This window comes from Dyella soli, from assembly GCF_054482295.1.
Genome location: NZ_JBTFFU010000002.1, coordinates 450,831 through 506,799 on the forward strand (window position 1 = coordinate 450,831; position 55,969 = coordinate 506,799).

The window sequence follows — 55,969 nt, forward strand, 5'->3', positions numbered from 1 at the left end:
CCGTTCGTGTTCCTGCTGCAGTCCGCCGGCATCGAGGAACAGAACGTCGCCAAGCGCTTCATCCGCATCAAGAAGCCGATCAAGGTGCAGGAAGGCGACAAGTGGGCCAGCTTCGAGCCGTTCGAGGGCTTCAAGGTGGGCTTCTCGATCGAGTTCAACCACCCGATCATCAGCAAGCGCACGTCCAAGGCGGAAATCGACTTCTCCACCACCTCGTTCGTGAAGGAAGTCAGCCGCGCCCGTACCTTCGGCTTCATGCGCGACATCGAGATGCTGCGCGAGCACAACCTGGCGCTGGGCGGCTCGATGGACAACGCCGTGGTGCTGGACGACTACCGCGTGCTCAACGAGGACGGCCTCCGTTACGAGGACGAGTTCGTCAAGCACAAGATCCTCGACGCGATCGGCGATCTCTACCTGCTGGGCCACAGCCTGGTGGGCGCGTACTACGCCCACAAGTCGGGCCACGAGCTCAACAACAAGCTGCTGCGCACCCTGATGGCCGATGCCACGGCCTGGGAAGAGGTGAGCTTTGCGGACGACCCGGCCACCTCGCCGATCTCCTACGCGCACCCGGCGCAAGCCATCTGATGCGCTAAGTCCGCGTCCAAGCTGAATAAACTGAACGGCCGCGTCCACAAGACGCGGCCGTTCGTTTTGTGATATACCTCGCCACTTCCATCGGCAGCTGTTCACGTTCTGATGACATTCCAGTCCGTCAGGTCCGTGGGGGCGTGGTATAAGTTCGGGAACGCCGGCTTCCGGGTCGGCGTCGGAGAAGTACGGCGATGGAACCGGGCGGAGCAGGGCGCACCACGTGCGACCCACCCGTTCAGCCGGTTTGGGAATCAGAAACTTCGGCGATGGACGCCAGCTCAAGGAACAGATCCCGTAATTCGGGGTCTGTGGTTGAGGTCGCGGCGGCTCTCAGGTGAGAGGCGGCGGCCTTCGAAAGCGGTTTGGACCGATCCGGCACGTTTTCTGTCGGTGGTTGGGGGGCCACTTTCACGGTGACTGAACTGGCGTACGTGCCCACGGCACGTGCGGTCGAGAGGATTTGCGCCTGGAGAAGGCGCAGCCTGGCGGCCAGAGCCGGTGACGGAGCCAGAAAAACGAGGCGGCCGTCTTGCAGGTTGGCGAAGCGAACCTGCTCGCGGAGTGGTGACGGTAACGTCTGGCGCAGTGCGCGATCCAATGCATCCAGCTCACGGGCTTTGCGGGCCAGTGAGGCAATAGGGCCGAACTCGATGACGGGCTTTAGTCCGGAACCGGTGCGGCGGGAAGGCGGTGGAGCGTCGCGCTGCATGGATGCCGACATCTTCGACGTGGAAAGACATGCAAATCATACTTGTGTCGCGCACCAAAAAGGTGCCTAAAACCCTGAATCTCGCGGACCGGCGGCTGCGTTTTCGCCTGTTCGCCCTGGCTGCGGCTGCCGTGCTCGGTTGCGCCGGCCTCGGTGGCGCGGTCGCGATGGTGGTGGCCAGTCCCCACGACCGGGCCCTGTCGGAAATCCACCGACTGCACCAGCAGGTGCAGCAGCAGGACAAGCAACTGGCCGGCGTGCGCAAGGACGCCCAGCGCGACATCGATGCGCTGGCGGTGAAGCTGGGCCAGTTGCAGGCCCAGTCGACGCGGCTCAACGCGCTCGGCGAACGCCTGACCCAGGTCGGCAAGCTCGACGACGGCGAGTTCAATTTCGACGAGCAACCCGCGGTGGGCGGTGTGGAAGACACCGCTGACAGCAGCTATGCGCTCCCGCAGACGCTCGATACCAGCATCAATGACCTGGCCAACCAGTTCGACAGCCAGCAGGCGCAGCTTTCCGCGCTGCAGAGCCTGCTGCTGGATGCCAGGATCGAGTCCAACCTGAAGCCGACCGGGATGCCGGTGGACGGCTACATCTCCTCCTATTTTGGTGGTCGCCCCGATCCGTTCAGCGGCCACAGCGCGTACCACACGGGCCTGGACATCTCCACGCCCAAGGGCACCCCGGTGCATGCGGTGGCCGAGGGCATGGTCACCTATGCCGGCGAACGCACCGGCTATGGCGAGGTCATCGAGATCGACCATGGCAACGGTTACATGACCCGTTATGCCCACAACAGCCGGTTGGACGTGCGGCCGGGCCAGCGCGTGCACGTGGGCGACGTGGTCTCCGAAGCCGGCTCCACCGGCCGCTCCACCGGCTCCCATGTGCATTTCGAGGTCTGGTACAAGGGCCGCGTGGTCAATCCGCTGGCGTTTGTGAAGAACCATCGCTGAGCGCCGGCGCGGGCGGCATCTCAGCGCCCTTGAAAGCCATCCGGGCTGCCGCCACTCCTGTTGGCGGACGGTGATGGGGGGAGTTCGCGGGCCGGCACCGTTGCCGGCCGACGGGCCGGCGGCAGCGGGCCCGGTCCGGCGTTTGGGATAGCCCGCCGACCCTAGTATCATCAATCCTTTCGCCTGCCCGGAGTTACCGGGTGGGCGGCTCATGAATCCCTGGATCCGGAAGATCGATGTTCAATCGCGCCCTGACGAGCCTTTTCGGTAGCCGCAACGAACGTGTGCTGCGCCAGCTCTCCAAGAATGTTTCGCGCATCAATGCGCTGGAACCCGAATTTGAAAAGCTGAGCGACGAGGCGCTGCGCGCCAAGACGGACGAGTTCAAGCAGCGTGTCGCCGCCGGCGAGTCGCTGGACAAGCTGCTGCCGGAAGCCTTCGCGGTGGTGCGCGAGGGCGCCAAGCGCGTGCTCGGCATGCGCCATTACGACGTGCAGCTGATCGGCGGCATGGTGCTGCATTCCGGCCGCATCGCGGAAATGCGCACGGGCGAGGGCAAGACCCTGGTCGCCACGCTGCCGGTGTATCTGAACGCGCTGGAAGGCAAGGGCGTCCACGTGGTCACCGTGAACGACTACCTGGCCCGCCGCGACTCCGGCCAGATGGGCAAGCTGTACGGCTTCCTGGGCCTGTCGACCGGCGTGGTCTGGCCGGGCATGGACCATGCCGACAAGCACGAGGCGTACGCCGCCGACATCACCTACGGCACCAACAACGAATTCGGCTTCGACTACCTGCGCGACAACATGGCGCTCAGCAAGGACCAGCGCTACCAGCGCGGCCTGCACTACGCCATCGTCGACGAGGTCGACTCCATCCTGATCGACGAGGCACGTACGCCGCTGATCATCTCCGGCCCGGCCGAGGATTCCCCGCAGCTGTACATCGCGGTGAACAAGATCGTCCCGAAGATGATCCGCCAGGAGAAGGAAGACACCACCGGCGATTACTTCGTCGACGAAAAGCAGAAGCAGGTGCACCTGTCCGAAGAGGGCATGTCGCATGCCGACGAGCTGCTGCGCGAAGCCGGCGTCATCGACCCCGAGAGCGGCCTGTACGACTCCAAGAACCTGGCCGTCGTGCACCACCTCAACGCGGCCCTGCGCGCCAACGCCATCTATCACCGCGACGTGGACTACATCGTGCGCGACGGCGAGGTGGTGATCGTCGATGAATTCACCGGCCGCACGCTGCCGGGGCGCCGCTGGTCGGACGGCCTGCACCAGGCGGTGGAAGCGAAGGAGGGCGTGCCGATCCAGCGCGAGAACCAGACGCTGGCCACGGTGACGTTCCAGAACCTGTTCCGCATGTACAAGAAGCTGTCCGGCATGACCGGTACGGCCGACACCGAAGCGTACGAGTTCCAGCAGATCTACGGCCTGGAAGTGGTGGTCATTCCCACCCACAAGCCGATGATCCGCCAGGACAACGCCGACATGGTCTTCCTCGGCCAGGAAGTGAAGTACAAGGCGGTGATCGAGGACATCAAGGATTGCCACAAGCGCGGGCAGCCCGTGCTGGTGGGCACCACCTCGATCGAAGTCTCCGAGCTGCTGTCCGAGCTGTTGCGCAAGGCCAAGATCCCGCACGAAGTGCTCAACGCCAAGCAGCATGAGCGCGAAGCGCACATCGTCGCGCAGGCTGGTGCGCCGGGCTCGGTCACCATCGCCACCAACATGGCGGGCCGCGGCACCGACATCGTGCTGGGCGGCAGCCTCGAGGCCGCGCACGCCGGGCTGCCGGAAGGTGCGACCGACGCCGACCGCGAACGCGTCAAGGCCGAATGGAAGAAGCGCCACGAACAAGTGCTCGCTGCCGGCGGCCTGCATATCGTTGGCACCGAGCGCCACGAATCGCGCCGCATCGACAACCAGCTGCGTGGCCGTTCGGGCCGCCAGGGCGATCCGGGTTCCTCGCGTTTCTACCTCTCGCTGCAGGACAACCTGCTGCGCATCTTTGCGGGTGACTGGGTCGGCCGCTGGATGCGCATGTTCGGCATGAAGGAAGACGACGCGCTGGAAGACCGTATGGTCAGCCGCCAGATCGAAAAGGCGCAGCGCAAGGTCGAGCAGCACAACTTCGACATCCGCAAGCACCTGCTCGAGTTCGACGACGTCGCCAACGACCAGCGCAAGGTGATCTATCGCCAGCGCGACGAATTGCTGGAAGTCGATGACGTCTCCGAGACCATCGCCGACATCCGCGACGACGTGACCACCGAACTGGTGCGTCGCCACGTGCCGGCCGACAGCGTCGACGAACAGTGGGACATCGCCGGCCTCGATCGCGAGCTGGAAAGCGAGTACGGCCTGTCGCTGGACCTCAGGCACTGGGTCGAGCAGCAGCACGAGATCGACGACAAGGCGATCCTGGAGCACGTGCGCGAAGGCGTCGAGCAGCTGTTCAAGGCCAAGGAGCAGCAGGTCGGCGTGGACACCATGCGCCAGCTCGAGAAGCACATCATGCTCAGCGTGGTCGACAACGCCTGGAAGGAACACCTGGCGAGCATGGACTACCTGCGCCAGGGCATCTACCTGCGCGGCTATGCGCAGAAGCAGCCGAAGCAGGAGTTCAAGCGCGAGTCGTTCGAACTGTTCTCCAGCATGCTCGACCGCATCAAGACCGAAGTCGTGCAGATGCTGGCGCGCGTGCGCGTGCGCAGCGAAGAAGAAGTCGCCGCGATGGAAGCCGAACAGCAGCGCCTGGCCGAGCGCCTGCAGCGCCAGATGCTGGCGCATGGCGGCGGTGCGCCCGTGGGCGCGCTCGGTGCCGACCCGGAAGCGGTGGCGGCCGGCAGCATGGCCGCGGCGGCGACGGCGACTGGCGTGCACGAAGGCGCGCGGATCGGTCGCAATGACCCGTGCCCCTGCGGCTCGGGCAAGAAGTACAAGCACTGTCACGGCCAGTTGAGCTGACGGCCAAAAGAAACCCCGCCATGGCGGGGTTTCTTTTTGGCCTATATCGCGACTGCCGGCGACGGGTGGGGTCGCTCAGTCCTCGGCGCCCGGCGGGCGCTTGCGGTACGGCTCGGCATCCACCGTGATGTAGCGCGGTTCCTCGGCATCCAGATGCAGCGCCGTGAGCTGGCCACCCCAGACGCAGCCGGTGTCGATCGCGTAGATGCCCATGCCGGAGAAGCGGCCCAGGGCCGACCAGTGTCCGCACACGATGCGGGCTTCGCGGCGGCGCATGCCGGGTACTTCGAACCACGGATACATGCCGGGCTTCTGCGTGCCGGGAATGCCCTTGCTCTCGAAGTCGATGCGTCCGTGGATGTCGCAGTAGCGCATGCGGGTCAGAGTGTTGATCGAGGCGCGCATGCGCTCGATGCCCTGCAGGCGGCTGTTCCAGGCAGCGGGGCGATTGCCGAACAGATTCTTCAACAGGCGCGGATGACGCGGGCTGCCCAGTTCGCGCTCGATCTCCTGCGCCGAGCGCTGGGCCTGGCGCAGCGTCCACGACGGGGCAAGCCCGGCGTGCACCATGGTCCAGTTGAGTTGTTCGTCGTGGTGCAGCAGCTTCTGCGAACGCAGCCATTCCATCAGTACGGGCGCGTCGTCGGCAAACAACACTTCACGCAATTCCGGATTGACCTTGGACTGCGCCTCCGGCCGCCGCTGCGCAATCGCCAGCAGGCTGAGGTCGTGGTTGCCCAGGGTCACCACCGACTGCTCGCGCAGGCTGTGGATCAGCCGCAGCGTTTCCAGTGACTGCCCGCCACGATTGACCAGGTCGCCGCAGAACCAGAGGCGGTCACTGGATGGGTCGAAGCGGATCTTGTCGAGGAGGCGCTGGAGTTCGGGATGGCAGCCCTGCACATCTCCGATTGCGTACGTAGCCATCAGTGCAGCGTACGGGGGATGGAGAGGGTGAAGGGCGGGATGGGCGCCTCGAAGCGCGTGCCGTCATCCGCCAGCATCTCGTAGCTGCCCTGCATGACGCCGACCGCGGTTTCCAGCACGGCGCCGGAGGTGTACTCGTAATCGTCGCCCGGGCGGATCCACGGCTGTTCGCCGACGACGCCTTCGCCGGTGACTTCTTCCACCTTGCCGTTGGCATCGGTGATGACCCAGTGGCGGGTCAGCAGGCGCGCGGGGACGGCGCCTGCGTTGTGCAGGGTGATCGTGTAGGCAAAGACGTAGCGATTGTCGCCGGGTCGAGACTGGTCGGGGACAAAGCGGGGCTCGACCTGCACGTCGATCGTGTAGGGAGATCGTTCGTTCATGCCGCGATTGTACGGGCAGACGCCGCGCAAGGGGGAGGCCTGAGGGCAGCGGGCTGCATCACAGCCCGCTGTCACGTAGGTGCGCTCTGGATCAGTTGCTGGGAACCCGGGCCAGGCGCACGTAGTCGTGAGGCGAGAGCGTTTCCGCCCGTGCCTTGGGATCGACGTCAGCGGCCATGATGGCGCTGCTGTCCATGACATGCTTGAGCGCATTTCCGAGCGTCTTGCGCCGCTGTGCGAAGGCCGCCTTCACGATGGTGTAGATGCGCTCGGGATCCGCGTCGGGCAACTGCGCGGGCGCCAGCGGCACCAGTCGCACCACGGCGGAGTCGACCTTCGGCGGCGGCCGGAAGGCGCCCGGCGGCACGGTGAACAAGGGCTCCACGCGACAGACCAGCTGCAGCATGACCGACAATCGCCCATACACCTTGCTGCCGGGTTCGGCCGCCATGCGGTCGACCACTTCCTTCTGCAGCATGAAGTGCATGTCCTGGATCGCAGCGGCATGCTCGACGCAATGGAACAGGATGGGGCTGGAAATGTAGTAGGGCAGGTTGCCCGCAATGCGCAGGCGCTCCACCCCATGACGATGCGCCAACGCGGTGAAGTCCACCTTCAGCACATCCGAATGGATGATGCTCAGCTCGCCCACGCTGGCGGCACGCGCTGCCAGGTCGGGGATGAGGTCGGTATCCAGCTCGATGGCGGTGAGCTTGCGGGCGGCGGCGAGCAGGGGCAGGGTCAGTGCGCCTTCACCGGGGCCGATCTCGACCACGAAGTCGTCTTCGCGGGGCGAGATGGCACTGACGATGCGCTCGATGTAGCGCTTCTCGTGCAGGAAGTGCTGGCCGAAACTTTTCTTGGGACGTGCGTTCATGGGAGTCCTTGCGAGGTTGATCCCTCGCCTCGCCCCGCTCCCCGGGGGCTGGAGGGTGAGCGGGTGGCGCGTCGGGCCACGAGATCCAGCGCCATCGTCGCGGCGGCGATCAGGCTGGACGGGTCGCCCCGTCCGGTGCCGGCAAGATCGAGCGCGGTGCCATGGTCCACCGACGTGCGGATGAAGGGCAGGCCGAGCGTGAGGTTGACGGTGCGATCGAATGCCTCGCTCTTCAGCACCGGCAACGCCTGGTCGTGGTACATCGCCAGCACGGCGTCGTAGCGTTCGCGCTGGGCGGGTACGAAGGCGGTATCGGCGGGCAGTGGGCCGAGCAGCTGCATGCCCTCGCGGCGCAGGCGGTCCAGCGCCGGGATCATGGTGTCGATTTCCTCGCGCCCGAGGTGGCCGCCTTCGCCGGCGTGCGGGTTGAGGCCAAGCACGCCGATGCGCGGCTCGGCCAGGCCGAAGGTGTCGCGCAACTCACGGTGCACGATGCGCAGCACGCGCTCCAGGCTCTCCTGGGTGATGGCGGCTGGCACCGACGCCAGCGGGAGATGCGTGGTGGCCAGCGCCACGCGCAGCTCGGGGCTGGCCAGCATCATCACCACGTCGGCGTGGGCGCGCCCGGCAAAAAATTCGGTGTGCCCGCTGAAGGGGATGCCCGCGTCGTTGATCGACGACTTCTGCAGCGGCGCCGTGACCACCGCCGCGTAGCGCCCCGCCGCGCAGCCATCCGCGGCCTCGGCCAGCGTCGCCAGCACATGCGCGGCATTGCGCGGATCAGGCTGGCCCGGCGTCTCGCGGGTGCCCAGCGCAACATGGCGAACGCACAGCTGGCCGGCGCGGCGTTGCCGGAGCGGCGCTCCGTCGTCCTCGATCAGCTCGATGGAGGCACCGCAGCGCGCGGCGGCCCGCAGCAGCAGGTCGCGATCGGTGATCGCAACGAAATTGGCCGCCAGCGAACTGGCGGCCAACCGGATCAGCAGCTCGGGGCCGATGCCCGCCGGCTCACCCGCAGTGACGGCCAGCCGGGGAAGGGCAAGGTTAGTCAACGCGGCCTCAGGAAGACTTCGTGCCCTGCTGCTCGCCAGCCTCACGCAGCTCGGGCACCAGGATGTTCACATAGGCGCCGGAGCGCATGTCGCGCAAATAGTCTTCGTAGACCTGCTCCGCCTTGCGGTTGCCGATGGCCTGGCGTGCCTGGTTGCGCGAGATTTCGTCGGTGCGGTCGCTCTGGCGGGCACCCAGGCGCTGCAGGATGTGCCAGCCGGCCTCGCTCTGGAACGGCTGCGAAACCTGGTCGTCCTTCAGTTCGCCCAGGTGCTGGGCGACGTTGCTGCCCCAGTCCTGCAGCCCGAACCAGCCCATGTCACCGCCGTTGTTGGCGGTGGTGTCGTCCTTCGAGTTCTCTTTCGCCAGCTTGGCGAAGTCCTCGTGCTTGTTGACGATGCGGTTGTAGAGGTCTTCGGCCTTCTGGTGGGCCTGCTCTGGCGTCACCAGCTCGCTGGGCTTGATCAGGATCTGGCGCGCATGGAACTCCTGCACGACCTGGCGGCTTGGCGCGCGCTGCTCGATCAGCTTGAGGATGTGGAAACCGGTGGGGCCGCGCAGGGCCGGGGTGACGTCGCCGGCCTTCATGCTGGCCACGGCGTCGGCGAACGCGGGCGGGACTTCGTCCACGCGGCGCCAGCCGAGGTCGCCGCCTTCGAGGGCGTCCTGGGCATCGGAGTAGCGGATCGCCGCGGCGTGGAAGTCCATGCCACCACGGATGGCATTCAGGGCCTGCTCGGATTTTTCCTGCGCCGTCTTGATGTCGGCGGCGGTGGCGCCGGCCGGCAGGCTGACCTGGATGTGCGCCAGGTGGATCTCGCCGGCCTTGTACGACGGGCTGGCCAGCAGGTTGTTGATCTCGCTGTCGGTGATATTCACCTGGTCACGCACGACGCTTTCGTGCAGGCGCTGGGCCACCAGCTGCTCGGAAAGCTGGCGACGGAACGCCGCGAAGCTCGAGCCTTCGTGCTCGACGGCCGCGCGCAGCTGTTCCGGCGTCATCTTGTTCTGCTGGGCCACGGCATTGACGGCCTGGTCGACATCGGCGTCCGAGACGCGGATGCCCTGTTCGTCGGCGCGCTGCACCTGCAGCTTCATCAGGATCAGGCGGTCCAGCACCTGGCGCTGCAGCACGTTCATCGGCGGCAGCTGGCCCGGGTTGCTGGCGTACTGCTGCTGGACCGAGCGCACGGCCTCGTTCAGCTCGCTCTGCAGGATCACGCCCTCGTCCACCACCGCCACGATACGGTCGAGCGGCTGCTTGCCGGTGCCGGCCTGCGGCAGCAACTGGGCATGGGTGGGCAAGGCAGTCGCGGTGGCGACCGCGAGCAGGAACAACGCGAGGGGCTGCTTCATCAGTTTTGGGGCCTTCAGTCGCCGGGGGCGACAGGGAAGTTATTGATAACCAAGAATACCATTGCGCAGGGCGTTTTCCGACTGACCGGTGAACCCGCCCATGCCCTTGAACTCCACTTCCACCATGATCGCGGTGTTGGTCGAGCCCAGCTGCGTGTTGTAGTCGTAGGTATTCACGTAGTGCCGCCCGATCAGGCGCAACGCCACGCAACAGCTGTCGTATTCCACGCCGGCCAGGGCCTCCACCGTGCGCTTGTCGAGCACCGAGTAGGTCCAGTGGCCAATCAGGCGCCAGCGATCGGAGACGGGGTAGACCACCGAGGCGTCGTATTGTTCCAGCAGCGGCAGGTTAGTGCCCGGGGTGCGGCGGTAGCGGTACGAGAAATTGACGATGCCGTCGGTCTGGATGCGCTTCTGCAGCGTGATGGCACCCAGGTCGGTGAGGCTGGTGTTCGGGTTCCACTGGTAGGAGGACGTGAGCTTCCAGTCATCGCTGAGCTGGGTGCTCAGGTCCACGGCGTAGTCCGAGCCCGACCAGTCGGTGACCGGGGTGACCGTGTTGGGGCCGTTGGGCAGCTGCACGCGCTGCTGGGTGAAGTAGTGGATCTGGCCGATGCTCGCCGACAGGCGTTCCACGCCGTTGTCATCGAGCAGGCGCGTGGTCAGCGCCGCGCTGAGGTTGTTCGCGTTCATCTGCCGGTCGGCGCCCGAATACTGGTTGGGCGTGAACAGCTCCCACGAATCGAACGACATCAGGTTGGTGTCGAACAGCGGCAGGTTGTTCTGGTTGCGATACGGCACGTACAGGTAGTACAGGCGCGGCTCGAGCGTCTGCGTGTAGCTGGTGCCAAACAGCGACGTGCTGCGGTCGAAGATCAGGCCGCTGTCCACGCTGACGATCGGCAGCGACCGGCTGGGCGAGTTGTTGGTGAAAGGCGTGGCCTGGCCGGGTGCCAGCGGACCGCTATATCCGAACAGGCTGTACTGCCCGGTGAGGTCGTAGGCCGTGTAGCGATAGGCCAGCTTGGGCTTGACGAACCAGGCCGCGCCGCGGAAGTCCGCCGCGAGGTAGGGATACAGGTCCAGGCGATTGCCCTCGACCACGTCGTCCTTGCGGAACGCCACCGCCTCGGTGTTGGCGCCGACTTCCAGCCAGCGATTGATCGGCAGGTTGATGTTGAACGCGCCACGCGGCCAGCGCTTGTACTGCACCACCGAGTCGGGCAGCGACGGGTCGACGTTCTGGTAATAGTCCGCGCCGAACTGCGCGTTCCAGAACGCCTCGCCCCACTTGCCGCCGCCGTTGACATAGGCGTTGGAGCTGAGCGTGCCGATGGCCGCGGTGTAGAGGTCGTTGCCGAAGTCGCGCAGGTAGTTGCGGTCCGAGGCGCGGTTGATCGAAGTGCTGAACGACCACGGCCCATAGATGTGCGTGTAATCGTTGTATTTCAGCAGCCAGCGATCGGTGCCGGTGGTGTTGGCCACCGTATTGGGATCGGGGTCGCCGCGATCGTTCGGCAGGAATTCGAAGTTCAGCTGGCCGGTGCTTCCCGGCACGAGGTAGCGGAATTCGCCGCCCAGCATCACGCCGCGGTCGGTGTAGATGCGCGGATCGAGCGTCGCGTCGTAGTTCGGCGCCAGGTTGAGATAGTACGGCGCGCTGACCATGAAGCCCGAGCGGCTGGAGTTGCCGATGGTCGGGGTCAGGAAGCCGCTCTTGCGTTCGTCATTGATCGGAAAGGTGAAGGTCGGCAACCAGAAGATCGGCACGCCGCCGACCACCATGGTGGCATCGTGCGCGGTGCCTTCGCCGGTTTCCTTGTCCATGCGGATGTCCTTGGCATGGATCTCCCACACGTGGTGGCCGACGTCGCAGGTGGAGTAGGTCGCCTGCGTGTAGCGGCTGCGCTGGTCGTCCAGCAACTGGCCCTGCGCGGCGACGCCGTTGCCGCGGTTGGTCAGCATCTGGTAACTGACGTTGTCGGCCGTGCCGGTGCTGGCGTCCTGGTTGCCGCGGATATGGTCGGACGACATCAGCTGGCCGACTTCCTGGTAGCGCACGTTGCCGCGCGCGTCGTAGTCGGTGGTGTCGTTGTTGTAATCGGTCACGTCCGCCTGCAGGCGCTGGTCGGCGCGCTCGACCTTCACGTTGCCTTCCATGTGGTAGACGGTCTGGTTCGAGCCATCGACGCGCTGGGCGGTCACGAAGGTGTTGGAGGTGTCGCGCAGCGAACTGTCCTTGCTCAGCGTCGGGTCGTAGAACGACAGCATGGCGTTGGGACGGCACATGTTGAAATTGACCGGGCGCGGCGGGCAGTGATACGCGCCCAGCGGGCAACTGGGCAGCGCCGAGGGCTGCGGGGTCGCCGGCGTGGACGTCTGTTCGGCTGCCGTCTGGGCTTCGACCGGGGCGCCGGACAGGGCGAGTGCGGCTGCAACCGCCAGCAGGCGGCGCGGAGGCAGGTGGCGCGAAGGCAGCTTGGGCGTCACGATGGCAGTCTGTCGGCTGTGAGGCTCGTAAAACTATCAGAAAGCCCCCATCGACGGCAGTTGGATACCCGGCCCGACGCGAAGGATTCAGCATGACTGAGCACAAACTGAGCAAGACCGACGCCCAGTGGCGCGCCGAACTGACGCCCGAGCAGTACGCCGTCTGCCGGTGCTCGGCCACCGAGCCGCCGTTCAGTGGCAAGTGGTACCGGCACAAGGGCGCAGGGACCTACGTGTGCGCGGCCTGCCGGGCCAGGCTGTTTGCCTCCGAGGCGAAGTACGACTCCGGATCGGGCTGGCCCAGCTACTTCCAGCCCATCGTCCGCACGGCTGTCAGCCTGCGCCAGGACGAAGGCCAGGGCATGCGCCGTACCGAGGTGCGCTGCGCCGAGTGCGATTCACATCTTGGTCACGTCTTTGCGGACGGCCCCAAGCCGACCGGGTTGCGCTATTGCATCAACTCGGTGGCGCTGGACTTCGTCGCCGCCGGCGACTGACCGGCTAGCCGTCGAGCAGTGCGCCCACGTGGGCGGCAACGCTGCTGGCCAGGGCCTGCAGGTTGTAGCCGCCTTCAAGGCTGGACACCAGGCGGCCGTCGGCATGGGCGTGGGCCAGGTCGAGCAGGCGGCCGGTGATCCAGGCGTAGTCCTCGCTGCCCAGGCGCAGGTCGGCCAGCGGGTCCATGCGGTGCGCATCGAAGCCGGCCGACACCAGCACCAGCTGCGGCTTGAACAGGTGCATGCGCGGCAGCAGGCTGCCCTCCCACAACTCGCGGAACTCGTAGGAGCCGTCGCCCGGCGAGAGCGGCGCATTGATGATGTTGCCCACGCCCCGCTCGTCCTCGCGCCCGGTCTCCGGATACAAGGGCATCTGATGGCTGGAAACGAACAGCACGCGCGGGTCGTTGGCAAAGATGTCCTGCGTGCCGTTGCCGTGATGGACGTCGAAATCCGCGATGGCGATGCGCTTGAGTCCATGCACGGCCAGCGCATGCGCTGCCGCCACCGCGATATTGTTGAACAGGCAAAAACCCATCGCCTGGTCCGGCGTGGCGTGGTGGCCGGGCGGGCGCACGGCGCAGAAGGCCTGTCCGCTCCGGGCGCCAAGCACGGCATCGACCGCGGCGACCGTGGCGCCGGCCGCGCGCAGCGCCGCCTCGGCCGAACTGGGCGACATCAGCGTGTCTTCGTCGAGGCGGACCGTGCCGCTCTCTGGCACGGTGCCGAGGATGCGGTCGACATGCGCCGCCGTGTGCACGCGCAGCAGCTGTTCGCGCGTGGCGTGTGGCGCCTCGACGCGGTCGAGCGCCGCGAAACGGTCCTCGTCGAGCGCCTGCAGCACGGCGCGCAGGCGCGCCGGTGACTCGGGTTGGCCCGGGCCGGGGTCGTGCTGCAGGCAGCTGGCGTGGGTGTAGAGCCGCAGCATGGAACCGGCTATCCCCTCAGGACCTGCGGCGGCGCTCGTGCTGCCACAGCACCTCGCCGTGGCCGCTGGCGCGGGCCAGCACGCGCGAGATCACGAACAGCAGGTCGGACAGGCGGTTGAGGTAGCGCTGGGCTTGCGGCCGCACTTCCTCGTCACGGGCCAGCGCAATCACCTCGCGCTCGGCGCGGCGGCATACGGTACGCGCCAGGTGGCAGCAGGCCGCGGCCATGCCACCGCCGGGCAGGATGAAATCCTTCAGCGGCGGCAGCGGGTCGTTGAACCCATCGAGCACGTGTTCGAGCCGCTCGATGTCCTGGTCCTGGACCATGGCCATGCCGGGAATGCACAGCTCGCCACCGAGGTCGAACAGGTCGTGCTGGACCTGGGTGAGGACTTCGCGCACGGCGTCGTCGACGCCGTCGGCGGCCAGCACCATGCCGATGCTGCTGTTGAGCTCGTCGACGGTGCCGTAGGCGCTGACGCGCAGCGAATCCTTGGCGACGCGCGAGCCGTCACCGAGTCCGGTGCTGCCGTCGTCGCCCGTGCGCGTGTAGATCTTCGAAAGACGGTTTCCCACGCACGATCTCAGTGACGCAGGCCGCGCGGGGCGGCGTGGCCAAGCGTGCGGGCAAGCTGGATCACCAGCACGTGCAGCACGGCGCCGATGGCGACGTACAGCGCCGTGGTGCCGAGGAAGGGCAGGTACCAGTCACCCAGGTTCACGGCCCAGGCGCCCAGGCTGCGCGGCTGCGGCACGCTGTTGCTGACCCAGTAGAAGCTGCCGTTGGAAATCACGTAGCAGACCAGTTCGCCGGCCAGCAGGGCGACCGCGGCCAGCCCCAGCGTGGAGACGTGCAGGCCACGCTGGTGACGGGCCAGCCAGTTGCCGCCCAGCCACAGGCTGGCGTACGCGGGAACCAGGGCCCAATAGGCGGGCGACACGCAGTAGTGGCTCCAGAAATCCATGCCCTGGCCGGTGATCACGAGGTAATCGACCAGCACCGCCTCGGCCATCAGCAGCGGGAACGCCCAGCGGGCCGAGCCGCGCAGCCAGAAGCCGGCGAGGAAGAACACGGCCCATGACGCATCGGGCATGGCGGCGAAGTGGTGAATGCGAGTGGCTGCCATCACCAGGGCGAGTGCCAGGAAGATGCCCAACCGCCGGGTCTGCGTCATAGCCATGAGTTGCTCCAAGTGTTACGCAAAGTGCAGACGATAAGTCTATCCCAATTGCGGGCATCCAGATGGGGCCCGGCGGGCTGCAGCGCGTATCATTCGGCGCCATGACTACCCCAACCCACCCAGCAGCCACCACGGACCGGCGGCCGGTGCTCATCGTCGGTGGCGGCCTGGTCGGCGCCAGCCTGGCCATCGCGCTGGACGCCGCGGGCATCGATGCCGTGATGGTCGAGGCGGCCGCGCCCCGCGTCGACGACCAGCCCAGCTATGACGAACGCAACCTCGCGCTCGCCCGGGCCACGGTCAACGGGCTGATCGCGATCGGCGTCTGGCCGTATGCCGCCGCCCAGGCCACGCCGATCCGTCACATCCACGTCACGCGCGCCGGCGAGTTCGGCAGCGTGCACATGGATGCGCAGCGCGAAGGCGTCGATGCGCTTGGCTGGACCTTGCCGGCGCGCGAACTCGGGGCGGCCCTTCTGCGCCGCCTCGACACCTGCACCCGGCTCAGGCGACTGGCGCCGGCGACGCTGGAGGCGCTCGAGGGGCACGCCGGGGGCTGGCGCGCCCGCATCCGCACCGCCGACGGCACGGTCGACATCGACACGCCGCTGCTGGTCGGTGCCGACGGCACCGCTTCGTTCGTGCGCGAACACCTCGGCGTCGGCGCCGAGCAGCACGATTACCGGCAAACCCTGTTCGTCTGCACGGTGACACCCGAGCGCGACCACGCCAACCGCGCCTATGAGCGCTTTGCCGATGGCGGCCCGCTGGCCTTGCTGCCGCTGGCGGGGCGCCGCTGCGGCATGGTGCTGACCGTGCCGCGGGCCGAGGCCGACGCCGTCGCCGCGCTGGATGACGATGCCTTCATCGCGCTGGCCCAGCAGCGCTTCGGCTGGCGGCTCGGCCGGCTGAGCCGGCCCGGGCGGCGCCATCCCTACGCGATCAAGCGCGTGGCGGCAGGCGCCGTGGTGGCGCGCCGGGCGGTGCTGGTCGGCAATGCGGCGCAGACCATCCATCCGATCGGCGCGCAGGGCTTCAACCTCGGCCTGCGCGATGCGCTGACGCTGGCGGAGATGATCATCGGTGCCGACGATCCCGGTGCGGACGCGCTGCTGGCCGGCTACGCCGAACGCCGCGCCCCCGATCGCGAAGGCACCATGACCATGAGCCATGGGCTGGTGCAGCTTGCCTGCCTGCCGCAACCGCTGCTGGGGCCGTTGCGCTCGATCGCCATGTTCGCGCTCGATCGCGTGCCGCCGTTGCAGCGCCTGCTGGCCCGGCGTGGCATGGGTTTTCGAGGCACGCCGCCGCGGGCGGTACTGGAGCGTCTGCCGTGAGCACGAGGTCAGCAATGCGCAGCGATGCCCCGCGCCGCCGCGGGCCGGCGCTGGATGTGGCGGTGGTCGGCGGCGGCATGGTCGGGGCAGCCGCCGCGCTGTCGCTGGCGCGCGCCGGCTTTGCCACGGCACTGCTCGAAGCGCGCGCACCGGCGCCGTGGTCGCCAAGCGACGAAGTGGACCTGCGCGTGGTGGGCCTGGCGCCGTCATCGATCGCGCTGCTGGATGAGCTCGGCGTGTGGACGGCGATACGCGAAGCGCGCGCCGGTCCGTACGCGCACATGCACGTGTGGGACGCGGCGACGGGTGCGTCCATCCACTTCGATGCCGCCGCCGAAGGGCGCGACCTGCTCGGCTATATCGTCGAGAACAGTCTCGTGCAGTGGCAGTCGTGGCAGGCGCTCGAGGCGGCCGGCGTGCGTCGGCTCTGCCCGGCCCAGGTCAGCGGATTCGAAGTGTTCGAGGACCGGGTGCAACTCGCACTGGTTGGTGCCGAGGCGGAGACGCTGTCGGCCCGCCTGCTGGTCGCCGCCGATGGCGCCGGTTCGCCGTTGCGCACGCAGGCAGGCATCGAAACCCAAGGGCGCGATTACGCCCAGCGCGGCGTCGTCGCCCACGTGAGCACGGAGCGCCCGCATGAAGGCACCGCGTGGCAGCGCTTCCTCGCCACCGGCCCGCTTGCGTTGCTGCCGCTGGCCGACGGGCGCAGCTCGATCGTGTGGTCGCTGCCGGAAGCCGAGGCGCAACGCGTGATGGCGCTGGACGAGCAGGCCTTCCGCGACGAACTCGGCGTGGCCAGCGACTTTCGCCTGGGTCGTATCACCGGCAGCACGGTACGTGCCGCGTTTCCGCTGCGGCTGCAACTGGCCAGGAGCTACCAGGCCGAGCGCTTCGTGCTGTTGGGCGATGCTGCACACGCCGTGCATCCGCTGGCCGGGCAGGGCGTGAACCTTGGCCTGCGTGACGTGGCCGAACTGAGCCAGACCCTGGTCGCTGCGCGTGACGACGGTGTCGACATCGCAGCGGCCCAGGTGCTGCGCCGTTACGCGCGCCGCCGTCGCAGTGCGGACACGCTGGATGCGCTGAGTTTCGATGCGCTGGCGCGCATCTTCGGCTGGACGTCGCCGCCGCTGGTGGCGGCGCGCAGCCTCGGAGTGCGCCTGTTCGACCGCCTGTCCCCCATCAAGCGCCGGCTTGCGGAGCACGCCGCCGGCCTCTGAACGAATCGATCCCCGCCACTGAGGAGTGGAAGTCATGCGCATGGTCCGACTTGGCTGTTTGCTGTTGCTGTCCGGATTTGCCTTCGCCGCACAGGCGAAGATGGTGCACAAGCCCGTCGAATGGACCGAGGGCGGCACCAGGTTCCACAGCGTGCTGGTGTATGACGATGCGGTCGCCACCAGGCGGCCGGGCCTGGTCATGGTGCCCAACTGGTATGGCGTCAACGACCTGGCGCTGAGCAAGGCCGACGGCATCGCTGGCAAGGAATACGTGATTCTCGTCACCGACATGTACGGCGAGAAGGTGCGTCCCACCAGCGACGACCAGGCCATGGCCGCGGTAAAGCCGCTGTATGGCGACCGTGGACTGATGCGCAAGCGCATCAATCTCGCGCTCGACCAGCTCAAGGCGCAGGGCAAGGATGCGCCGATCGACCTGACCAAGCTCGCCGCCATCGGCTTCTGCTTCGGAGGTTCGGCGGTGCTGGACCTGGCCCGCAGCGGCGCGGACGTCGCCGCGGTGGTGTCGTTCCACGGCGCCCTGCAGACGGACGATCCGTCGCTCGCCAAGCAGATCAAGGCGCGCGTGCTGGTGATGAACGGCGCCGACGACAAGGGCACCATGCCCGACGCCGACAAGTTCATGGACGAGATGCGTGGCAGCAAGGCGGACTGGCAGTTCGTGGTGCTTGGAAACTCGGTGCACTGCTTCACCGAAACCGACCAGCACAAGCCGGGCTGCATGTACGACGAGCGTGCGGCGCAGCGCAGTTACCGGCTCATGCACGACTGGCTGCACGGGGCGTTCAGCGGCGCGCCCTGAGCGCTTGTACCGGGTCCGTCATGCCGGCGTTCGCCGGGATGGCGGGCCGGGTGGCTTCGCGCGGCAGGGCCCGGCGTCGGCGGGCCTGCCGTCGGCCAGCGACTGACGGGTCAGAAGCGGCGCTGCACCGAATAGTCCGCCAGCGTCGCCAGCGCCTCGCGCCATGGGGATTCCGGCAGCGCACGCAGCGCCTCGCGGGCGGCATCGGCATGCAGCACGGCGCGTTCGTGCGTGCGTTCCAGTGCACCGGAATCGCGGATGGCGGCGATGATGCGATCCAGCGAGTCCAGGCCGCCGTGTTCGATTGCGTGGCGCAACGACTGCCGCTGTTCGGCATCGGCCTTCTGCAGCGCGTAGATCAGCGGCAGGGTGGGCTTGCCTTCGGCGAGGTCGTCGCCGATGTTCTTGCCCAGCGTGTCGGCATCGCTCACGTAGTCGAGCAGGTCGTCGGCGATCTGGAACGCATAGCCAAGCTCCATGCCGTAACGGCGCAGCGCGGCCACCTGGTCGTCCGGCAGCCCGCCCAGCAGGCCGCCCAGTTCGGTGGCGGCGGCAAACAGCACCGCGGTCTTGCGCTCGATCACGGCGAGGTAGGCGCTTTCATCCACGTCGGCGTTGCCGATGTTGAGCAGCTGCAGTACTTCGCCTTCGGCGATGGTGTTGGTGGTGTCGGCCAGGATGCGCATGATGCGCATGTCGTCCAGCTCGACCATCAACTGGAACGAGCGCGAGTAGAGGAAGTCGCCGACCAGCACGCTGGCCGCGTTGCCCCACAGCGCATTGGCGGTCTTGCGGCCCCGTCGCAGGTCCGACTCGTCCACCACGTCGTCGTGCAGCAGGGTGGAGGTATGGATGAACTCGATGATCGCCGCCAGCTTGACGTGCTGTTCGCCGCGATAGCCCGCCGCGCCCGCCGCCAGCACGTGCAGCATGGGCCGCAGCCGCTTGCCGCCGCCGGCGATGATGTGGTCGGCAATCTGGTTGATCAGGACGACGTCGGAAGAGAGTCGGGTGCGGATGAGCGTGTCGACGCGCTGCATGTCCCCCGCGGCTAGGTCTCGTACGGCGGCAAAGTCGGCGGGACGGCGGGTGTCGGCGTGAGTCGTGGTCATGAGCAAATCGCGGCATCGTGTCAGCCGATTATAGGGGCTGTACGCCGCAAGAATGCGGCGCGACACGGCACCACGGTTCGATTCGGGGACGCAACCGTATAATGACGGGGTAGATCCTCATGGCAAGAACATCCCGGTGAGCAAACTTTCCCCACTCGAACGGCGCAGCGCACTGACCCTCGCCTGCGTCATCAGCCTGCGATTGTTCGGCCTGTTCCTGATCATGCCGGTGTTCTCGCTCTACGCGAAGCAGATGCCGGATGCGACGCCGTGGCTGATCGGGATGGCGCTGGGTGTCTATGGCCTGGGCCAGGTGCTGCTGCAGATTCCGCTGGGGCTGCTGTCCGACCGCATCGGGCGCAAGCCGGCCATCACCATCGGCCTGCTGGTGTTTGCCGCCGGTGGGCTGCTCGCGGCTTGCTCGCACAGCCTGATGGGCATCGTGGTCGGGCGGGCGCTGCAGGGCATGGGCGCGGTGGCCGGCGCCGGCACCGCGCTGGCGGCGGACCTGACGCGCGAGGAAAACCGCGGCAAGGTGATGGGCATCATCGGCGTGTCCATTGGCGTCGCGTTCCTGCTGGCGCTGATCCTCGGGCCGCCGCTGGAAGCCATCGACGGGCTGCCCGGCCTGTTCGGCGCCACCTCCCTGCTTGCGCTGGCCGCGCTGGTGCTGCTGTGGCTGATCGTGCCCACGCCCGAGCGGCGCAAGGCGCCGGCTGCGGCCGCATTCGGCAGCGTACTGTCGATGCTGCGCGACGGGCGCATGCTGGTGCTCAACGGCTCGGTGTTCTTCCTGCACATGCTGCTCACGGCCAGTTTCGTGGGCCTGCCGCTGCTGCTGGCCGATCGCCTGCACCTGCCGGTGAACCGGCACTGGGAGCTGTACCTGCCGGTGATGGTGATCGCCGCCTTCGTGATGGGGGCATGCCTGCATCGCATGCGGGAGGTCGCGCAGAGCCTGCGCGTCGTGGCCGTATGCGTGGTGGCGATCGGGCTGGGGCTGCTGGGTTTTGCGCTGTCCGGCGATCACCTGGCCTTGCTCGGCGTGGCGGCGGCGGTGTTCTTCTCGGCCTTCAACCTGCTGGAAGCGGCCTTGCCCAGCCTGGTGTCCCAGCTGGCCCCGGCCTCGCTGCGCGGCGCGGCCATGGGTGCCTATTCCACCAGCCAGTTCCTGGGTGCCTTCGTGGGTGGCGCGGTCGGTGGCATGGCGCTGGGGCGACTGGGCACCGGTGGCGTGTTCCTGTGCGCCGCGGCCCTTACCCTGCTGTGGCTACCGTTGGTGCTGGCCGGCCAGCGGCGCATCCGTGGCACGGTGGCCGGCGCCGCGGGCGTGGCCGAGGCGACCGGCAGCGCCTAGCGCGCAGGCCGCCGGCCGGCGTCGTCCCGCTCCGACCGAATCGCCCGACAGGTGGATTGCGTTCCGCTGCGTTCGCCCCAATCATCGTGATCCTGCCGGACGTTGCCGTTCGAGGTCCCGATGGCTCACCACATCATCGAACTGATCGCCCAATACGGGCTGTTGCTCGTGTTCCTCAATGTGTTGGTCGAGCAGGCCGGGGCGCCGGTGCCGGCGGTGCCCACCATGATCGTCGCCGGGGCGCTGGCGGCGGCGGACAGGCTGCCCTTGCCCGGCGTGCTGGCGGTGGCGGTCGGGGCCTGCCTGCTGGCCGATTTTGCCTGGTACGCGGCCGGACGCCACTTCGGCGGGGGCGTGATGCGCACGCTCTGCCGCATCTCTCTATCGCCCGATTCCTGCGTGAAGCAGTCCGAGCTGCGCTTCCAGCGTTGGCGCGGCAGCGTGTTGCTGCTCGCCAAGTTCGTGCCCGGGCTTTCCACCGTGGCCCCGCCCCTGGTCGGCGCGATGGGGCTGCGGGCGGCGCCGTTCGCCTTGTTCGACGGGCTCGGTTCGTTGCTGTGGGTCGGCGTCGCGGTGACGCTGGGCTACGTGTTCGCCGGCCAGATCGATTATGTGCTCGACGCCATGGCCAATGCCGGCAGCATTGCGCTGATGTTGCTCGGCACGCTGCTAGGGCTGTACATCGCCATGAAGTGGTGGCAGCGGCAGCGCCTGATGAAGACCTTGCGCATGGCGCGCATCACGGTGGAGGAGCTCAATGGCGCCATCACCGCGGGGCGGATGCCGGCGATCGTCGACGTGCGTTCCGAGGCTGCGCGCATGGTGGATACCCGGGTCATCCCGGGCGCGCTGGTTGCCGATGTGAAAAGCGTCGATCGCATCGTGAGCCTCGTGCCGATCGACAGCGAGCTGGTGATCTATTGCACCTGCCCGAACGAGGCATCGGCGGCCATGGTGGCCAAGGCCTTGATGCAGCAGGGCTACAAGCGGGTCCGACCGTTGTTGGGCGGACTGGACGCGTGGGATGCCGCAGGCTATCCGGTGGATCGGTTGCCCGTGGTGGTCGAGGTCGAGGAAACCTCCGCGGCCTGATGGATCGCGCCCCCTTTCCCGGGGGCCAGGCCGCGGGAAGAGGGGGCCCCGGCAAACTTTTACGTCTTCTATACGGCGCCGTGGCGATTCGCTACCCCTTTCTTATGCGCCGGTTCCGACAATTCGCACCGTTGCAGAACACGTCGAGTCGGAACCCATGGATGTCCTCTATCTCTTGTTTGCGTTTGTGCTGTTCGTCGCATCGATCGGCTTCCTGCTGATCTGCGACCGGCTGGGCCGACGCCCCTGACTGACGGTCGTCGCCGCCACGGCGACGGCCTTTCCCTTGCGCGCGCTTCCCCTGCGGGAGATTCACCCATGAACGTCTTCTATCTCGTGGCTGCCGTGATCGCGGTGGCCCTGACGGGCTACCTGTGCGTGGCCCTGCTCAAGCCGGAGTGGTTCGAATGACCACCAATGATGTCCTGCAGATCGGCCTCTACCTGGTCGTGTTGCTGCTGCTGGTGAAGCCGGTGGGCAGCTACATGGCGCTGGTGTTTGCCGAATCGCCCAACGGCGTGACGCGCTTCGGTGCGCGGGCGGAGAACCTGTTGTATCGCCTCAGTGGCGTACGTGCCCAGGAGCAGATGGGCTGGCGCCGCTACGCCATCGCCATGCTGGTGTTCAACATGGTTGGCCTGGTGGCCGTCTATGCGTTGCAGCGCGTGCAGCAGTGGCTGCCGCTCAATCCGCAACACTTCGGCGCCGTCACGCCGGATTCGGCGATGAATACCGCCATCAGCTTCGTCTCCAACACCAACTGGCAGGGCTACTCGGGCGAAAGCACGATGAGCTACCTGACCCAGATGCTGGGCCTGGCCGTGCAGAACTTCCTGTCGGCCGCGACGGGCATCGCCGTGCTGGTGGCGGTGGTGCGCGGCTTTACGCGAGGCAGCGCCGACAGCATCGGCAACTTCTGGGTCGACATGACGCGCAGCACGCTCTACGTGCTGCTGCCGTTCTCGCTGCTGATGGCGTTGCTGCTGGCCTCGCAGGGCGTCGTGCAGAATTTCACGGCGTATGTCGACGTGCCGGTGGCCCAGGTCACGACGATGAGCGAGACCCTCAAGGACGCCGCCGGCAATCCGCTCAAGGATGCCGCCGGTCATGACGTCACGCGCGAGTCGAAGGTCACCACGCAGACCCTGCCCATGGGGCCGGCCGCTTCGCAGATCGCGATCAAGCAGCTGGGTACCAATGGCGGTGGCTTCTTCAACGCGAACTCGGCACATCCCTACGAGAACCCGACGCCCTTCAGCAACTTCATCGAGATGCTGGCGATCTTTCTGATTCCTGGTGGGCTTTGCATCACTTTCGGCAGCATGGTGGGCGACCGGCGGCAGGGCTGGGCGATCCTCGCCACCATGCTGCTGATCTTTGTGCCACTGGCGATCGGTGCCGTCGCCGCCGAGCAGGCGGGCAACCCCGCGCTGCACGGGCTGGCGGTGGACCAGCAATCCACCGCGCTGCAGGCCGGCGGCAACATGGAAGGCAAGGAAACCCGCTTCGGCATCGCTGCCAGCGGCCTGTTCACCGCCATCACCACGGCCGCCTCGTGTGGCGCGGTGAACAACATGCACGACTCGCTCACGCCGCTGGGTGGCCTGGTGCCGATGTGGCTGATGCAGCTGGGCGAAGTGATCTTCGGCGGCGTCGGCTCGGGCCTGTACGGCATGCTTGCCTTCGCGGTCGTGGCGGTTTTCATTGCCGGACTGATGGTTGGCCGCACGCCGGAATACCTCGGCAAGAAGATCGAGGCGCACGAAATGAAGATGGCCAGCCTGGCCGTGCTGGTGCCGTGCGCGCTGGTAGTGATCGGCACGGCGATCGCCGTGATGAGCCCGGCCGGCGTGGCGGGCGTCGCCAACCCGGGTGCGCACGGCTTCAGCGAAGTGCTGTACGCGGTGTCCTCCGCGTCCAACAACAACGGCAGCGCGTTTGGCGGACTCTCGGCCAACACGCCGTTCTGGAACGTCCTGCTCGGCGTGTGCATGTACTTCTCACGCTTCCTGCTGGCCATCGCGATGCTGGCCATGGCCGGTTCGCTGGCTGCCAAGCGCCACGTGCCGCCTTCGGCCGGGACGCTGCCGACGCACACGCCGCTGTTCATCACGCTGCTGGCCTGCGTAGTCATCGTGGTTGGCGCACTGACCTTTCTTCCGGCGCTTGCGCTGGGGCCGATCGTCGAATTCCTGATGTCGGCGCATTGATCAACCGGGACACAGATTCATGACCATGACGCATTCACATGTGCATACGGTGCGCGGTTTCGACCGCCCGCTGATCCTCAAGGCCGTCGCCGACTCGTTCCGCAAGCTGTCGCCACGGCTGCAGTTCCGCAACCCGGTGATGTTCGTGGTGTTCGTGTGCAGCGTGCTCACCACCCTGTTGTGGGTGCAGGCGCTGACCGGGCATGGCGAGGCACCGACCGGCTTCATCTTCGCGGTGTCGGTGTGGCTGTGGTTCACGCTGCTGTTCGCCAACTTCGCCGAAGCGCTGGCCGAGGGCCGCGGCAAGGCGCAGGCGGCCGCGCTGCGCAGTTCGCGCAAGGACGTGATGGCAAAGCGCTTGTCGAGCCCGCACCGGGACGCCGGCGTGGTGTTCACGCCGTCGTCGGAACTGCGCGTGGGCCATCACGTGCTGGTGGAGGCGGGCGACCAGATGCCCGGGGACGGCGAAGTGACCACGGGTGCGGCCAGCGTCGATGAAAGCGCGATCACCGGTGAATCCGCGCCGGTCATCCGCGAATCTGGCGGCGACCGCAGTGCCGTCACCGGCGGCACGCGCGTGCTCTCCGACTGGCTGGTGGTGCGTATCACCAGCAACCCTGGCGAAAGCTTCCTCGACCGCATGATCGCGATGGTCGAAGGCGCGTCGCGGCGCAAGACCCCCAACGAGATCGCGCTGACCATCCTGCTGGCCAAGTTCACCCTGATCTTCCTGCTGGCCTGCGCCACCTTGCTGCCGTATTCCATCTACAGCGTGCAGGCGGCCGGCGCCGGCAACCCGATCACGCTGACCGTGCTGGTCGCGTTGCTGGTGTGCCTGATTCCGACCACGATCGGTGCGCTGCTGTCGGCCATCGGCATCGCGGGCATGGACCGCATGATCCGCGCCAACGTGATTGCCACTTCGGGCCGCGCGGTGGAAGCCGCTGGCGACGTCGACGTGCTGCTGCTGGACAAGACCGGCACGATCACCCTCGGCAATCGCCAGGCGGTGGCCTTCGTGACCGCGCCGGGCGTGGAAGAAAGCCGACTGGCCGATGCCGCCCAGCTCGCCTCGCTGGCCGATGAGACACCCGAGGGACGCAGCATCGTCGTGCTGGCCAAGGAGCGTTTCGGCCTGCGCGAGCGCCAGCTCGAGGAGAGCCAGGCCGAATTCGTGCCGTTCACCGCGCAGACGCGCATGAGTGGCGTGAACATCGGCGAGCGCCGCATCCGCAAGGGCGCGCTCGATGCGGTGGAACGTTACCTGGAAGCGAATGGCAGCCACCTGCCGCCGCTGGTCAAGCACATGGCCGAGGACATCGCGCGGCGCGGTGCCACGCCGCTGATCGTCACCGAGGGCGTGACCGCGCTGGGCGTGATCGAGCTGAAGGACATCGTGAAGGGTGGCATCCGCGAGCGCTTTGCCGAGATGCGCCGCATGGGCATCAAGACCATCATGATCACCGGTGACAACCCGCTCACGGCGGCCGCCATCGCGGCGGAAGCCGGCGTCGACGATTTCCTCGCCGAAGCCACGCCGGAAGCCAAGCTCAAGCTCATCCGCAAGTTCCAGGCCGAGAACCGCCTGGTCGCGATGTGCGGCGACGGCACCAACGATGCGCCGGCGCTGGCGCAGGCCGACGTGGCGGTGGCGATGAACACCGGCACGCAGGCGGCGAAGGAAGCCGGCAACATGGTCGACCTCGACTCCAACCCGACCAAGCTGATCGAGGTGGTGGAGATCGGCAAGCAGATGCTGATCACGCGCGGCGCACTGACCACGTTCTCCATCGCCAACGACGTGGCCAAGTACTTCGCCATCATCCCGGCGGCATTCGCCACCACTTACCCGGCGCTCAACACGCTCAACGTGATGCACCTGGCGACGCCGCAGAGCGCCATCCTGTCGGCGGTGATCTTCAACGCGCTGATCATCATCTTTCTCATTCCTTTGGCGCTGAAGGGCGTGAAATACCGCGCATTGGGTGCGGGCGCGCTGCTGCGCCGCAACCTGCTCGTCTATGGACTGGGTGGCATCGTGGTGCCGTTCCTCGGCATCAAGCTGATCGACATGTTGCTGGTCCTGTGCGGACTGGCCTGACCGAGGTTTGGCTCATGCACACACTCAAGCTTTCCGTTTCACTCCCAGACGATACGCACCCCGACATGGAGCTGCGCCTTTCCGCCGATGACGCGGCCTGCGACGTGGTGATTGCGCTGCCGGTGACGCCGCGCCAGCCACGCCCGGCGCCGCCCGATATCGTGGTGGCGCGCACTGAACAGGACGACTACGTGCTCGGCGGCTACGCCGGCATCTGATGCCGATGCCAGCGAGGCATCGGTTGACTACTTACCCACACGAAAAGGACGGTCCGCCCCGGACCGGTTTTCAGGCACATCATGTTTACCAAGAAAGTTCTTTCGTTCGCGCTCCTGCTTGCCCTGGCTCCCGCCGCCGAAGCGATGGCATCGACGGGTGATGTCGTATCGGCGACCGATGTCGCTGCTGCGGCCGACCTCGGCCAGGTCGCGCCCTCCACGCCGGCGGCCAGCAGCGATTGCTCGCAGGGGTTCTTCTCGCGCCTGGGCGCGGCCTACCGCGAAGATGCGCAGCCGGCTGATCCGAACGCGCAGGCTCCGGCACGCCGCGCGATGGATGCCCCGCTGGATGCACCGCCGTTCCCCAACGGGGAATGGCAGCTTGGCGGCGTGGCGGCGCCGATCGGCGTGCCGGTCGGTTATGGTCAGTATCCGCTGCAGAAAGCCCTTTCGTGCACGAAGCTCGGCAACTGGATGCAGCGCAACCGCGTCGAGATCAACGGCTGGATCAACCCGTCGGTGAACGCGAGCTCGTCCAGCTTCTCGAACTACCCGCTGTCGTATGCGACGCGGCCCAATCGCCTGGAGTTCGACCAGCTGGTCTTCAACATCACCCGCGTCGAAGACACCGTGCAGACCGACCACGTGGACTGGGGTTTCAACATCTCCGTCCTGTACGGCTACGACTACCATTACACGATCACCAAGGGCGTGTTCAGCAACCAGCTGCTCAACCACCCCAATTCCAACGGTCCGCTGCCGGGCAAGGTCTATGGCGTCGACCCGATGCTGTTCTATTACGACCTCTACATCCCGTCGGTGGCCGAGGGCATGGTCGTGCGCATCGGTCGCTACCTGTCGCTTCCCGACATCGAGGCGCAGTTCTCGCCGCAGAACTACCTGGTGACCCATTCGATCCTGTACACGGTCGACCCGTATACCCAGACCGGCATCATGACCACCACCAAGCTCAGCAGCCAGTGGACGCTGCAGCTTGGCGTCAATGCCAGCAATGACACGGCGCCGTGGAACCGTTCGGCGCGTCCGTCGCTGCAGGCCTGCGTGCGCTGGGTGTCCAAAGACAACAACGACATGCTCTACCCCTGCATCAACAACTGGAACACGTCCGACTACAACTACAACAACGTGCAGATGTACGTGATGACCTGGGGCCACCGCTTCAGCCAGAAGGTGCACATGCAGACCGAGGCCTACTACATGTACGGCCGCAACATTCCGGGCTTTGGGCCGAACGGCGAGCCGGGCGTGGTGGCGTCGTCGCCGTATCCGGGCAAGGCGGGCGAGTACGGCATCGTGAACTACCTCAACTTCGAGCTGAACTCGAGCAACATGCTGTCGTTCCGCAACGAGTTCTACAACGACCAGAAGGGCCAGCGCACCGGTTTCGCCACCAAATACAGCAGCCACACGCTGGGCCTGACGCACTGGGTGTCGCCGGACTTCGAAATCCGTCCGGAAATCCGTTACGAGCACTCGTACGACACGAACGCCTATAACGCCGGCAAGAAGCACTACCAGGCAATCGGCATCGTCGACGCGATTCTCCACTTCTGAGGTGTGCCATGAGCAGGATGTTGCGCAATGCGCTGATGATGCTGTTGCTGATGACCGCGGTGACCGGCATTGCCTACCCGCTGGCGGTCACCGGGCTGGCTCAGTTGCTGTTTCCTTCCCAGGCCAATGGCAGCCTGATCGTGAAGGACGGCAGGCCGATCGGCTCGACGCTGATCGGCCAGTCCTTCACCGAACCGAAGTACTTCTGGGGACGCCCGTCGGCCACCGCGCCGCAGGCAAACAACGGCGTGGCGTCGGGCGGCTCGAACCAGGGGCCGACCAATCCGGCGCTGGCCGATGCCGTCAAGCAGCGCATCGATGCGCTGCGCGCGGCCGATCCCGGCAATAAGGCACCGGTGCCGGTGGACCTGGTCACGGCGTCGGGCAGCGGCCTGGATCCGGAGATCTCGCTGGCCGCCGCGGCCTACCAGGTACCGCGCGTGGCCCGCGCGCGGGGCCTGAGCGAATCGCAGGTGCAGGCGCTGGTGACCCTGGCTACCAGTGGCCGCCAGTTCGGCATGCTGGGCGAGCCGCGCGTGAACGTGCTCCAGCTCAATCTGGCGCTGGACGGGCATTGAGGCATACCGTAGTCACCACCCACCAAGCCAAGGGACTGCATGTCCGGACCTTCCCGTGAAGCACGCGCCGATGCACTGCTCGATTCGGTGCTGGAAGAGCGCAGCCGGCGCCTGAAGATCTTCCTGGGCGCCGCGCCAGGCGTCGGCAAGACGTACGCGATGCTTTCGGCGGCGCGCGAGCTGAAACGACAGGGTGTCGACGTGGTCGTTGGCCTGGTGGAAACACACGGCCGCGCCGAAACCCAGGCACTGCTCGAAGGACTCGAGCAGTTGCCGCGCCGGTCGGTGAACTACAAGGGTCGGGACTTCAGCGAGTTCGACCTGGACGCGGCGTTGCAGCGCCGGCCGGAGGTGTTGCTGGTCGACGAACTGGCGCATCGCAACCTGCCGGGCGGCCGCCACGAACGCCGCTGGCAGGACATTGCCGAACTGCTCGACGCGGGCATCGAGGTCTATACCGCGCTCAACGTGCAGCATCTGGAAAGCCTCAACGACCAGGTGCGGCGCATCACCAACGTGACGGTGCGCGAGACCGTGCCCGATGCGTTCCTCGATCGCGCGCGCGACATCGTGCTGGTGGACCTGCCGCCGCGTGAACTGATCCAGCGCCTGAAGCAGGGCAAGGTCTACGTGCCCGAAACGGCCGCGGCCGCGCTCGACGCCTTCTTCTCGCCGACCAACCTGGTGGCGCTGCGCGAACTGGCCGTGGAGACGGTGGCCGGCCACGTGGACAGCGACCTGCGCGAACACATGCTGGCACGCGGCGGCGCCATGCCGGTGCGTCGTCGCGTGCTGGCGGCCATCGACGGCCATTCGCAGAGCGAATACCTGGTGCGCGTGGCGCGCCGCATTGCCGAACGACGGGGTGCACCGTGGAGCGTGGCCTTCGTCGATACCGGGGCGACGCTGGACAAGGCGCGGCGTGACCGGCTCGACGCCGCGATGGGGCTGGCGCGGAGGCTGGGCGGCGATGTCGTGGTGCTGCGCGGCCATGCGATCGCCGACGAACTGATCGCGCATGCCGACCGCGAAGGCATTGGCCAGATCATTCTTGGCCGCACCCGGGAGCGCCTGCTGGCGCGCATGCTCGGCCGCTCGCTGACGCAATTGCTGCTGCGGCGCGGTGCGCACCTGGAACTGACCATCATCGCCACGCCTGTCGAGCGGGCGCGCTCGCGCCTGCGCCTGCGCATGCCTGGCGGACCAGGAAGCCGGGGCGAGTACGCGTACGCCACCCTGGCCACGCTGGTGGCCTTCGGGCTGTCGTTCATCGCCGACCGCTATCTATCCGTCGCCAACCTCTCGCTGATCTTTCTCACCGCGGTGCTGGTGGTGGCGGTGCGCACGCGCATGGCGGTGGCGGTGTACACGGCCATCCTGTGTTTCCTGGGCTACAACTTCTTCTTCGCGCCACCGCGCTACACGCTGGCGATCGCCAACGTGGACGACGTGCTGGCCGTGTGCCTGTTCCTGGTGGCTGCCCTCGTGTGCAGCCGCCTGGCCACCCGGCTGGCCAGCCAGGTCGAGTCGATGCGCGCCGCCCACGCGCATGCCCGCGCGCTGCTGGCGCTGGGCCAACGGCTGTCGACCAGCACCGATGCGGCGGGCATCCGCGACGTGGGCGCTGCCGCGCTGGCCCACGCCCTGCGCTGCGATGCGGCGATCCTGGCGCGCGATTCGGCGCAGGTGCTGCGCATGGTGGCATCGTCGCCGCGCGACTTTCCACTGACCACGCAGGACATGGGCGCTGCCGCCTGGAGCGAGCAGCACGCCGAGGAGGCAGGGCGCTATACCGACACGCTCAATGCCGCGCCGTGCTGGGTGCTTCCGTTGGGCAGCGAAGACAATCGCCTCGGCGTCGCGGCGCTGCGCTTTCCGCCGGAGCAGGGCGAGCCTTCGCCGGACCAGCGCAGCCTGGCGCTGTCGATGGTGCAGGACATCGGCCAGGCGCTGGAGCGGGCGCGGCTTTCCGACGAACTGGAAGGCGCGCGCGTGCAGGGCGAAACCGAGCGGCTGCGCAACGCGCTGCTTTCTTCCGTGTCGCACGACCTGCGTTCGCCGCTCGCCTCGATGATCGGTTCGGCCGGCACGCTGGCCAGTTACGGCGACCAGCTGCCCGCCGGCGAACGGCGCGAACTGCTCGAAGCCATCCTTGGCGAAGGCCAACGGCTGGACCGCTATATCCAGAACCTGCTGGACATGACCAGGCTGGGCCACGGCACGCTCAAGCTCAACCGCGACTGGACCGACGTGGCCGAGATCATCGCGGCGTCCACCCATCGCCTGCGCAAGCTGTTCCCGGACCTGAAAGTGGAAACCGTGCTGCCCAGCGACACGCTGCTGCTGTACGTGCATCCGGCGCTGATCGAGCAGGCGTTGTTCAACATCCTGGAGAACGCGGCGCGGTTCTCGCCGCCGGGCGAACCGGTGCGCGTGGTGGCGCGGGCCAGGGGCGAACAGGTGCAGATCGACGTGAGCGACCGCGGCCCCGGCATTCCCGAAGAAGAGCGGGCGCGCATCTTCGACATGTTCTATTCGGTGTCGCGCGGCGATCGCGCGCCGCAAGGCACGGGCCTGGGGCTGGCGATCTGCCGCGGCATGATCGGCGCCCATGGCGGCAGCGTGGAGGCCTTGCCGGGCGAGGGCGCAGGCACCACCATTCGCATTACCTTGCCGCTGCCGGCGCCGCCCGAAAACCATCAATGACTGCAGCCACTCCCTGCGTCCTGGTCATCGATGACGAGGCGCAGATTCGCAAGTTCCTCGACATCGGCCTGCGCGCGGAAGGCTACGAGGTATTGCTTGCGGCCACCGGCACCGAGGGGCTGGCCCTGGCCGCCACGCGTACGCCGGACCTGGTGATCCTCGACATCGGCCTGCCCGATCGCGAGGGGCACGACGTGCTGGCCGAGCTGCGCCAGTGGAGCCACGTGCCGGTGCTGATGCTCTCGGTGCGTGACTCGGAAAGCGAAAAGGTCAAGGCGCTGGATGCGGGCGCCAACGACTACGTGACCAAGCCCTTCGGCATCCAGGAATTGATGGCGCGCCTGCGCGCCCTGTTGCGCAGCCGCCCTGGCGAACCCGAGGCGCCGCTGCGCTATGACGACGGCCACCTGGTCATCGACCTCGCGCGACGCGAAGTGATGCTGGATGGTGCGCCGCTCTCGTTGACGCGCAAGGAATACGCCGTGCTGGCCCTGCTGCTGCGCCACGCCGGCCGGGTGGTGACCCAACAGCAGCTGTTGCGCGACATCTGGGGTGCCACCCACACGCACGACAGCCATTACCTGCGCATCGTGGTCGGCAAGCTGCGCCAGAAACTGGGTGATGACCCGGCCGGGCCACGCTGGCTGAAGACCGAGCCCGGGGTGGGCTATCGCTTCCTCAGCGGCGCCTGAGACGCACCGGCGGGCTGTCGCAGCCCGTGAGAGCCGGTAGTAGTCTGATTCGCCGGCCTTTTCCCGCCAGCCCCGGACAGCCGGCGAGGGCGGTGTCCGGGCCGGTCCAGCGGCAGGATGCCCCGGTCCATCCTGTTTTCGACGGGCGCGCCACAGGTATGATGGCCGCCGGTTCAACCATCCCGGCGTTGACAGCCCCAGAACGCAACGCCGGCTCACAGAGGAAATAGATCCATGGCACGCGGTATCAACAAAGTCATCATCGTCGGCAATCTCGGCGCCGATCCGGAAACCCGCTACACCGGCAACGGCACGGCGATCACCAGCATCCGCATCGCGACCTCCGAGAACTGGACCGACAAGCAGAGCGGCGAGAAGCAGGAGCGCACCGAGTGGCACCGCGTGAAGCTGTTCGGCCGCCTCGCTGAAATCGCCGGCGAATACCTGAAGAAGGGTCGCCAGGTCTATATCGAAGGCTCGCTGCGCACCGACAAGTACACCGACAAGGACGGCGTCGAGCGCTTCAGCACCGACATCATCGCTGCGGAAATGCAGATGCTCGGCGGCGGCTCCGAAGGCGCCGGCGCGGGTGGCGGCGGTGGCGGTGGCGGCTTCCAGCGCTCGCAGGGCGGTGGCGGTGGCCAGCCGCGCCAGGGTGGCGGTGGCTACGGCGGTGGCCAGTCCCGCGGCGGCGACAACTACGGTGGCCAGCAGCAGCGCCCGGCCGCGCCAGCGCCGGCGCAGAACAACAGCTTCGACGACGACGACATCCCGTTCTGAGTTCCGGTTCGCCGTAACGTCATGCGTCTTGAGAAAAGCCTGCAGCCATGCAGGCTTTTTTCTTGGCTGCCCGCGACGCCCGACACCCTTCCGCTTTGCGCAAGACTGACTGCCGCCGGGCAGGTCTTCGCCGGCGCCTGCCGCGCACTTAGAGTGACACTCGTCCACAACCCCATGCGAATGGCGGCGTGCAAGCCGCCATCAGGTGAGCAATGAACAGCGACGAGAACAAAGTCCTACTGATTACCGGCGTGAGTTCGGGCCTGGGCCGCGCCTTCGCCGAGGCTGCCCTGGCCGCCGGCCATGCGGTCGTCGGCACCGTGCGCCGCGATGGCGAGCGGGCGGCCTTCGAGGCGCTCGCGCCGGGAAGGGCCCGTGCCGTGGTGCTCGATGTCACCGACTTTGGCGCCATCGATGGCGTGGTCGCATCGATACTCGCGGAGTTCGGGCGCATCGACGTGCTGGTCAACAACGCCGGTTATGGCCACGAGGGCGTGCTGGAGGAATCGCCGCTGGAGGCCATGCGCCACCAGTTCGAGGTCAATGTGTTCGGCGCCGTCGCCATGATCAGGGCCGTGCTGCCCGGCATGCGCGTGCGCCGCTCCGGACACATCATCAACATGTCGTCGATGGCCGGCCACGCGCCGCTTCCCGGTATCGCCTATTACGCCGGCAGCAAGTTCGCGCTGGAAGGCATCACGGGCGTGCTGGCCAAGGAAGTGGAGTCCTTTGGCATCCGGGTGACGGCGCTGGCGCCAGGGTCGTTTCGTACCGACTGGGCGGGCCGCTCGATGGTTCGCAGCCCGCGCGCCATCGCCGATTACGATGAACTGTTCAATCCCATCCGCGAGGCGCGCGAGGCGAAGAGCGGCCGGCAGTCCGGCGACCCTGCGCGCGCGGCACAGGCGCTGTTGACCTTGATCGAAAGCGAGCACCCGCCGGTGCATCTGCTGCTGGGTGTCGACGCGCTGACGGTAGTGCGCATGCACAGCGCGGAGCTGTTGGCGGAGATCGACCGCTGGGAACCCCTGAGTCGCTCGACCGACTTTGCAGCGCCCGCGTCCGCGGCGCAGTAGGGCCGGGACATGCCGGCCGGGACGGAAAGGCGGGTCCGGCGCGGGCTGTAAATCGGGGCTGGCCGCTGGCGGCCAATGAGCTGTCGACCACGATCTGCGGCGGGTGCCAGCGCGCCGGCCCGGCCGTGGTGGGCGGCCTGCGCATGCCATGAATGAGCCAGGGCGGGGCCGGGGCGGGTGGTGGGCTGCGAACGGGCCATCGACGCGGTCGGCCCGTGGTGTTCCAATCGCAGCCGGCAGGACGCGACGAAGCACTCGCGGCCACCTTCCCGGGCACGTTGAAAGGACACTTCCCATGGACCGCATCGATGCCATGAAAGTCTTCATCGCGGCCCTCGATGAAGGCAGCCTCGCCGGGGCCAGTCGCAAGACCGGCCGTTCGGCCGCCGCCGTGAGCCGGGCCGTGGCGTTCCTCGAGGCACATGTCGGCGTACCGCTGCTGCATCGGACCACGCGCTCCATCAAGCTGAGCGAGGCGGGCGAGCGTTATGCCATGGCCTGCCGAAAAATCCTCTCCGACATGGACGAGGCCGATCGGCAGGCGGCGGGCGAGCGATCGGTGCCGCGCGGAACGCTGACCATCACCTCCACCGTGTTTGCCGGCGTCGAACTGCTGCGTCCCATCGTGGACGCTTTCATGGATGAATTTCCGACCGTCGGGGTCCGCATGTACCTGCTGGAACGGCCGGTCAATCTCATCGATGAAGGCATGGACCTGGCCTTGCGCATTACACACCTGGCGGATTCGACCCTGGTCGCGCATCGCATTGGCGAGGTTCGGCGGGTCGTGGTGGCGTCGCCACGTTATCTCGCGACGCACCCGCGCATCGCCGAGCCCGCCGACCTGACCAAGCACCAGGTCATCGCCATGGCGCACATGGGGCTCGAATCGTGGAGCTTTCCCCCGCTGGAAGGATCATCGGTTCCCCGCTCGGTGGCATTCACGCCGCGCCTGGTGATCAACAACGTGCGGGCCGCCGTGGCGTCGGCCACCGAGGGGCGTGGCGTGACGCGCCTGCTTTCCTACCACGTCGCCTCGGAGATCCGGCAGGACCTGCTGCGCATCGTCCTGGCCAATGCGGAACCCGCGCCCATTCCCGTCCATCTGGTGTCGCCGTACGGGCGGCTCGCCGTGCCGAAGGTGCGCGCCTTCGTCGACTTCGCGCTGCCGCGCCTGCGCGCGCAGTTTGCCCGCCTGGCCAAGGAAGTCGAGGCGCCGCCCGATGCGCCGATTCCACCGCGGCGCGGAAGAATGTCTGCCGGCTAGCAGGGATTCGCTATGGCGCGTGATGAGCCTAGATTTGGCGGTGTCGGAGTTGTCGGCCACATGGCATGACACCGACTCCCTCCCCCAAATCTTCCGAGTGCATATCATCATGAGCAATCCGCGAAAAGTTGTTGTCGTCACTGGCGCCTCGCAAGGCATCGGTGCAGGCCTGGTCAAGGCGTTTCGTGATCGCGACTACCGCGTCATCGCCAATTCCCGTTCGATCAAGCCGTCGAGCGATGCCGATGTGCTGACCATTGCCGGCGATATCGCCGATCGTGCGGTCGCCGAACGCATCATCAAGGAAGGCCTTGCCAAGTTCGGCCGCATCGACACGCTGGTCAACAATGCCGGCATTTTCGTCGCCAAGCCGTTCACTTCGTACACCGCTGAAGACTATGCGCAGGTGATGGCGGTGAACGTGGCCGGGTTTTTCCACATCACCCAGCTGGCCCTGGCGGAAATGGAAAAGCAGGGCAGCGGCCACGTGGTCAGCGTCACCACGAGCCTGGTGGACCATGCGATTGACGGCGTGCCTTCGGTGCTGGCATCGCTGACCAAGGGTGGCCTCAATGCAGCCACCAAGTCGCTGGCGATCGAGTATGCCAAGCGTGGCATCCGCGTGAATGCGGTGGCGCCGGGCGTCATCAAGACCCCGATGCACGCAGCCGAGACGCACGCCTTCCTCGCTGCCCTGCACCCGGTCAATCGCATGGGTGAGGTCGCCGACATTGCACAGGCCGTCATGTACCTCGATTCCGCCAGCTTCGTGACGGGCGAGATCCTGCACGTCGACGGCGGCCAGAGCGCCGGTCACTGATAGTGCGGGGGCGGGCCACGGCTCGCCCCACGCCGATGAGGAACAGCATCATGCCTATCGTCACGATCCAGATTACGCGCGAGGGTTCCGGCCCGGGGCGCAACGCGGCCACGGCCGAAGAGAAAGCCGCCCTGATCAAGGGCACCAGCCAGCTGTTGCTGGATGTGCTCAACAAGCCGCTCGATGCCACCTTCGTGGTGATCGAGGAAGTCGAGATGGAAAACTTTGGATGGGGCGGCCTGCCCGTGGCCGACTTCCGCAAACAGAGACAGGGCGGGCAGAAGTAAGCCCGGCCCGGCATGCGGTGGCAGCCCGTCGGTGCGAGCCGGCGGCCCGCCAGGCATCGATGGCTGCCATCGCATGACCCTTCGTAGAGGCAGCACCATGTACATGTCCGGTCGACCAGCGCCAGGCGCAGACGCGGCGCCGCCGGTGGCCAAGCACGCCAGTTACGCCGAACGCAATGCCGCCTACTGGCGGCGCAACCTGGTCATCTGCGTGTTCGGCTCGTTCACCACGCTGGTAAGCCTGAGCATGTTGCTGCCGTTCCTGCCGCTGTACGTGCAGCAGCTGGGCGTGACCTCGTCGTCCGCCATTATCCAGTGGTCCGGCGTGGCCTTTGGCGCGACCTTCCTGGGCACGGGCCTTACGGCGCCGCTGTGGGGGCATCTTGCTGACCGATACGGACGCAAGCCCATGCTGGTTCGCGCAGCCATCGGTATGGCGGTGGTGATGTCACTGATCGGCATGGCGCACAGTGTCGTCGAGCTGGTGGTGTTGCGCCTGATCGCCGGCCTGGTCGGTGGATACGCTTCGGCCTCCCTCGTCATGATCGGAACCCAGGCCCCGCGCGAGCGGGCGGGCTGGGCGCTGGGCATGCTTTCCACCGGTGCGCTCGCCGGGAATCTGATCGGCCCGCTGGTGGGTGGCTTCCTGCCGGGATGGGTCGGCATCCGGGGCACGTTCTTCGTTGGTGGCGGCGTGATCGCCGTGGCGGCGATCGCCACCATCGTGCTCATCCGGGAAGACTTTGATCGCAGCTCGGACGCGAAGATCCGCGCGGCGACCCACACGGGCCCGGCGGCGACTTCGAATCGCGCCGTGTTCGTTGCGCTGTTCCTCACCGCGATGATGGTGCTGCTGGCCAATATGTCGATCGAGCCGATCATCACGGTGTATATCGGGCAGCTGGGCGTCGCCACCCACCACCTCACGCGCATCGCCGGCATCGTCATGGCATCTTCTGCGCTGGGCAGCATGCTGACCGCCGCGAGGCTTGGCGCGCTTGCCGATCGCGTGGGCGGCTGGAAAGTGATCATCGGTTGCCTGCTGGCAACCGGGGTGGTCGTCGTACCGCAAGCCTTTGTGACGCAATGGTGGCAGCTGGCGGTGCTGCGCGTGCTGATGGGGATGACCCTGGCCGGACTGCTGCCATCCATCGCCAAGCTCGTCCGGCATGCGGCCGACGAGCATCACTCCGGCAAGATGCTCGGCTATCTGCAGTCGGCGCAGTTCACCGGCCAGGTGGTCGGCCCGCTGCTGGGCGGACTGATCGGGGCGCGCCTCGGCTTGCACGAAGTGTTCTTCGTGACCGGCTCGTTGCTCGTGCTGTGTGCGGGCCTCAATGCATGGGCCCGCTTGCGTAGCGCAGCCTGAACCCGGCCCGCGTGGCAAGGACGTGGATGCCGTGGTGGTGCTTCCACGGCAATTGACGCGTGGGGCACGCCAACGTTCCTGCGCGGGCCCATGCCGGCGAGCGCCCGGTCTGGTGGTACCGGCCAGCCCTTTCAGGCGGCGGCAGCGTGCACCGCGGAAGGCTGGCGCGGAGCGTGGTCTGCCCGATAGTCCTCGTGCCAGTGCGGGAGATCATGGCCGTCATCGGCCATGGCTGCATCGGTGCCGTGTTCGACCCCCGCCACGATGCCCGCAGCCAGCCAGTTGGCGAGCAGCGTGCCCGCGCGGGCGACGCCGGCCTCTTCACCCAGGTGTTCGACCAGCGCATCGCAGAGGCTGTCGAAGCCATCGTCGTCGCGCAGCAACTGCAGTGCCGCGTAGGCGACCACGTCGGTCGCCTGCAGTCGGGACGTGAAGCCCTGGCGCCACACCAGCAGGCCGGCCGGCGCGGCCAGCATCGCGCTCTCCGGCGGTTGCGCGCCTTGCTGCAGCGCGGACCAGATCGCATCGGCATTGGTGGTCAGCGCGCGCAGGCGCAGGCTCGGGCTGAGGCGCAGGCGTGCGCTGTCCCAGTCCACCTGCCCCAGCTCGTCGCCTGGCATCGGCGGCACATCGGCGGCAACGAAGGATTCCGACAACGCCCACTCGATCCAGGCCAGTTCGTGGACATCGGGGTTGCGTGGAAACAGGGCCCGCAGCGTATCGCCGAAGTCCGCGCCGTAGGCGTCGAGGGTCCATGCGTGCGGCGGGCGGCGGTCGACATGGGTGATCGCCGCCCGGAGAAAGGCGTCGTCACCCAGCCACGTGCGCAGCAGCGGATAACTCATCTGCAGGCAACCGATGAGCTGGGTGCGATAGTTGTTCTGGTACACCGCAAGGCCCGGCCTTGCCGTGCCGTCGAGGCGCGTCTCGATGGCGCCGGAGGAGGCAACCAGCCAATGGCGGAATTCCCTCTGCATCTCGACGAGCTTCATGCGGCCTCCCGTACCTGGTGCTGGCGTTCGCGGATGGCCTGCGCCGTGTCCAGCTCATCGAGCAGCTCGGCGAGGGGCGGAATGGCGTCGTCGCGCTCGATCATGGTCGCGACCGGCCCGAGCAGCGACACCGCATCGGCATACAGCGCCCAGACGTCCGCGCTCACGGGTTGGTCGTGCGTGTCGATCAGCAGTCCGGCGCCCTGCGTGTGCCCGGCCAGGTGGACCTGGCGCACGCGATCGGCGGGTATGCCGCGGAGGTAGGCCTGTGCATCCAGCCCGTGGTTGCGCGAGCTGACAAAGACGTTGTTGACGTCCAGCAGCAGGCCGCAACCGGTGCGGCGGGACATTTCGCCGAGGAATTCCCACTCGTCCATCACTTGCCCGTCGAACGCGACGTAGCTTGACGGATTCTCGAACAGCATCGACCGGCCCAGCACGTCCTGCGCCATCGCAATGTTGCTGCACACGATCTCGAGGGCCTCGTCGGTGTACGGCAGCGGCAGCAGGTCGTGCGAGTTGAAGCGGCCAATGCGCGACCAGCTCAGGTGGTCGGAGACGAACAGTGGGTTGATCTCGTCCACCAGTGCCCGCAGTCGGCGCAGGTAGTCGCGATCGAGCCCGTCCGCCGAACCGATCGACATCGACACGCCGTGCAGCGCCACCGGATGCCGTTCGCGGACCTGGCGCAGGATGTGCCGCGGCTGGCCACCGTCGACCATGAAATTCTCGGAGATCACTTCGACGAAATCGACGGGTACATCGGTTTCGAGAAAATCGCGGTAATGCTCCTTGCGCAAACCCAGTCCATAGCCAGCGAAAACCGGTGGTGGTGCGAACATGTCAGTGCTCCTGGAGAGAGACGGGCGGGACCGCGCGCCGCGGGTCCCGCCTTGCCATCACTTCGGCTCGGTCAGCGTGCCACCGGCGGCGGTGCACTCGCTCGGCGTCTTCACGACGACGCCCTGGCCCTTGCAGTCATTGAGGCCCTTGCAGTCGTGCTTGGCGGTGGCGCAGAGGCTCTGGCCCTTGCAGGAATTGACGCCGTAGCAGCGGCCCGGCTCTTCCTTCTGCGCCGCATGGTCGGCGGCCTGCACCGGTGCGTGGAACGAGGCGAGCGCCAGGGCGACGGCGGCGGCAGCGGCGGCGAAGCCGCTACGGGACTTGCGGGCGGTGGTCATGCTGAGGTTCATGTTGTTTCTCTCGGGTAGAGGTCCGACGGACCGTGGGGGTTGGGTGCGGCCTTACTTCAGGCTCTTGGCCGCGTCTTCGATGACCTGGGCCACTTGTTCGGGCTGCGACATGTAGACCAGGTGGCTGCCCTTGATCTCGGTGATCCGGGAGCCGGCGCGCTGGTACATCGAGCGCTGCAGTTCGGGGCTGTACACGCGATCTTCGGTGGCCACGACGGCCCACGAAGGCTTGCTGCGCCAGGCGGCTGCCTCGGTGACGGTGCGCAGGGCGCCGACCGTTGCGGGCACCTGCGAGACGGCGAGGAAGTTGGTGCGGTTCTTGGTCAGGTCCGCGGCAAAGTCGGCGCCGAACTGTCGCTCGTTGGCGTAGATATAGCCGTCCCAGGAGGCCTGGAAGTCATTGCTCGGCTCCGGCACGGAGTTGACGAGCTGGAGCACGCTCTCGCCCACGTTCGGTGCCGCCGCGGCGACATAGACCAGGCCCTTGACCTTGTCGCGGTTGCCGGCCTGGGTGATCACGGCGCCGCCGTAGTCGCTGCCGACCAGCAGGGTCGGGCCGTCTTCCTTGCGCAGCTGCCGGTAGACAGCCTCGGTGTCGTTGGCCAGCGTATCGATGCGCGGCTGCACCACGTGCACGCTATAACCCTTGTGGATCAGGATGTCGTGCACCACGTGCCAGCCCGAACCGTCCACGAAGGCGCCCGGAACGATCACGATGTTCTTCACGCCGACGGGTGCCGCGTCGGCTGCAAGGGCGGAGCCTGTCGCTGCCATCAGGGCGATGGCGATGCTCAGTAATTTACGCATGGTCTTTCTCTGGTAGATGTGGTCAGGGAGGGCGGTGATCGGGGGCGGAACCACTTGCGTTCCTTAGTGGCGCGGGTGCGCCGGCCAAAGGACGTGGTCGAGCGACCACCTGCCACCACCGCGGGCGATGAGCGGCAGCAGCAAACCCGCCCAGCTCAGATGCGTCGACCACGCCTCGGGATAGACGAAGATCTCGATCACCATCGTCATGCCCAGCAGGGCCAGTGCGGACACCCTGGTGAACAGCCCCAGCACCAGCAGTGCGGGAAAAAGGTGCTCGGCACCGGTCGCCAGGTGTGCCGCCAGTTCGGGCGAGAGCAGCGGAAGTGCGTACTCCGAAGCGAACAGCTGATAGGTCGACGGTTTGATCGACAGCCATCCCTCGACCTTCGTGCGGCCGGACAGGAAAAACACCGAGGCGATGCCCACGCGGGCGATCCACAGCAGGAGCGAGTCGGAAAGCAGGCCTCGCCACGCCTGCGTGCCCGTCGTACCCGCGGCGGCCGGGAGCGGCCGACGCGCGATGATCTCCTGCGTGGCGGGTATCACGACCGGGGCTCCAGCGAGCCGTAGCCTTTGGGAGTCTTGATGGTGGTGCAGGTCCCTTTGTCGACGAGTACCCAGGCATTGCCCTGGTAATCGACTTTCGAGGTGCCGGCGCAACTGGTGCCGGCGCCGGCGGCGCAGTCGTTCTTGCCGGCATGCGCGACGCCGTAGCATTTTTCCATGGGCTTGTGGGTGTCCTCCGCTTGCGCGCCGGTGGCGAGCGAGGCAAGGCCCAGGGCGAGAGTGGCGGCAAGGGCCGCATAAGTGCGCTTCATGTGCTGTCTCCGAGAATGGAAGGCGGTATCGCCGCGGTCGATGGGTCAGAGCACCGCGAGGGTGACCTTGATGTTTCCGCGCGTCGCCTTGGAATAGGGGCAGGTCTGGTGCGCCGCCTCGACCAGGGCCTGCGCGACGCTGCGCTCGATGCCGGGAAGGCTCACGTTGAGGCGGGCCTGCAGGAAATACCCATCGGCACCGTTGCCGAGATCCACTTCAGCGAAGACCGCAACGTCGGCCGGCAGGCTGACCTTGAGCGCCTGGGCGGCCTTGCCGATGGCGCCGATGAAGCATGCGGACCAGCCGGCGGCGAACAGCTGCTCGGGATTCGTGCCGGCGCCGTCGGAACCGGGAACCGACAGCTTCACGTCGAGTCGGTTGTCGTCGCTGCGTGCTTCGCCGTTGCGGCCGCCGGTGGTGCGGGTCTTGCCGGTATAGAGGATGGTGTCGGGCTGGGCCATGATGGGGTCTCCTGTCGGGGTGAAAGGCTGTCCGGCGCGAGTGGTGATGGCCGGTCGGTGGGTCTATGAGACCGCTGCGACGTATCCCGGGTGTGTCGGCAGGCGCGCGAAAGGGCATCGAAATGTGTAGCAGCGGGCGGCCGATACAATCGGATACAAGCCTGGCCGCCACGGGCGCTCGGCAGCCCTTCGCCGCTGCTACACAGCGATACAAAAAGGCCGGGGCGCGGACATGCCAGGGACAACTCGCGGTCGTCCAATACGTTCACGCCCGGCCTCCGCCGGCGCCTGCCACCTCCATCGGACCGAGAACAGCCCATGACTTTCCTGCGTATCGCGATCGCCGCTGTCGCCATGAGCATTGCGCTCATCGCCGCGTGGCCGGGCGGCGGGGCGACCGCCAGCGCCCGGGAAGCCGCTTCCCCCATGCCCGCTGCGGACTTCACCGGGGCCAACCGCTGGTACAACTCGCCGCCGCTGTCGCTCCAGGCGTTGCGCGGCAAGGTGGTGCTGGTGGAGTTCTGGACCTACGAATGCATCAACTGCGTGCACGTGCTGCCGCACACGCGGGAGCTGTACGACCGCTACGCCCGGGACGGCCTGGTGGTCGTCGGTGTCCACACGCCCGAGTACGATGAGGAGCGCGATCCGGCGCATGTCGAGGCCGCCATCCACGCGCTCGGCGTGACGTGGCCGGTGGCCATGGACAACGATTACCGGATCTGGAATGCCTACGGCAATCAGTACTGGCCGGCGATCTACCTGATCGACCGCGATGGCCGGGTGGTCTATCGACACTTCGGTGAAGGAAACTACGATGTCACCGAACAACGCATCCGCCAGCTGCTGGGCAAGGCGTAACGCCCTCAGGCAGCGGCGACGGCAGGCAACGGGAGATCGATATGGAACACGTCGACCACATCCTGGTCGTCGATGACGACCACGGCATCCGCACCGGTGTCGTGGACTACCTGCGCAAGAACGGCCTGCGCGCGAGCGCGGCCGCCGACGGTCGCGACATGCTGGCCCAGCTGGAGACGTCGGCGTTTGACCTGATCGTGCTCGACATCATGATGCCCGGCGACGATGGGCTGGTGTTGTGCCGCACCCTGCGTGGCGGCAAGCACCGGGCCATTCCGGTGGTCTTGCTCACGGCGCGCGACGACGAGACCGATCGCATCATCGGCCTGGAAATGGGCGCGGACGACTACGTGGTCAAGCCGTTCTCGCCACGCGAACTGCTCGCCCGCATCAAGGCGGTGATCCGCCGCACGCGCATGCTGCCGCCGAACCTGCGCGTTACCGAGACCAGCGACACGATTTCGTTCGGCCGCTGGCGCCTGGACACCACGGCGCGACACCTGCTCGACGAGGAAGGCACCGTGGTTTCGCTGAGCGGGGCCGAGTTCCGCCTCCTGCGCGTATTCCTCGACCATCCGCAGCGCGTGCTGTCGCGCGACCAGCTGCTCAACCTCACGCAGGGCCGCGATGCCGAGTTGTTCGATCGCTCCATCGACCTGCTGGTGAGCCGCTTGCGCCAGCGCCTGCGCGACGATGCGCGGGGGCAGTCCTATATCAAGACGGTGCGCAGCGAAGGCTACGTGTTCTCCATGCCGGTCATCGTCAACGGGGAAGGCTCATGAGTTCGACGCCGTGGACGGCGCGGTGGCGCTGGCTGCCCCGCAGCATGGCCTCGCGGCTGTACCTGATCATCTTCGCCGGCTTGCTGCTGGCCTATGGCCTCACCTTCGGCTTGTTGTTCATCGAGCGATACGAGAGCGCCACCGCCGTGATGTTCAACACGCTCGAACACGACGTGGGCACGTCGGTGGCCGTTCTCGACCGCTTGCCGGCAGCGGAACGGGCCGCGTGGCTGGGTCGCCTGCAGCGCGACAATTACCGCTACCTGCTCGGCACCGGGCAGCCTGGCGAGGCGCTGGCTTCAGAGCGATCGCGCCGCGTGGTGGGGATGATCAGCAGGGAGGTCGGGCCCGACTTCCAGGTGCACGGTGACACCATTGCGCATGAGCCTGAGCGCTACCAGGTGCACTTCACGCTGCACGACGGCATGCCGCTGACGCTGGAGATCACGCCTCGCATGGTGCCGGTGGCGAAATGGCTGCCCTTCGTATTCGTGCTGCAGATGGCCCTGCTGATCGTCTGTACCTGGCTCGCGGTCAGGCTGGCCACGCGGCCGCTGGCCTCGCTCGCGCAGGCCGCCGAGGCCATGATGCCGGCGGCCGACGGTCCGCGCATGGCACAGGATGGTCCCACCGAAGTCGCGCGTGCAGCGACCGCCTTCAACGCGATGCAGGACCGCATCAGCCTCTATCTCAAAGAACGCCTGCACATCCTTGCCTCCATCTCCCATGACCTGCAGACGCCCATTACACGCATGCGCCTGCGCGTCGAGGCGCTGGATGAGCACGACGAGCAGCAGAAGATCCTGGACGACCTGCACGAGATGGAGCATCTGGTGCGCGAGGGCGTGGCCTATGCGCGCAGCGCGCACGGCGGCACCGAGGCGCCGGTACGCATCGACCTGGCCGCGTTCCTGGAAAGCCTGGTGTTCGACTACCAGGACGTCGGGCAGGCCGTGACGCTGTCCGATGCCGTGGCAGGCACGGTCGTGATCCGCGCACATGCGCTGCGGCGCGTGCTTGGCAATCTCATCGACAACGCGATCAAGTATGGCGGTGCGGCCGAGGTCGGCGTGCAGCGCGACTCGCGCGATGCCTTGTGCATTACGGTCGCCGACCGTGGTCCCGGCATTCCCGAAGGGCAGCTAGAACAGGTGCTGCAGCCGTTCTATCGGCTGGAGGCTTCGCGCAATCGCGACACCGGCGGGGCCGGCCTTGGACTGGCGATCGCGGCGCAGCTGGCGAGTGCGATCGGCGGCAGCCTGCACCTGTCCAACCGCGAAGGCGGCGGGCTGGTGGCGACCGTCATGCTGCCGTGAGGCTGCAGGCTGCGGCAGCGCAACGGCTGGTGGCACACCGCAGTGGAGCCGATGGAAACGGCCGCGGCCCCACATGACAAGGCCCGCTTCTCAGCGGGCCTGGTTCGCTTTCGCGCATGCATCCGCAGCATGCGGCTGGATCCGCGCCCGCTACCCGGGGCGCGGCGCAGGGACCTCAACGCCGATAACGCGTGCCGGGTGCAAGCGGCTTCGCCGGCGCGACGCCCGTATGCGAGGACTCGCGGGAGAACCGGTTGGTGGTCTTGTAGACGGGTGATGCAACTTCAGGCTCGCGTTCGCGCTTGTCGACGACACCGCTGTAGACGTCGTGGATATTGGCGAGCGAAAGGGGCTTGGGAGGCTGATTCATGAATGTGCTCAGTCGAGACCTGTGATGGCAGGTCGGCAAACCATTGTTTCGAGCTCCCCCGGGTCGAGGGAGTCCTGTCGAACCAACTGTGGCGGCAATCCATGGATGGATGCCGCACAGGCACACGTCATTCCACCATACGCCAGTTGCGAAGCCAGTCAAGCGCTTTCTCGGCTCGGGCGGGCGTCGGTGGGCGCCAGGGAAGACTTCATGCGCCTGCGCGCCGCCGCCGCGATGCTCGCGTACCTCTACGCGGTCGCGGAGCTGCGCGGGCTCGGCCGGATCGCGGAGCCGCCGCGGTGATCATCTGGACGCGGCTCCGCCGGGGTGGCTTGCATGACGCTAGTCGCTTTGATATGATGAGCATCATCTAATGACTTTGGGCCCGAGGGCCGCCGTCATGCAGCGCAAGAGTTTCAACGAAATGCAATGCCCGATCGCCCGCAGTCTTGAGCGGGTGGGCGAGTGGTGGAGCATCCTGATCCTGCGTGATGCCTTCTACGGCATGACCCGCTTCGACGAGTTCCAGCAGAGCCTGGGCATCGCACCGAACGTGCTCAGCCGACGCCTGGCTGACCTGGTCGGGCGTGGGCTGTTCGAGCGTCGGCGCTACAGCACGAAACCGCTGCGCCACGAGTACGTGCTGACCGCGCAGGGGCGCGATTTCTGGCCGGTGCTGCTCGCGCTCATGGCCTGGGGCAACCGGCATTTCGCGCCAGAGGGACTGAGCATGTTCCTCGCCGACGAGGGCACCGGACGCGCGGCCGAACCGGTGCTGGTCGACCAGCATACGGGCGAGCCCATTGCGCGCGAGCGCCACGCCATTCATGCAGGCCCCGCGGCCAACGAACGCATGCGCGCGCGCATCGGCTTCCGGAGCACGCGCAACGCTGCGCGACCCACCTCCATTCCTCCCGTTTCCCCATCCCCGGAGTTCGTTTCATGAGCAGCATCACCGCCGTCGAGCGCGCGGAGACACCCGCCGTCGCGGAACCCGCGCCGCGTAGCAAACGCAAGCAGATCATCCGCATCGCCGTCGGCGCCGCCATGGTCGCCGCCGTCGCCTACGGTGGCCACTGGTGGAGCGTCGGGCGCTTCATCGAGGACACGGACGATGCCTATGTCGGCGGTGACGTCACGGTCATCGGACCCAAGGTGCCCGGCTACATTACCCAGCTTGCCGTGACGGACAACCAGTTCGTGCATGCCGGCGACCTGCTGGTGAAGATCGACGATCGCGACTATCGCGCCGCCGTGGCCAGGGCCGAAGGCGCGGTGGCCGCGCAGGAGGCGCTGCTGGCCAACCTCGACGCCACCGAAAGGTTGCAGCAGGCGGTGATCGGCCAGGCGAAGGCCGGCGTGGTGGCTGCCGACGCCGAGACAACGCGCTCGCGCGACGACGAGGCGCGCTATCGCGATCTCTCCAGCCGGTCCGCTGTTTCCGTCGAGAGCGCGCAGCGCGCCGACGCCACCTACAAGACGGCCCAGGCGGGCTCGGACAAGGCGCAGGCCGCCCTGGTGGCGTCGCAGCGGCAGATCGACGTGATCGATTCGCAGAAGCAGCAGGCACGCGCCGCGCTGATGCAGGCGAAGGCGGAACTGGAGATCGCGCGCCTGAACGAAGGCTACACCGAGCTGCGCGCTCCGGTGGACGGCGTGGTGGGCAATCGCCGTGCCCGCGTCGGCGCGTTCGCCGCCGCCGGCACGCAGTTGCTGTCGGTGGTGCCTGCGCACGGTCTTTGGGTCGATGCGAACTTCAAGGAAGACCAGCTGGCCCGGATGCACGCAGGCGAGCAGGTGGACATTCGCGCCGACGTGCTGCCGGGCAAAGTATTCCATGGCCACCTGGCCAGCCTGGCGCCGGCGACGGGCGCGCAGTTCAGCGTACTGCCGCCGGAAAACGCCACCGGCAACTTCACCAAGGTCGTGCAGCGCGTGCCGGTCCGCGTGGTGCTGGACGGCAAGGACGACGCCCTTGGCGTGCTTCGCCCCGGGCTGTCGGTGGTCGCCGAAGTGGATACGCGCGACAGCGGTCGCGCCAGCGCGCCATGAGCGCCACCACTTCTTCCATCGCCTTCGCCAGCCCGGCCGATCCGGCGTCGCTCAGCGCCGCGCAAAAGGTGTTCGCGTTCGCCAGCATGTGCGTGGGCATGTTCATCGCCTTGCTCGACATCCAGATCGTCTCGGCATCGCTGCGCGACATCGGCGGCGGGTTGTCCGCCGGCACCGATGAAACGGCCTGGGTGCAGACCAGCTACCTGATTGCCGAGATCGTGGTGATCCCGCTGTCCGGCTGGCTGTCGCGGGTGCTTTCCACGCGCTGGCTGTTTGCGATCTCCGCGGCAGGCTTCACCGTCACCAGCATGCTGTGCGGCATTGCGTGGGACATCAAGAGCATGATCGTGTTTCGTGCGCTGCAGGGCTTCCTCGGCGGCTCGATGATACCGATGGTGTTTACCACCGCCTTCGTGTTCTTTGGCGGCAAGCAGCGCGTGGTTGCCGCGGCCACCATCGGCGCGCTGGCTTCGCTGGCGCCCACGCTTGGCCCGACCCTGGGCGGCTGGATCACCGACCACTCCTCGTGGCACTGGTTGTTCTTCGTCAACCTGGTGCCGGGCATCTTCGTGACCGTGGCCGTGCCGACGCTGGTGAACATCGACTCGCCTGATCACTCGCTGCTGCGGCGCGCCGACTACGTTGGCATGCTGATGCTGGCGGTGTTCCTGGGTTGCCTGGAATACACGCTGGAAGAAGGTCCGCGCTGGAACTGGTTCAGCGACCGCACCATCCTCGCCACGGCCTGGCTCTCGGGCGTGGCCGGCGTGGGTTTCATCGCGCGCAGCCTCACCTACGATCACCCGGTGGTGGACCTGCGCGCGCTGCGCGACCGCAACTTCGCGCTTGGCTGCTTCTTCTCCTTCGTCACCGGCATCGGCCTGTTCGCCACCATTTATCTCACGCCGCTGTTCCTCGGCCGCGTGCGTGGCTACAGCGCGCTGGAAATCGGCGAAGCGGTGTTTTCCACCGGCGTGTTCCAGATCCTCACCATTCCCATTTACTCGATGCTCGCCCAGCGCTACGACTTGCGTTGGATCCTGCTAGCCGGCCTGGTGCTGTTTGCGGTTTCCATGTGGGACTTCTCGCCGATCACCCATGACTGGGGCGGTCACGAGCTGCTGTTGCCGCAGGCCTTGCGCGGCATGGCACAGCAGCTGGCGATTCCACCGACCGTGACGCTGACCCTGGGTGGGCTGGCACCGTCGCGCCTGAAGCTGGCCTCCGGCCTGTTCAACCTGATGCGCAACCTCGGCGGCGCGATCGGCATCGCCGTGTGCGCCACCATTCTCAACGACCGCACGAACCTGCACTTCTACCGCATGGCCGAGCACCTCAATGCCACCAACGAGTCGATGAACCAGTGGCTGGCGCAGACATCCGGACGCCTGGTCGATCTCGGGCAGGCGGCAAGCGAGGCCGGCGGTGGCTCGCTGCAGCAGCTCTGGCTGCTGGCCTATCGCGAGGCACAGACGCTGTCCTATGCCGACGCCTTCCTCACCATCATGGTCTGCTTTGCCGTTGCCGCCGTCATGGTGCCGCTGATGCGCAAGGTTGCGCCGCCGGCAGCACCGTCCGCCGATGCGCACTGACCGTCATGCACAGTTTCCCCTTACTCCTTCGTCGAGCTTTCCGGGCTCAGGACATCACGATGCACACGTCACCTTCATCCGCCGGCAGTGCGCGGCCGGCGTCACCACGTAGTCCGCATGGCGCCGTCCTGCGCGTGGCGGCCGTCGTCGCCGCCCTGGCCGGCCTCGCCGGCTGCACCGTGGGGCCCGATTACGTGAAGCCGGACCTGACCCACCATGCCGACTATGCGCATCAGGCGATGCTGGGCGAGCGCGACGCGACCCGTGCGCCGCCGGCGCTCGATGCCTGGTGGGCCGGCTTTGACGATCCGGAACTCACGCGCATCGTCGGGCGCGTCATGGCACAGAACCTCGATCTCGCCGCCGCCATGGCGCGCGTGGACCAGGCCCGTGCGGCGGCGCGCGAGGCCGGTGCCCAGCTGGCTCCGCAGGGCAGCCTGGACGGGCAGGTGGTCCGCCAGCACCAGTCGACCGAAGGTCCGCTCGGCAAGATCGGCAGCACGCTGCCCGGATACAAGCGGGCGCAGACGCTGGAGAACATCGGCGTGGGCGCGAGCTGGGAGCTGGACCTGGCCGGCGGGCTTCATCGTGGCGCCGAGGCAGCCAATGCCGAAGCCCAGGCGGCGGAGGCGGCGCAGGCCGGCGTGCGCGTATCGGTCGCGGCCGAAGCCGCCGACAGCTATTTCCAGGTGCGTGGCGCACAGGAACGCATACGCCTCGCGCAGCAGCAGGTCGACACCGAAGCAAAGCTGCTCGATCTGGTGCAGCAGCGCCTCGCCGGCGGGCTGGCCACCTCGCGGGAACTGGCGCAGGCGCAGGCGCTGGTGCTGCAGGCGCGGGCGACACTGCCGCCGCTGCGCATCAGCCTGGCGCAGCAGCTGAACCGGCTGGATGTGCTGATGGGTGCCACGCCGGGCACCTATGCCGCCGAATTGCAGGACAGTCCGCAGACCTTCACCGTGCCGGCGATCACCACCGACGGCGGCCCGGACATGCTGCTGCGTCGCCGGCCCGACGTGATCGCGGCCGAACGCAAGCTGGCCGCGTCGAACGCGCGCATCGGCGTGGCCGTGGCGGAGTACTACCCGAAGGTGTCGCTGGGTGGCCTGCTGGGCTTCGAGAGCCTGCACAGCGGATCGCTGTTCTCGTCGGCCGCGTTCCAGCCGCAGGCCGTGCTCGGCCTGCACTGGCGGCTGTTCGACTTCGGCCGCGTCGACGCCGAGGTGGCCCAGGCCAAGGGCGCCGATGCGGAGTCGCTCGCGCAGTATCGCCAGTCCATGTTGCGGGCCACCGAGGACGTCGAGGATGCCATCGTCAACCTTGCCGAGCTGGAAACCCAGCATCGTGACCTGGTGCAGGAAGTGGCCGCGCACGTGCAGGCACGCGACGCGGCACAGGATGCCTACAAGGGCGGCGCCATCAGCCTGATCGAAGTGCTGGACGAGGACCGCCAGTTGCTGGCATCGCGCGACGAGCTGGCTCGCGTGCATGCCGATGACGCGCGTGCGGCCGTCGCCACCTTCCGCGCGCTGGGCGGCGGCTGGCCCGACGCCGGGGCAGGCCAGGACGCGGTGGCGGACGCGAGTCGCTGAGCCACGTCCTTGCGCGTGGCGCGGAGCACTCAGAACTTGCTGTGTTCCACGTCGCGCTCGCGGTGCATCAGCGTCCATTCGGCGTGTTCGGTCAGGGCGGCATCGCCGAGCACGAACAGGATCTCGCGTTGCTTCACCGGGTCGCCGGTGCGGTCCAGGGCGGCGCGGGCACCCGCGAAGATGCGCTGCATGAACCGGTACTGGCGAATCAGTTCCTTGTCTGCCTTGCGGTAGGCATAGGCTTCGCGCACGGCGGCGACGATGGACAGCACGGCCATGATCATCACCAGCGTGGTCTTGATCCCCTCCGGCAGCCTGAGCGCGAACACGGCCAGGAACACGCTGATGCTGATGCCGCCCCACAGGCTGACCATGCCGATGGTTTCAGTGATGTGGTGCAGGCCGGTGCGCTCCAGCGTCTTGCGTTCGAAGTAATGCAGCTGTCCGCATTTGCCCGATTGCCCCACCCATTCGTCGATGACGCTGGCCAGGGCCTCGGGCGTGTGGCTGACGGGGTCACGCGCGGGATAGATGCCGGCCGCGCGCATCACATGGCGAATCCAGCCCAGCTCGATGTTCTGTTTCTGCAGGAAGCTGTCATGGGCGAACTCGTGATCGCCGGTGGCGGAGATGCCCGCACGCCGCCAGTACGACTGCACCCTGAGTCCCTCGGCCAGCGCGCGGTAGTCCAGGTACTTGCGGTGCCACCCGCGCCGGCGCGCGAGGATCGCCACCAGCGCGCCGATCGCAAACAGCAGCAGGAACGAATAGATCAGATAGTTCTGCTCCGACAGGTGCGCGTAGAACGTGAAGGCGATGCCCATCAGTGCAGCGAGCACGTAGGTGGTGCGCAGCGCCAGCAGCACGCGCCGCTGGAAATGGATGGCGAGCCAGTCGGCGGCGCGGAACACCTGGTCGATGAAGGCAGGGGAGTGCGGCCCGTGCTCCTTCCCCGCGTCGGCGGCCTCGGCGATCTCGTCGGCGTATTTTTCGCTGTCGGCGTTGAACTGCTCCATGTGCGTGAACATCATGCGGAACTCGGGCGGCAGCCCGTCCTGGGTGGTGACGTCATTGCCGGTGCGCCACAGCGTCTGCAGCGGCGTGAGCCCGTCGGCGACATCGCCTTCGTCGCCGTCGCGGGAGCACACGACGTGATAGAGCAGCCGCTCGTTGCCGCCGCCCAGCACATGGCGGGCCTCGCGGTGGTGCTCGACGAGGCCGGGCAAGGCGCCGTTGAGGTGGTAGTTCACGATCTGCGCCGTGCCGCCGAGGCGGCCCGAGTCCTTGCCGTCCCAGATGGCCAGCAGGATGTGGCAGTGACTGGCGATGTACATGCCCGCCTTCGCGTACTGGCGGTCCCGCTCCAGTCCGGGCGACTCGACGGACAGGCGCGACAGGCCCTTCAGCCTTGGCGGCCGCACGATCTCCGCCTGGTCGCAGAGTGATTCAAAGGCGGCGCGCGCCTGCGGATGGGTGAAGTCATCGACGTACAGGTCACGCGGCAGCGGCAGCGGCGCGATGAGCGTGGCGCCCGCCGCCAGCGCCTCGCGCGCGACCAGCTGGTCGCCGCCTTCGGCGAGGGCGGACAGCACCAGCAGCGGTAGCTGGGGAAACTCGCGCTTGAGCGCGTCGAAAAACGTGGCGACGAGTTGGCGTATCGGTTCGATCTCCGCCGCGGCGATGTTGCGGTGACTGGTGACTCCGACGACCAAAGGCGTCATGGCGGCTCCCTGTTAGCCTGGCAAGTGGATCGATGCATCCGGGGTAATGCGACGGTGCTGGGTGGAGAGGAGGTCCTCCGGGGCCTCCCCTCCGGCTGTGCCGGCTGCGTGCGACGCGACGCAACCGTTGGCTGATGGATGACTAGTTGTTCTTGATCGACGGATTGTTGGTGGTCCCGGTCGTCGTCGACGCCGTGGTGGAGTAATTGTTGCCGCCGACTTCGATAGTGAGTTGGTAGATCCAGTCACCGGCGGTGCTGGCGCTGTTGTTCAGGTCCGACATGGTCATGCTATTGCCGTTGGAGCTGATCGAAGGCGTGGTGAAGATGCCGCTGGGCGGGGCGGTCAGCCAGTTGAACGAGATGATGTTGCCCGATGCCGCATTGCCGTGCAGTTGCCAGGTGATGGTCTGCGCGGCGCCGTTTTGCCCGACATGATTGGCGTTGTTCTTCTGGTCGATGTCCACGGTCCACGGGGTGGTGTTTTCGTCGAGGCTTACATTCAGCGTGTTTGGCATGACGTGGTCCTCTGCTGGTTGGAGTGGCTGGGGTTACCCAGGCTGTAACGTATTGCCCCCTTGTCTGGCGCGGTGCTCAGCGGTGGCCGCCGGCAACGGTGTCCTGCAGGTGTTGCTGGAAGGCGAGATTGGCGGGGTAGGCGATGCCGTCGTGCGCCAGCGCGGCGACCAGGTGGAGGTCGCGATAGCCCGATGCCCACAGCTGCCGGATCAGCGGCTCGGCGTCGGCCTGCCGGTCGAGCCCAAGCAATGCCTCCACGCGCAGGGCAAGCAGGCGGGGATCGCCACCACCACTGGTGACCGAGGTGATGTCCTTCAGCACCGCCGTGCGCCACTGCTCCGCCAGCCTTGCATCGGCCGTGGTGTTGGCCAACAGCAGGCGCGCGTTGGCCGTATCCAGCAGCAGCGTGCGTTCGTCAGGCTGCTTGGCCTGCAAGGGGGCGAGGACGGCCAGCGCCTGGGTCCCGGCGGCGTGCGCTTCCGCGGTCTGGCCGGCCGCGTGAAACTGTGCCGCCTGCTCGAGTCGCGCTTCCGCGTCGCCTTGCTGCCATTCCGCGTTGCTTGGGTCCTGGCGGGTCATGTCGCCGAAAATGTCGCGGGCGCTCGCACTCAGTTGCCGCGCGGCATCCAGCTCGCCGGTCAGCCGACGCAGCCGGGCCAGCTGGGTGGAGTACAAGGCCACCTTGGCGCGAAAACTGGTGGACTTGGGTTCGAACTGGCTCAGTTGCGTGGCGCCGTCGATGGCTTGCTGCAGGTGGTCCGCACCGGCTTGCACCTGACCGCCGAGGGCAAGCGTCCGGCCGAGGATGGCGCGCACCCGCACCATGTTTTCGCGCTGGTCGTGATCCTTGGGGTCGCGTTCGCTCATCGCGGTTTCGATGGCGTCGTCGGCGCGGTATTCGGCGATGGCGGTGGCCAGGTCGCCACGCATCAGGGCCATCTTGCCCAGGTTGTTGTGGGCTTCGCCGAGCAGTTCCTGCCATTCGGTCTTGGCGTCCGCGCCGCTGACCAGTTCCCGGCAATGCCCCAGCATGTTCCCGTATTGCGTGGCCGCTTGGTCGAGCTTGCCGTGCGCTTCCAGCACGTGGCCAAGGTCGTTGTCGACGGTGGCCCATTGCTGGGTCAGGTCCGGGTCTGCCTTGGCCTGTCGCGGCGCGCGCCGCAGCACGTCCTGCGCCTGCGTGAAGTTTTTCTCCGCGGCATCGAGGTTGCCGCGGAACCACTCGGTCATGCCCATGAAGGCGATGACGCGCGAATACGCGACCTGGCGGGACAGGTCGGCAGGCGCACGGGCAGCGAGCGGCCCGGCCAGCGTCGCCGCGGCCTGGTAGGACTCCCTCGCCGCATCGAGATGGCCCTGGTCGAGGCGCACGCTGCCGATTTTTTCCAGTGCCTTGGCGCGTTGCTGCAACGAGGTGTCGGTGACGTCGGTGCTGGGCAGGGACTTGAAATAGGCCATGGCGCGATCGTCCACCGCTTCCATGATGTCGAGCCGCTGCACCTGGCGGACCTTGTCGTTGAGGTCGCCAAGCATGAAGCCGACCAGGCCTTCGGCCTGATTGCGCTCGCGCTCGGCCACGCGGCGTGCCTGCACCGCCACCACGGCCAGCGTCGAGGTCACCACCGTAACGGCGACCGCCAGCGCGGTCACCATCGCCAGGCGCCGCTGGTGGCGCTGCTGTTCGCGCTGCCTGAGCTGGTCGAAGCCGAGATCCAGCATGCCGGCAATCAGCTTGAGCTTGGCGTGGGTGCGACCATCCTTGCCGGGGCGGGCATCGGCGGCGATCGGTTCGGTGGTTTCGGCGCTGAGCTGGCCATCCGCACCCATGCGATGGCGAAGTGCGGTGGCAAAGCACTCCTCCGCTTCGCGGCCGGGCAGGCCGCTGGCGCCAGGTTCGCCATCGACGATCAGGCAGAAGATGTGTTCGCTGCGACCCAGTCGCTTGAACGCCAGCACTTCCTCGTTCACCCAGCGCGATGCAGCCGAGCGCGGCGAGCAGATCACCACCAGGTTGGCCGACGCCGCCAGCGCTTCGTTGACCTTGCGGCCAAGGTCGGTGGCGCTGGCCAGCTCATCGCGATCGCGGAAGACCGGGGCGAGCCGTCTGGGCACCACGCCGGCGGCCGTGGTCTGGCCGACCAGTCGAGCGGGAATCGCGTAGGTCTCCAGCGCCTTGTGCAGCCAGTCAGCCCACGACTTGTCCTGGTGGCTGTAGCTGATGAAGGCGCGATACCGGAACACCGGCACGATCGGTTCTTGCGACATGGCGGGCCGCACTCCAACGCGAGGCAATGCAATCCCTTGCAGGGAAGTCCTCAGTCATTGGGCGGCTGGCACGCGTGGTCGACCCCTTCGGCGGATCGACACCCCTGGTCCTGAGCGTATCACGGGCCGTGCGCCTATGTCGGCGTGGCAAGGGCTGGCCGGCCGCGACGCGGGGCGGGCACCGTAATTTTGCGGAGTTGCGCCTAGGTAGTGTTTCGATTGCCACGCCCGGTGCAATGCATGACCTTTCCTGCAGGCCGTCCGAGCGGGCGCGCCGGCTTGCCAGCGTGATGCATCCGTGAAGGGTGCCCGCCCCAAGAGAGCAACCCCATGGCCACCGTCCAGCGCGCAAGACGATCCACCGGCAGCCGCGTGCCTGCCTGGATGTTGCGCGCGGGTGCATGCTGGCTGCTCATGCTGATGTGCTCGGGCGCGTGCCTGGCGGCACAGGATCCCCTGTCGTCGTGGAACGACGGCCCGGCGAAGCAGCAGATCCAGGGCTTCGTCCACAAAGTCACGACTGCGGGTTCCGCCGAGTTCGTCGAGCCGGAGCAGCGCATCGCCGTGTTCGACAACGACGGCACGCTGTGGGCCGAACAGCCGATCTATTTCCAGTTCTTCTTCGTGATCGACCAGCTCAAGGCCCAGTCGCCGCAGCACCCCGAGTGGAAGACCACGGAGCCGTTCAAGTCGGCACTGGCGGGCGACTTCAAGGGCGTTGCCGCATCGGGCGAGAAGGGCATCGCCCAGCTGATCGCGGCCACGCATGCGGGCATGACTACCGAGGAATTCGCGCAGCGCGTCAATCAATGGCTCGCCACGGCGCGCCATCCCACGACCCATCGCGTACTCACCGAGATGATCTATCAACCGATGCGGGAGTTGCTGCACTACCTGCGCGACAACGGCTTCCGCACCTACATCGTCTCCGGCGGCGGCCAGGACTTCATGCGTGCGTGGGCGCAGGCGGTCTATGGCATCCCGCCCGAGCAGGTGATCGGCAGCGAGGGCGAGCTGAAGTTCGAATTGCGCGATGGCAAGCCGGTGCTGGTGAAGGAGGCCGGGATCGTGC

General features: G+C 67.2%; 54 protein-coding genes (2 of these 54 only partly in view). 32 read left to right on the top strand and 22 right to left on the bottom strand.

Annotated features, from left to right (window positions below):
• Positions 1–591 carry the 3' portion of a UDP-3-O-acyl-N-acetylglucosamine deacetylase gene (gene lpxC, locus ACXU4B_RS12465; RefSeq protein ID WP_131412069.1) on the top strand. 324 nt of this gene lie to the left of the window's left edge, so the window shows 591 of its 915 coding nt (coding positions 325–915); its start codon lies off the left edge, out of view; the stop codon is at positions 589–591.
• A 241-nt stretch (positions 592–832) separates the two neighbouring features.
• On the opposite strand, the gene ACXU4B_RS12470 is transcribed toward lpxC, so the two are convergent.
• Positions 833–1,306: a DciA family protein gene (locus ACXU4B_RS12470; protein WP_131412067.1), complete on the bottom strand. Its 474-nt coding sequence runs from the start codon at positions 1,304–1,306 to the stop codon at positions 833–835.
• Positions 1,307–1,335: 29 nt separating this feature from the next.
• On the opposite strand from ACXU4B_RS12470, the gene ACXU4B_RS12475 reads away from it, so the two are divergent.
• Together ACXU4B_RS12475 and secA are read left to right on the top strand one after the other, a co-directional pair.
• Positions 1,336–2,265, top strand: coding sequence for a M23 family metallopeptidase (locus ACXU4B_RS12475; RefSeq protein ID WP_131412065.1), 930 nt, complete (start codon positions 1,336–1,338; stop codon positions 2,263–2,265).
• A gap of 236 nt (positions 2,266–2,501) precedes the next feature.
• Positions 2,502–5,240, top strand: coding sequence for a preprotein translocase subunit SecA (secA, locus tag ACXU4B_RS12480; protein WP_131412063.1), 2,739 nt, complete (start codon positions 2,502–2,504; stop codon positions 5,238–5,240).
• Positions 5,241–5,315: 75 nt separating this feature from the next.
• On the opposite strand, the gene ACXU4B_RS12485 is transcribed toward secA, so the two are convergent.
• From ACXU4B_RS12485 to ACXU4B_RS12510, 6 genes are all read right to left on the bottom strand, one after another.
• Positions 5,316–6,167: a symmetrical bis(5'-nucleosyl)-tetraphosphatase gene (locus ACXU4B_RS12485; RefSeq protein WP_131412061.1), complete on the bottom strand. Its 852-nt coding sequence runs from the start codon at positions 6,165–6,167 to the stop codon at positions 5,316–5,318.
• Positions 6,167–6,550: a Co2+/Mg2+ efflux protein ApaG gene (gene apaG, locus ACXU4B_RS12490; protein WP_131412059.1), complete on the bottom strand. Its 384-nt coding sequence runs from the start codon at positions 6,548–6,550 to the stop codon at positions 6,167–6,169. The genes ACXU4B_RS12485 and apaG overlap by 1 nt, the downstream gene beginning before the upstream one ends.
• A gap of 91 nt (positions 6,551–6,641) precedes the next feature.
• Positions 6,642–7,427 (bottom strand): 16S rRNA (adenine(1518)-N(6)/adenine(1519)-N(6))-dimethyltransferase RsmA, encoded by a 786-nt coding sequence (rsmA, locus tag ACXU4B_RS12495; protein ID WP_131412057.1) that lies wholly within the window; start codon positions 7,425–7,427, stop codon positions 6,642–6,644.
• Positions 7,424–8,479: a 4-hydroxythreonine-4-phosphate dehydrogenase PdxA gene (gene pdxA, locus ACXU4B_RS12500; protein WP_131412055.1), complete on the bottom strand. Its 1,056-nt coding sequence runs from the start codon at positions 8,477–8,479 to the stop codon at positions 7,424–7,426. Before pdxA ends, rsmA begins: the two co-directional genes overlap by 4 nt.
• A gap of 7 nt (positions 8,480–8,486) precedes the next feature.
• The gene (locus tag ACXU4B_RS12505) at positions 8,487–9,833 is read right to left on the bottom strand and encodes a peptidylprolyl isomerase (RefSeq protein ID WP_131412053.1); all 1,347 of its coding nucleotides are present in this window, start codon (positions 9,831–9,833) and stop codon (positions 8,487–8,489) included.
• A 39-nt stretch (positions 9,834–9,872) separates the two neighbouring features.
• Positions 9,873–12,323 carry an LPS-assembly protein LptD gene (locus ACXU4B_RS12510; RefSeq protein WP_131412051.1) on the bottom strand — a complete coding sequence of 817 codons (2,451 nt, stop codon included), beginning with the start codon at positions 12,321–12,323 and terminating at the stop codon, positions 9,873–9,875.
• Positions 12,324–12,415: 92 nt separating this feature from the next.
• On the opposite strand from ACXU4B_RS12510, the gene msrB reads away from it, so the two are divergent.
• Positions 12,416–12,820 carry a peptide-methionine (R)-S-oxide reductase MsrB gene (gene msrB / locus ACXU4B_RS12515; RefSeq protein ID WP_131412049.1) on the top strand — a complete coding sequence of 135 codons (405 nt, stop codon included), beginning with the start codon at positions 12,416–12,418 and terminating at the stop codon, positions 12,818–12,820.
• A gap of 4 nt (positions 12,821–12,824) precedes the next feature.
• Here the strand turns inward: msrB and ACXU4B_RS12520 are convergent, their stop codons facing one another.
• The 3 genes from ACXU4B_RS12520 to ACXU4B_RS12530 are packed head-to-tail and all read right to left on the bottom strand — an operon-like array spanning position 12,825 to position 14,930.
• Positions 12,825–13,745, bottom strand: coding sequence for a histone deacetylase family protein (locus tag ACXU4B_RS12520; RefSeq protein ID WP_205746611.1), 921 nt, complete (start codon positions 13,743–13,745; stop codon positions 12,825–12,827).
• A 19-nt stretch (positions 13,746–13,764) separates the two neighbouring features.
• Positions 13,765–14,325 (bottom strand): cob(I)yrinic acid a,c-diamide adenosyltransferase, encoded by a 561-nt coding sequence (locus ACXU4B_RS12525; RefSeq protein ID WP_131412045.1) that lies wholly within the window; start codon positions 14,323–14,325, stop codon positions 13,765–13,767.
• Between the two features lie 8 nt (positions 14,326–14,333).
• Entirely contained in the window at positions 14,334–14,930 is a 597-nt protein-coding gene (locus ACXU4B_RS12530) for a hypothetical protein (RefSeq protein ID WP_205746594.1), read from the bottom strand.
• Between the two features lie 101 nt (positions 14,931–15,031).
• On the opposite strand from ACXU4B_RS12530, the gene ubiH reads away from it, so the two are divergent.
• From ubiH to ACXU4B_RS12545, 3 genes are read left to right on the top strand one after another with little or no spacing between them, the layout of a single operon-like run.
• Positions 15,032–16,267 (top strand): 2-octaprenyl-6-methoxyphenyl hydroxylase, encoded by a 1,236-nt coding sequence (gene ubiH / locus ACXU4B_RS12535; RefSeq protein WP_131412043.1) that lies wholly within the window; start codon positions 15,032–15,034, stop codon positions 16,265–16,267.
• 14 nt (positions 16,268–16,281) lie between these two features.
• Entirely contained in the window at positions 16,282–17,487 is a 1,206-nt protein-coding gene (locus ACXU4B_RS12540; RefSeq protein ID WP_131412041.1) for a UbiH/UbiF/VisC/COQ6 family ubiquinone biosynthesis hydroxylase, read from the top strand.
• A 34-nt stretch (positions 17,488–17,521) separates the two neighbouring features.
• Positions 17,522–18,310: a dienelactone hydrolase family protein gene (locus ACXU4B_RS12545; protein ID WP_131412039.1), complete on the top strand. Its 789-nt coding sequence runs from the start codon at positions 17,522–17,524 to the stop codon at positions 18,308–18,310.
• Positions 18,311–18,420: 110 nt separating this feature from the next.
• Here the strand turns inward: ACXU4B_RS12545 and ACXU4B_RS12550 are convergent, their stop codons facing one another.
• Entirely contained in the window at positions 18,421–19,422 is a 1,002-nt protein-coding gene (locus tag ACXU4B_RS12550; RefSeq protein WP_131412038.1) for a polyprenyl synthetase family protein, read from the bottom strand.
• 136 nt (positions 19,423–19,558) lie between these two features.
• On the opposite strand from ACXU4B_RS12550, the gene ACXU4B_RS12555 reads away from it, so the two are divergent.
• The 16 genes from ACXU4B_RS12555 to ACXU4B_RS12630 all read left to right on the top strand — a co-directional run bounded on the left by ACXU4B_RS12555 (position 19,559) and on the right by ACXU4B_RS12630 (position 37,550).
• Positions 19,559–20,779: an MFS transporter gene (locus ACXU4B_RS12555; RefSeq protein WP_131412035.1), complete on the top strand. Its 1,221-nt coding sequence runs from the start codon at positions 19,559–19,561 to the stop codon at positions 20,777–20,779.
• Positions 20,780–20,899: 120 nt separating this feature from the next.
• Positions 20,900–21,871 (top strand): DedA family protein/thiosulfate sulfurtransferase GlpE, encoded by a 972-nt coding sequence (locus ACXU4B_RS12560; protein ID WP_131412033.1) that lies wholly within the window; start codon positions 20,900–20,902, stop codon positions 21,869–21,871.
• Positions 21,872–22,189: 318 nt separating this feature from the next.
• A complete protein-coding gene (kdpF, locus tag ACXU4B_RS12565) occupies positions 22,190–22,282 on the top strand; it encodes a K(+)-transporting ATPase subunit F (RefSeq protein ID WP_131412031.1) in 93 nt (30 codons plus the stop codon).
• Entirely contained in the window at positions 22,279–24,081 is a 1,803-nt protein-coding gene (gene kdpA, locus ACXU4B_RS12570) for a potassium-transporting ATPase subunit KdpA (RefSeq protein WP_131412029.1), read from the top strand. The genes kdpF and kdpA overlap by 4 nt, the downstream gene beginning before the upstream one ends.
• A gap of 25 nt (positions 24,082–24,106) precedes the next feature.
• Complete coding sequence (kdpB, locus tag ACXU4B_RS12575) at positions 24,107–26,182, top strand: potassium-transporting ATPase subunit KdpB (protein ID WP_131412027.1); 2,076 nt, start codon at positions 24,107–24,109, stop codon at positions 26,180–26,182.
• A 14-nt stretch (positions 26,183–26,196) separates the two neighbouring features.
• Positions 26,197–26,400 carry a hypothetical protein gene (locus ACXU4B_RS12580; RefSeq protein WP_131412025.1) on the top strand — a complete coding sequence of 68 codons (204 nt, stop codon included), beginning with the start codon at positions 26,197–26,199 and terminating at the stop codon, positions 26,398–26,400.
• A gap of 81 nt (positions 26,401–26,481) precedes the next feature.
• Entirely contained in the window at positions 26,482–27,975 is a 1,494-nt protein-coding gene (locus ACXU4B_RS12585) for an outer membrane beta-barrel protein (RefSeq protein WP_131412023.1), read from the top strand.
• A gap of 8 nt (positions 27,976–27,983) precedes the next feature.
• Entirely contained in the window at positions 27,984–28,553 is a 570-nt protein-coding gene (kdpC, locus tag ACXU4B_RS12590) for a potassium-transporting ATPase subunit KdpC (protein WP_131412021.1), read from the top strand.
• Positions 28,554–28,592: 39 nt separating this feature from the next.
• Positions 28,593–31,259, top strand: a complete 2,667-nt coding sequence (locus ACXU4B_RS12595) for a sensor histidine kinase (protein WP_131412019.1) — start codon at positions 28,593–28,595, stop codon at positions 31,257–31,259.
• Positions 31,256–31,951 (top strand): response regulator, encoded by a 696-nt coding sequence (locus ACXU4B_RS12600; protein WP_131412017.1) that lies wholly within the window; start codon positions 31,256–31,258, stop codon positions 31,949–31,951. Before ACXU4B_RS12595 ends, ACXU4B_RS12600 begins: the two co-directional genes overlap by 4 nt.
• Positions 31,952–32,185: 234 nt before the next feature.
• A complete protein-coding gene (gene ssb / locus ACXU4B_RS12605; RefSeq protein WP_131412015.1) occupies positions 32,186–32,731 on the top strand; it encodes a single-stranded DNA-binding protein in 546 nt (181 codons plus the stop codon).
• 212 nt (positions 32,732–32,943) lie between these two features.
• Positions 32,944–33,807, top strand: coding sequence for an oxidoreductase (locus ACXU4B_RS12610; protein WP_131412013.1), 864 nt, complete (start codon positions 32,944–32,946; stop codon positions 33,805–33,807).
• A 295-nt stretch (positions 33,808–34,102) separates the two neighbouring features.
• A complete protein-coding gene (locus ACXU4B_RS12615; RefSeq protein ID WP_131412010.1) occupies positions 34,103–35,074 on the top strand; it encodes a LysR family transcriptional regulator in 972 nt (323 codons plus the stop codon).
• 109 nt (positions 35,075–35,183) lie between these two features.
• Positions 35,184–35,894 carry an SDR family NAD(P)-dependent oxidoreductase gene (locus ACXU4B_RS12620; protein WP_131412009.1) on the top strand — a complete coding sequence of 237 codons (711 nt, stop codon included), beginning with the start codon at positions 35,184–35,186 and terminating at the stop codon, positions 35,892–35,894.
• A 50-nt stretch (positions 35,895–35,944) separates the two neighbouring features.
• Positions 35,945–36,181, top strand: coding sequence for a tautomerase family protein (locus ACXU4B_RS12625; RefSeq protein ID WP_131412006.1), 237 nt, complete (start codon positions 35,945–35,947; stop codon positions 36,179–36,181).
• Positions 36,182–36,254: 73 nt separating this feature from the next.
• Positions 36,255–37,550, top strand: a complete 1,296-nt coding sequence (locus ACXU4B_RS12630) for an MFS transporter (protein WP_458910882.1) — start codon at positions 36,255–36,257, stop codon at positions 37,548–37,550.
• 131 nt (positions 37,551–37,681) lie between these two features.
• Here the strand turns inward: ACXU4B_RS12630 and ACXU4B_RS12635 are convergent, their stop codons facing one another.
• The 7 genes from ACXU4B_RS12635 to ACXU4B_RS12665 form a co-directional block, all read right to left on the bottom strand.
• The gene (locus ACXU4B_RS12635; protein WP_131412002.1) at positions 37,682–38,542 is read right to left on the bottom strand and encodes an HvfC/BufC family peptide modification chaperone; all 861 of its coding nucleotides are present in this window, start codon (positions 38,540–38,542) and stop codon (positions 37,682–37,684) included.
• Complete coding sequence (bufB, locus tag ACXU4B_RS12640; RefSeq protein ID WP_131412000.1) at positions 38,539–39,384, bottom strand: MNIO family bufferin maturase; 846 nt, start codon at positions 39,382–39,384, stop codon at positions 38,539–38,541. The genes ACXU4B_RS12635 and bufB overlap by 4 nt, the downstream gene beginning before the upstream one ends.
• Before the next feature lie 57 nt (positions 39,385–39,441).
• Positions 39,442–39,735 carry a BufA2 family periplasmic bufferin-type metallophore gene (gene bufA2, locus ACXU4B_RS12645; protein ID WP_240734150.1) on the bottom strand — a complete coding sequence of 98 codons (294 nt, stop codon included), beginning with the start codon at positions 39,733–39,735 and terminating at the stop codon, positions 39,442–39,444.
• 51 nt (positions 39,736–39,786) lie between these two features.
• Positions 39,787–40,542 (bottom strand): alpha/beta fold hydrolase, encoded by a 756-nt coding sequence (locus ACXU4B_RS12650; RefSeq protein ID WP_131411998.1) that lies wholly within the window; start codon positions 40,540–40,542, stop codon positions 39,787–39,789.
• A 63-nt stretch (positions 40,543–40,605) separates the two neighbouring features.
• Positions 40,606–41,091 carry a DoxX family protein gene (locus ACXU4B_RS12655; protein WP_240734149.1) on the bottom strand — a complete coding sequence of 162 codons (486 nt, stop codon included), beginning with the start codon at positions 41,089–41,091 and terminating at the stop codon, positions 40,606–40,608.
• Positions 41,088–41,363, bottom strand: a complete 276-nt coding sequence (locus tag ACXU4B_RS12660; RefSeq protein WP_131411996.1) for a BufA1 family periplasmic bufferin-type metallophore — start codon at positions 41,361–41,363, stop codon at positions 41,088–41,090. The genes ACXU4B_RS12655 and ACXU4B_RS12660 overlap by 4 nt, the downstream gene beginning before the upstream one ends.
• A gap of 45 nt (positions 41,364–41,408) precedes the next feature.
• Entirely contained in the window at positions 41,409–41,825 is a 417-nt protein-coding gene (locus ACXU4B_RS12665) for an organic hydroperoxide resistance protein (RefSeq protein WP_131411994.1), read from the bottom strand.
• Positions 41,826–42,143: 318 nt separating this feature from the next.
• Here ACXU4B_RS12665 and ACXU4B_RS12670 point away from each other — a divergent pair, with 318 nt between their 5' ends.
• From ACXU4B_RS12670 to ACXU4B_RS12680, 3 genes are read left to right on the top strand one after another with little or no spacing between them, the layout of a single operon-like run.
• Positions 42,144–42,686 (top strand): redoxin family protein, encoded by a 543-nt coding sequence (locus ACXU4B_RS12670; protein WP_131411992.1) that lies wholly within the window; start codon positions 42,144–42,146, stop codon positions 42,684–42,686.
• A gap of 41 nt (positions 42,687–42,727) precedes the next feature.
• Positions 42,728–43,468 carry a response regulator gene (locus ACXU4B_RS12675; protein ID WP_131411990.1) on the top strand — a complete coding sequence of 247 codons (741 nt, stop codon included), beginning with the start codon at positions 42,728–42,730 and terminating at the stop codon, positions 43,466–43,468.
• A complete protein-coding gene (locus ACXU4B_RS12680; RefSeq protein WP_131411988.1) occupies positions 43,465–44,784 on the top strand; it encodes a sensor histidine kinase in 1,320 nt (439 codons plus the stop codon). Before ACXU4B_RS12675 ends, ACXU4B_RS12680 begins: the two co-directional genes overlap by 4 nt.
• Positions 44,785–44,959: 175 nt before the next feature.
• On the opposite strand, the gene ACXU4B_RS12685 is transcribed toward ACXU4B_RS12680, so the two are convergent.
• Complete coding sequence (locus ACXU4B_RS12685; RefSeq protein WP_131411986.1) at positions 44,960–45,154, bottom strand: hypothetical protein; 195 nt, start codon at positions 45,152–45,154, stop codon at positions 44,960–44,962.
• 105 nt (positions 45,155–45,259) lie between these two features.
• On the opposite strand from ACXU4B_RS12685, the gene ACXU4B_RS12690 reads away from it, so the two are divergent.
• The 5 genes from ACXU4B_RS12690 (at position 45,260) to ACXU4B_RS12710 (ending at position 50,393) form a co-directional block, all read left to right on the top strand.
• Positions 45,260–45,457, top strand: coding sequence for a hypothetical protein (locus ACXU4B_RS12690; RefSeq protein WP_131411984.1), 198 nt, complete (start codon positions 45,260–45,262; stop codon positions 45,455–45,457).
• A gap of 97 nt (positions 45,458–45,554) precedes the next feature.
• Entirely contained in the window at positions 45,555–46,100 is a 546-nt protein-coding gene (locus ACXU4B_RS12695) for a winged helix-turn-helix transcriptional regulator (protein WP_131411982.1), read from the top strand.
• Positions 46,097–47,206, top strand: coding sequence for an HlyD family secretion protein (locus tag ACXU4B_RS12700; protein WP_131411980.1), 1,110 nt, complete (start codon positions 46,097–46,099; stop codon positions 47,204–47,206). Before ACXU4B_RS12695 ends, ACXU4B_RS12700 begins: the two co-directional genes overlap by 4 nt.
• Positions 47,203–48,801: a DHA2 family efflux MFS transporter permease subunit gene (locus ACXU4B_RS12705; RefSeq protein ID WP_131411970.1), complete on the top strand. Its 1,599-nt coding sequence runs from the start codon at positions 47,203–47,205 to the stop codon at positions 48,799–48,801. Before ACXU4B_RS12700 ends, ACXU4B_RS12705 begins: the two co-directional genes overlap by 4 nt.
• 59 nt (positions 48,802–48,860) lie before the next feature.
• Positions 48,861–50,393 (top strand): efflux transporter outer membrane subunit, encoded by a 1,533-nt coding sequence (locus tag ACXU4B_RS12710; protein WP_131411968.1) that lies wholly within the window; start codon positions 48,861–48,863, stop codon positions 50,391–50,393.
• 29 nt (positions 50,394–50,422) lie between these two features.
• Here the strand turns inward: ACXU4B_RS12710 and ACXU4B_RS12715 are convergent, their stop codons facing one another.
• From ACXU4B_RS12715 to ACXU4B_RS12725, 3 genes are all read right to left on the bottom strand, one after another.
• Positions 50,423–52,114: a DUF4231 domain-containing protein gene (locus tag ACXU4B_RS12715; RefSeq protein WP_131411966.1), complete on the bottom strand. Its 1,692-nt coding sequence runs from the start codon at positions 52,112–52,114 to the stop codon at positions 50,423–50,425.
• 142 nt (positions 52,115–52,256) lie between these two features.
• Positions 52,257–52,631, bottom strand: a complete 375-nt coding sequence (locus ACXU4B_RS12720) for a hypothetical protein (RefSeq protein WP_131411964.1) — start codon at positions 52,629–52,631, stop codon at positions 52,257–52,259.
• A gap of 76 nt (positions 52,632–52,707) precedes the next feature.
• Positions 52,708–54,897: a toll/interleukin-1 receptor domain-containing protein gene (locus tag ACXU4B_RS12725; protein ID WP_131411962.1), complete on the bottom strand. Its 2,190-nt coding sequence runs from the start codon at positions 54,895–54,897 to the stop codon at positions 52,708–52,710.
• Positions 54,898–55,227: 330 nt separating this feature from the next.
• Here ACXU4B_RS12725 and ACXU4B_RS12730 point away from each other — a divergent pair, with 330 nt between their 5' ends.
• Positions 55,228–55,969, top strand: partial view of an HAD family hydrolase gene (locus ACXU4B_RS12730; RefSeq protein ID WP_240734148.1) — the 5' portion only. Its footprint extends 290 nt past the window's final position; only the first 742 of its 1,032 coding nucleotides appear in the window; the start codon lies at positions 55,228–55,230; the stop codon falls past the right edge of the window.

Bases quoted from the DNA above. Each gene is read 5' to 3' on its own strand.
- ACXU4B_RS12470 (WP_131412067.1), bottom strand. From the start codon at position 1,306: ATGCAGCGCGACGCTCCACCGCCTTCCCGCCGCACCGGTTCCGGACTA.
- ACXU4B_RS12475 (WP_131412065.1), top strand. From the start codon at position 1,336: ATGCAAATCATACTTGTGTCGCGCACCAAAAAGGTGCCTAAAACCCTG.
- secA (WP_131412063.1), top strand. From the start codon at position 2,502: ATGTTCAATCGCGCCCTGACGAGCCTTTTCGGTAGCCGCAACGAACGT.
- ACXU4B_RS12485 (WP_131412061.1), bottom strand. From the start codon at position 6,167: ATGGCTACGTACGCAATCGGAGATGTGCAGGGCTGCCATCCCGAACTC.
- apaG (WP_131412059.1), bottom strand. From the start codon at position 6,550: ATGAACGAACGATCTCCCTACACGATCGACGTGCAGGTCGAGCCCCGC.
- rsmA (WP_131412057.1), bottom strand. From the start codon at position 7,427: ATGAACGCACGTCCCAAGAAAAGTTTCGGCCAGCACTTCCTGCACGAG.
- ACXU4B_RS12505 (WP_131412053.1), bottom strand. From the start codon at position 9,833: ATGAAGCAGCCCCTCGCGTTGTTCCTGCTCGCGGTCGCCACCGCGACT.
- msrB (WP_131412049.1), top strand. From the start codon at position 12,416: ATGACTGAGCACAAACTGAGCAAGACCGACGCCCAGTGGCGCGCCGAA.
- ACXU4B_RS12530 (WP_205746594.1), bottom strand. From the start codon at position 14,930: ATGGCTATGACGCAGACCCGGCGGTTGGGCATCTTCCTGGCACTCGCC.
- ubiH (WP_131412043.1), top strand. From the start codon at position 15,032: ATGACTACCCCAACCCACCCAGCAGCCACCACGGACCGGCGGCCGGTG.
- ACXU4B_RS12540 (WP_131412041.1), top strand. From the start codon at position 16,282: ATGCGCAGCGATGCCCCGCGCCGCCGCGGGCCGGCGCTGGATGTGGCG.
- ACXU4B_RS12545 (WP_131412039.1), top strand. From the start codon at position 17,522: ATGCGCATGGTCCGACTTGGCTGTTTGCTGTTGCTGTCCGGATTTGCC.
- ACXU4B_RS12550 (WP_131412038.1), bottom strand. From the start codon at position 19,422: ATGACCACGACTCACGCCGACACCCGCCGTCCCGCCGACTTTGCCGCC.
- ACXU4B_RS12560 (WP_131412033.1), top strand. From the start codon at position 20,900: ATGGCTCACCACATCATCGAACTGATCGCCCAATACGGGCTGTTGCTC.
- kdpF (WP_131412031.1), top strand. From the start codon at position 22,190: ATGAACGTCTTCTATCTCGTGGCTGCCGTGATCGCGGTGGCCCTGACG.
- kdpA (WP_131412029.1), top strand. From the start codon at position 22,279: ATGACCACCAATGATGTCCTGCAGATCGGCCTCTACCTGGTCGTGTTG.
- kdpB (WP_131412027.1), top strand. From the start codon at position 24,107: ATGACGCATTCACATGTGCATACGGTGCGCGGTTTCGACCGCCCGCTG.
- ACXU4B_RS12580 (WP_131412025.1), top strand. From the start codon at position 26,197: ATGCACACACTCAAGCTTTCCGTTTCACTCCCAGACGATACGCACCCC.
- ACXU4B_RS12585 (WP_131412023.1), top strand. From the start codon at position 26,482: ATGTTTACCAAGAAAGTTCTTTCGTTCGCGCTCCTGCTTGCCCTGGCT.
- kdpC (WP_131412021.1), top strand. From the start codon at position 27,984: ATGAGCAGGATGTTGCGCAATGCGCTGATGATGCTGTTGCTGATGACC.
- ACXU4B_RS12595 (WP_131412019.1), top strand. From the start codon at position 28,593: ATGTCCGGACCTTCCCGTGAAGCACGCGCCGATGCACTGCTCGATTCG.
- ACXU4B_RS12600 (WP_131412017.1), top strand. From the start codon at position 31,256: ATGACTGCAGCCACTCCCTGCGTCCTGGTCATCGATGACGAGGCGCAG.
- ssb (WP_131412015.1), top strand. From the start codon at position 32,186: ATGGCACGCGGTATCAACAAAGTCATCATCGTCGGCAATCTCGGCGCC.
- ACXU4B_RS12610 (WP_131412013.1), top strand. From the start codon at position 32,944: ATGAACAGCGACGAGAACAAAGTCCTACTGATTACCGGCGTGAGTTCG.
- ACXU4B_RS12615 (WP_131412010.1), top strand. From the start codon at position 34,103: ATGGACCGCATCGATGCCATGAAAGTCTTCATCGCGGCCCTCGATGAA.
- ACXU4B_RS12620 (WP_131412009.1), top strand. From the start codon at position 35,184: ATGAGCAATCCGCGAAAAGTTGTTGTCGTCACTGGCGCCTCGCAAGGC.
- ACXU4B_RS12625 (WP_131412006.1), top strand. From the start codon at position 35,945: ATGCCTATCGTCACGATCCAGATTACGCGCGAGGGTTCCGGCCCGGGG.
- ACXU4B_RS12630 (WP_458910882.1), top strand. From the start codon at position 36,255: ATGACCCTTCGTAGAGGCAGCACCATGTACATGTCCGGTCGACCAGCG.
- ACXU4B_RS12635 (WP_131412002.1), bottom strand. From the start codon at position 38,542: ATGAAGCTCGTCGAGATGCAGAGGGAATTCCGCCATTGGCTGGTTGCC.
- bufB (WP_131412000.1), bottom strand. From the start codon at position 39,384: ATGTTCGCACCACCACCGGTTTTCGCTGGCTATGGACTGGGTTTGCGC.
- bufA2 (WP_240734150.1), bottom strand. From the start codon at position 39,735: ATGAACCTCAGCATGACCACCGCCCGCAAGTCCCGTAGCGGCTTCGCC.
- ACXU4B_RS12650 (WP_131411998.1), bottom strand. From the start codon at position 40,542: ATGCGTAAATTACTGAGCATCGCCATCGCCCTGATGGCAGCGACAGGC.
- ACXU4B_RS12660 (WP_131411996.1), bottom strand. From the start codon at position 41,363: ATGAAGCGCACTTATGCGGCCCTTGCCGCCACTCTCGCCCTGGGCCTT.
- ACXU4B_RS12665 (WP_131411994.1), bottom strand. From the start codon at position 41,825: ATGGCCCAGCCCGACACCATCCTCTATACCGGCAAGACCCGCACCACC.
- ACXU4B_RS12670 (WP_131411992.1), top strand. From the start codon at position 42,144: ATGACTTTCCTGCGTATCGCGATCGCCGCTGTCGCCATGAGCATTGCG.
- ACXU4B_RS12675 (WP_131411990.1), top strand. From the start codon at position 42,728: ATGGAACACGTCGACCACATCCTGGTCGTCGATGACGACCACGGCATC.
- ACXU4B_RS12680 (WP_131411988.1), top strand. From the start codon at position 43,465: ATGAGTTCGACGCCGTGGACGGCGCGGTGGCGCTGGCTGCCCCGCAGC.
- ACXU4B_RS12685 (WP_131411986.1), bottom strand. From the start codon at position 45,154: ATGAATCAGCCTCCCAAGCCCCTTTCGCTCGCCAATATCCACGACGTC.
- ACXU4B_RS12690 (WP_131411984.1), top strand. From the start codon at position 45,260: ATGGATGCCGCACAGGCACACGTCATTCCACCATACGCCAGTTGCGAA.
- ACXU4B_RS12695 (WP_131411982.1), top strand. From the start codon at position 45,555: ATGCAGCGCAAGAGTTTCAACGAAATGCAATGCCCGATCGCCCGCAGT.
- ACXU4B_RS12700 (WP_131411980.1), top strand. From the start codon at position 46,097: ATGAGCAGCATCACCGCCGTCGAGCGCGCGGAGACACCCGCCGTCGCG.
- ACXU4B_RS12705 (WP_131411970.1), top strand. From the start codon at position 47,203: ATGAGCGCCACCACTTCTTCCATCGCCTTCGCCAGCCCGGCCGATCCG.
- ACXU4B_RS12710 (WP_131411968.1), top strand. From the start codon at position 48,861: ATGCACACGTCACCTTCATCCGCCGGCAGTGCGCGGCCGGCGTCACCA.
- ACXU4B_RS12715 (WP_131411966.1), bottom strand. From the start codon at position 52,114: ATGACGCCTTTGGTCGTCGGAGTCACCAGTCACCGCAACATCGCCGCG.
- ACXU4B_RS12720 (WP_131411964.1), bottom strand. From the start codon at position 52,631: ATGCCAAACACGCTGAATGTAAGCCTCGACGAAAACACCACCCCGTGG.
- ACXU4B_RS12725 (WP_131411962.1), bottom strand. From the start codon at position 54,897: ATGTCGCAAGAACCGATCGTGCCGGTGTTCCGGTATCGCGCCTTCATC.